The 55796-nt window shown below is 59.9% G+C and carries 59 protein-coding genes and 1 tRNA gene (2 of these 60 only partly in view); 28 read left to right on the plus strand and 32 right to left on the minus strand.

What is annotated here, in order from left to right:
• Positions 1–483, minus strand: partial view of a cysteine--tRNA ligase gene (gene cysS / locus ASD36_RS00800; protein WP_060503579.1) — the beginning only. 948 nt of this gene lie to the left of the window's left edge; 483 of the gene's 1431 nt are visible here — the first part of the coding sequence; it begins with the start codon at positions 481–483; the stop codon falls past the left edge of the window.
• 413 nt (positions 484–896) lie between these two features.
• Between cysS and ASD36_RS30950 the strand changes: the two genes are divergently transcribed.
• Positions 897–1034 carry a hypothetical protein gene (locus tag ASD36_RS30950; protein WP_164491950.1) on the plus strand — a complete coding sequence of 46 codons (138 nt, stop codon included), beginning with the start codon at positions 897–899 and terminating at the stop codon, positions 1032–1034.
• Positions 1035–1038: 4 nt separating this feature from the next.
• Here the strand turns inward: ASD36_RS30950 and ASD36_RS00805 are convergent, their stop codons facing one another.
• On the minus strand, positions 1039–1803 hold the full coding sequence (locus ASD36_RS00805) for an SOS response-associated peptidase (RefSeq protein WP_060503580.1): 765 nt from the start codon (positions 1801–1803) through the stop codon (positions 1039–1041).
• 65 nt (positions 1804–1868) lie between these two features.
• Between ASD36_RS00805 and ASD36_RS00810 the strand changes: the two genes are divergently transcribed.
• The 9 genes from ASD36_RS00810 to ASD36_RS00850 all read left to right on the plus strand — a co-directional run bounded on the left by ASD36_RS00810 (position 1869) and on the right by ASD36_RS00850 (position 7866).
• On the plus strand, positions 1869–2291 hold the full coding sequence (locus ASD36_RS00810; RefSeq protein ID WP_060503581.1) for an NUDIX domain-containing protein: 423 nt from the start codon (positions 1869–1871) through the stop codon (positions 2289–2291).
• 54 nt (positions 2292–2345) lie between these two features.
• Complete coding sequence (locus ASD36_RS00815) at positions 2346–2768, plus strand: TIGR02301 family protein (RefSeq protein ID WP_082512061.1); 423 nt, start codon at positions 2346–2348, stop codon at positions 2766–2768.
• Positions 2769–2893: 125 nt separating this feature from the next.
• Entirely contained in the window at positions 2894–3163 is a 270-nt protein-coding gene (locus ASD36_RS00820) for a hypothetical protein (RefSeq protein ID WP_112834535.1), read from the plus strand.
• A 13-nt stretch (positions 3164–3176) separates the two neighbouring features.
• Positions 3177–3926: a hypothetical protein gene (locus ASD36_RS00825; RefSeq protein WP_060503582.1), complete on the plus strand. Its 750-nt coding sequence runs from the start codon at positions 3177–3179 to the stop codon at positions 3924–3926.
• 72 nt (positions 3927–3998) lie between these two features.
• On the plus strand, positions 3999–4838 hold the full coding sequence (locus ASD36_RS00830) for a folate-binding protein YgfZ (protein ID WP_060503583.1): 840 nt from the start codon (positions 3999–4001) through the stop codon (positions 4836–4838).
• Positions 4835–5443 carry an HD family hydrolase gene (locus tag ASD36_RS00835; protein WP_112834536.1) on the plus strand — a complete coding sequence of 203 codons (609 nt, stop codon included), beginning with the start codon at positions 4835–4837 and terminating at the stop codon, positions 5441–5443. The genes ASD36_RS00830 and ASD36_RS00835 overlap by 4 nt, the downstream gene beginning before the upstream one ends.
• Before the next feature lies 1 nt (position 5444).
• Positions 5445–5984: a tyrosine phosphatase family protein gene (locus tag ASD36_RS00840; RefSeq protein ID WP_060503585.1), complete on the plus strand. Its 540-nt coding sequence runs from the start codon at positions 5445–5447 to the stop codon at positions 5982–5984.
• Complete coding sequence (locus ASD36_RS00845) at positions 5974–6948, plus strand: NAD regulator (RefSeq protein ID WP_112834537.1); 975 nt, start codon at positions 5974–5976, stop codon at positions 6946–6948. The genes ASD36_RS00840 and ASD36_RS00845 overlap by 11 nt, the downstream gene beginning before the upstream one ends.
• A 93-nt stretch (positions 6949–7041) precedes the next feature.
• Complete coding sequence (locus ASD36_RS00850; protein ID WP_060503586.1) at positions 7042–7866, plus strand: mechanosensitive ion channel domain-containing protein; 825 nt, start codon at positions 7042–7044, stop codon at positions 7864–7866.
• 11 nt (positions 7867–7877) lie between these two features.
• Here ASD36_RS00850 and ASD36_RS00855 read toward each other — a convergent pair whose 3' ends face one another.
• Positions 7878–8390 (minus strand): superoxide dismutase family protein, encoded by a 513-nt coding sequence (locus ASD36_RS00855; protein ID WP_060503587.1) that lies wholly within the window; start codon positions 8388–8390, stop codon positions 7878–7880.
• A gap of 103 nt (positions 8391–8493) precedes the next feature.
• The gene (locus tag ASD36_RS00860) at positions 8494–9225 is read right to left on the minus strand and encodes a sulfite exporter TauE/SafE family protein (RefSeq protein WP_060503814.1); all 732 of its coding nucleotides are present in this window, start codon (positions 9223–9225) and stop codon (positions 8494–8496) included.
• 133 nt (positions 9226–9358) lie between these two features.
• On the opposite strand from ASD36_RS00860, the gene ASD36_RS00865 reads away from it, so the two are divergent.
• The gene (locus ASD36_RS00865) at positions 9359–9589 is read left to right on the plus strand and encodes a hypothetical protein (RefSeq protein WP_060503588.1); all 231 of its coding nucleotides are present in this window, start codon (positions 9359–9361) and stop codon (positions 9587–9589) included.
• Between the two features lie 10 nt (positions 9590–9599).
• Complete coding sequence (locus ASD36_RS00870) at positions 9600–9821, plus strand: DUF6434 domain-containing protein (RefSeq protein WP_060503589.1); 222 nt, start codon at positions 9600–9602, stop codon at positions 9819–9821.
• Positions 9822–9832: 11 nt separating this feature from the next.
• Here ASD36_RS00870 and nadC read toward each other — a convergent pair whose 3' ends face one another.
• The 5 genes from nadC to ASD36_RS00895 form a co-directional block, all read right to left on the minus strand.
• A complete protein-coding gene (gene nadC, locus ASD36_RS00875) occupies positions 9833–10741 on the minus strand; it encodes a carboxylating nicotinate-nucleotide diphosphorylase (protein ID WP_060503590.1) in 909 nt (302 codons plus the stop codon).
• A gap of 168 nt (positions 10742–10909) precedes the next feature.
• Positions 10910–12508, minus strand: a complete 1599-nt coding sequence (locus tag ASD36_RS00880) for an L-aspartate oxidase (RefSeq protein WP_060503591.1) — start codon at positions 12506–12508, stop codon at positions 10910–10912.
• A 169-nt stretch (positions 12509–12677) separates the two neighbouring features.
• Positions 12678–13757: a quinolinate synthase NadA gene (gene nadA / locus ASD36_RS00885; protein ID WP_060508672.1), complete on the minus strand. Its 1080-nt coding sequence runs from the start codon at positions 13755–13757 to the stop codon at positions 12678–12680.
• A 171-nt stretch (positions 13758–13928) separates the two neighbouring features.
• The gene (locus ASD36_RS00890; protein ID WP_060503593.1) at positions 13929–15173 is read right to left on the minus strand and encodes an MFS transporter; all 1245 of its coding nucleotides are present in this window, start codon (positions 15171–15173) and stop codon (positions 13929–13931) included.
• Positions 15174–15281: 108 nt separating this feature from the next.
• A complete protein-coding gene (locus ASD36_RS00895; protein ID WP_060503594.1) occupies positions 15282–16148 on the minus strand; it encodes an AraC family transcriptional regulator in 867 nt (288 codons plus the stop codon).
• 124 nt (positions 16149–16272) lie between these two features.
• On the opposite strand from ASD36_RS00895, the gene ASD36_RS00900 reads away from it, so the two are divergent.
• Complete coding sequence (locus ASD36_RS00900; RefSeq protein WP_060503595.1) at positions 16273–17211, plus strand: phytanoyl-CoA dioxygenase family protein; 939 nt, start codon at positions 16273–16275, stop codon at positions 17209–17211.
• A gap of 110 nt (positions 17212–17321) precedes the next feature.
• Positions 17322–18320, plus strand: a complete 999-nt coding sequence (locus ASD36_RS00905) for an aldo/keto reductase (RefSeq protein WP_060503596.1) — start codon at positions 17322–17324, stop codon at positions 18318–18320.
• Here ASD36_RS00905 and ASD36_RS00910 read toward each other — a convergent pair.
• The 16 genes from ASD36_RS00910 to rpoZ all read right to left on the minus strand — a co-directional run bounded on the left by ASD36_RS00910 (position 18317) and on the right by rpoZ (position 36700).
• On the minus strand, positions 18317–19162 hold the full coding sequence (locus ASD36_RS00910; RefSeq protein WP_060503597.1) for an MOSC domain-containing protein: 846 nt from the start codon (positions 19160–19162) through the stop codon (positions 18317–18319). The two genes, ASD36_RS00905 and ASD36_RS00910, sit on opposite strands and share 4 nt — an antisense overlap.
• Positions 19163–19243: 81 nt before the next feature.
• Entirely contained in the window at positions 19244–19900 is a 657-nt protein-coding gene (locus ASD36_RS00915; RefSeq protein WP_060503598.1) for an HD domain-containing protein, read from the minus strand.
• 40 nt (positions 19901–19940) lie between these two features.
• Positions 19941–22799 (minus strand): DUF2339 domain-containing protein, encoded by a 2859-nt coding sequence (locus ASD36_RS00920; RefSeq protein ID WP_060508674.1) that lies wholly within the window; start codon positions 22797–22799, stop codon positions 19941–19943.
• 168 nt (positions 22800–22967) lie between these two features.
• Positions 22968–23477, minus strand: coding sequence for a PaaI family thioesterase (locus ASD36_RS00925; protein WP_060503600.1), 510 nt, complete (start codon positions 23475–23477; stop codon positions 22968–22970).
• A 14-nt stretch (positions 23478–23491) separates the two neighbouring features.
• Positions 23492–24238 (minus strand): DNA repair protein RecO, encoded by a 747-nt coding sequence (recO, locus tag ASD36_RS00930; protein ID WP_060503601.1) that lies wholly within the window; start codon positions 24236–24238, stop codon positions 23492–23494.
• A 93-nt stretch (positions 24239–24331) separates the two neighbouring features.
• On the minus strand, positions 24332–26656 hold the full coding sequence (locus ASD36_RS00935; RefSeq protein ID WP_060503602.1) for a Tex family protein: 2325 nt from the start codon (positions 26654–26656) through the stop codon (positions 24332–24334).
• Between the two features lie 122 nt (positions 26657–26778).
• Positions 26779–28035 carry a cyclopropane-fatty-acyl-phospholipid synthase family protein gene (locus ASD36_RS00940; protein ID WP_060503603.1) on the minus strand — a complete coding sequence of 419 codons (1257 nt, stop codon included), beginning with the start codon at positions 28033–28035 and terminating at the stop codon, positions 26779–26781.
• A gap of 301 nt (positions 28036–28336) precedes the next feature.
• On the minus strand, positions 28337–29335 hold the full coding sequence (locus ASD36_RS00945; RefSeq protein ID WP_060503604.1) for a glutathione S-transferase family protein: 999 nt from the start codon (positions 29333–29335) through the stop codon (positions 28337–28339).
• A 163-nt stretch (positions 29336–29498) separates the two neighbouring features.
• Positions 29499–30431 (minus strand): GTPase Era, encoded by a 933-nt coding sequence (gene era, locus ASD36_RS00950; RefSeq protein ID WP_060503605.1) that lies wholly within the window; start codon positions 30429–30431, stop codon positions 29499–29501.
• 111 nt (positions 30432–30542) lie between these two features.
• The gene (gene rnc / locus ASD36_RS00955) at positions 30543–31259 is read right to left on the minus strand and encodes a ribonuclease III (RefSeq protein WP_060503606.1); all 717 of its coding nucleotides are present in this window, start codon (positions 31257–31259) and stop codon (positions 30543–30545) included.
• The gene (lepB, locus tag ASD36_RS00960) at positions 31256–32002 is read right to left on the minus strand and encodes a signal peptidase I (protein ID WP_060503607.1); all 747 of its coding nucleotides are present in this window, start codon (positions 32000–32002) and stop codon (positions 31256–31258) included. Before lepB ends, rnc begins: the two co-directional genes overlap by 4 nt.
• A gap of 188 nt (positions 32003–32190) precedes the next feature.
• Entirely contained in the window at positions 32191–32598 is a 408-nt protein-coding gene (acpS, locus tag ASD36_RS00965; RefSeq protein WP_060503608.1) for a holo-ACP synthase, read from the minus strand.
• Positions 32599–32675: 77 nt separating this feature from the next.
• Positions 32676–33305, minus strand: coding sequence for a DUF2062 domain-containing protein (locus tag ASD36_RS00970; RefSeq protein WP_244482031.1), 630 nt, complete (start codon positions 33303–33305; stop codon positions 32676–32678).
• A 161-nt stretch (positions 33306–33466) separates the two neighbouring features.
• Entirely contained in the window at positions 33467–33619 is a 153-nt protein-coding gene (locus tag ASD36_RS29735) for a DUF3563 domain-containing protein (protein WP_081928008.1), read from the minus strand.
• Between the two features lie 292 nt (positions 33620–33911).
• Entirely contained in the window at positions 33912–36134 is a 2223-nt protein-coding gene (locus tag ASD36_RS00980; RefSeq protein WP_060508676.1) for a bifunctional (p)ppGpp synthetase/guanosine-3',5'-bis(diphosphate) 3'-pyrophosphohydrolase, read from the minus strand.
• 158 nt (positions 36135–36292) lie between these two features.
• Entirely contained in the window at positions 36293–36700 is a 408-nt protein-coding gene (rpoZ, locus tag ASD36_RS00985) for a DNA-directed RNA polymerase subunit omega (RefSeq protein WP_060503611.1), read from the minus strand.
• Between the two features lie 584 nt (positions 36701–37284).
• Here rpoZ and ASD36_RS00990 point away from each other — a divergent pair.
• Positions 37285–37866 (plus strand): NYN domain-containing protein, encoded by a 582-nt coding sequence (locus ASD36_RS00990; RefSeq protein WP_060503612.1) that lies wholly within the window; start codon positions 37285–37287, stop codon positions 37864–37866.
• Between the two features lie 57 nt (positions 37867–37923).
• Here the strand turns inward: ASD36_RS00990 and smpB are convergent, their stop codons facing one another.
• A complete protein-coding gene (smpB, locus tag ASD36_RS00995; protein ID WP_060503613.1) occupies positions 37924–38400 on the minus strand; it encodes an SsrA-binding protein SmpB in 477 nt (158 codons plus the stop codon).
• The gene (dapA, locus tag ASD36_RS01000) at positions 38400–39284 is read right to left on the minus strand and encodes a 4-hydroxy-tetrahydrodipicolinate synthase (RefSeq protein ID WP_060503614.1); all 885 of its coding nucleotides are present in this window, start codon (positions 39282–39284) and stop codon (positions 38400–38402) included. Before dapA ends, smpB begins: the two co-directional genes overlap by 1 nt.
• A gap of 299 nt (positions 39285–39583) precedes the next feature.
• Here dapA and ASD36_RS01005 point away from each other — a divergent pair, with 299 nt between their 5' ends.
• A complete protein-coding gene (locus tag ASD36_RS01005) occupies positions 39584–41656 on the plus strand; it encodes a lytic transglycosylase domain-containing protein (protein WP_060503615.1) in 2073 nt (690 codons plus the stop codon).
• A gap of 127 nt (positions 41657–41783) precedes the next feature.
• A complete protein-coding gene (locus ASD36_RS01010) occupies positions 41784–42680 on the plus strand; it encodes an alpha/beta hydrolase (RefSeq protein WP_060503616.1) in 897 nt (298 codons plus the stop codon).
• Between the two features lie 110 nt (positions 42681–42790).
• Here the strand turns inward: ASD36_RS01010 and ASD36_RS01015 are convergent, their stop codons facing one another.
• Together ASD36_RS01015 and ASD36_RS01020 are read right to left on the minus strand one after the other, a co-directional pair.
• On the minus strand, positions 42791–43834 hold the full coding sequence (locus ASD36_RS01015; protein ID WP_060641703.1) for a porin: 1044 nt from the start codon (positions 43832–43834) through the stop codon (positions 42791–42793).
• Between the two features lie 858 nt (positions 43835–44692).
• A tRNA-Ser gene (locus tag ASD36_RS01020) sits at positions 44693–44782 on the minus strand.
• 355 nt (positions 44783–45137) lie between these two features.
• On the opposite strand from ASD36_RS01020, the gene ASD36_RS01025 reads away from it, so the two are divergent.
• Positions 45138–45317, plus strand: coding sequence for a hypothetical protein (locus ASD36_RS01025; RefSeq protein ID WP_060503618.1), 180 nt, complete (start codon positions 45138–45140; stop codon positions 45315–45317).
• A gap of 88 nt (positions 45318–45405) precedes the next feature.
• Here ASD36_RS01025 and ASD36_RS01030 read toward each other — a convergent pair whose 3' ends face one another.
• Positions 45406–47628, minus strand: coding sequence for a caspase family protein (locus tag ASD36_RS01030; RefSeq protein WP_060503619.1), 2223 nt, complete (start codon positions 47626–47628; stop codon positions 45406–45408).
• A gap of 330 nt (positions 47629–47958) precedes the next feature.
• Between ASD36_RS01030 and ASD36_RS01035 the strand changes: the two genes are divergently transcribed.
• The 4 genes from ASD36_RS01035 (at position 47959) to ASD36_RS01050 (ending at position 50660) form a co-directional block, all read left to right on the plus strand.
• Positions 47959–48315: a PilZ domain-containing protein gene (locus tag ASD36_RS01035; protein ID WP_060503620.1), complete on the plus strand. Its 357-nt coding sequence runs from the start codon at positions 47959–47961 to the stop codon at positions 48313–48315.
• A 97-nt stretch (positions 48316–48412) separates the two neighbouring features.
• A complete protein-coding gene (locus tag ASD36_RS01040) occupies positions 48413–48826 on the plus strand; it encodes a DUF2177 family protein (RefSeq protein WP_060503621.1) in 414 nt (137 codons plus the stop codon).
• A 136-nt stretch (positions 48827–48962) separates the two neighbouring features.
• Positions 48963–49397, plus strand: a complete 435-nt coding sequence (locus ASD36_RS01045; RefSeq protein ID WP_244482033.1) for a PilZ domain-containing protein — start codon at positions 48963–48965, stop codon at positions 49395–49397.
• A 141-nt stretch (positions 49398–49538) separates the two neighbouring features.
• Entirely contained in the window at positions 49539–50660 is a 1122-nt protein-coding gene (locus ASD36_RS01050) for a pyridoxal phosphate-dependent aminotransferase (RefSeq protein WP_060503622.1), read from the plus strand.
• A gap of 61 nt (positions 50661–50721) precedes the next feature.
• Here the strand turns inward: ASD36_RS01050 and ASD36_RS01055 are convergent, their stop codons facing one another.
• Entirely contained in the window at positions 50722–50988 is a 267-nt protein-coding gene (locus ASD36_RS01055; RefSeq protein ID WP_060503623.1) for a sel1 repeat family protein, read from the minus strand.
• Positions 50989–51527: 539 nt separating this feature from the next.
• Here ASD36_RS01055 and ASD36_RS01060 point away from each other — a divergent pair.
• The 5 genes from ASD36_RS01060 to ASD36_RS01070 all read left to right on the plus strand — a co-directional run bounded on the left by ASD36_RS01060 (position 51528) and on the right by ASD36_RS01070 (position 54581).
• On the plus strand, positions 51528–51869 hold the full coding sequence (locus ASD36_RS01060; RefSeq protein WP_060503817.1) for a DUF2147 domain-containing protein: 342 nt from the start codon (positions 51528–51530) through the stop codon (positions 51867–51869).
• Between the two features lie 362 nt (positions 51870–52231).
• A complete protein-coding gene (locus ASD36_RS30955; RefSeq protein ID WP_037107006.1) occupies positions 52232–52405 on the plus strand; it encodes a hypothetical protein in 174 nt (57 codons plus the stop codon).
• A gap of 12 nt (positions 52406–52417) precedes the next feature.
• Complete coding sequence (locus ASD36_RS30960; RefSeq protein WP_164491951.1) at positions 52418–52591, plus strand: hypothetical protein; 174 nt, start codon at positions 52418–52420, stop codon at positions 52589–52591.
• Positions 52592–52681: 90 nt separating this feature from the next.
• The gene (locus ASD36_RS01065; RefSeq protein ID WP_060503818.1) at positions 52682–53002 is read left to right on the plus strand and encodes a YnfA family protein; all 321 of its coding nucleotides are present in this window, start codon (positions 52682–52684) and stop codon (positions 53000–53002) included.
• A 76-nt stretch (positions 53003–53078) separates the two neighbouring features.
• Entirely contained in the window at positions 53079–54581 is a 1503-nt protein-coding gene (locus ASD36_RS01070; RefSeq protein ID WP_060503624.1) for an AMP nucleosidase, read from the plus strand.
• 3 nt (positions 54582–54584) lie between these two features.
• Here ASD36_RS01070 and ASD36_RS01075 read toward each other — a convergent pair whose 3' ends face one another.
• On the minus strand, positions 54585–55541 hold the full coding sequence (locus ASD36_RS01075) for a lysylphosphatidylglycerol synthase domain-containing protein (protein ID WP_060503625.1): 957 nt from the start codon (positions 55539–55541) through the stop codon (positions 54585–54587).
• Between the two features lie 105 nt (positions 55542–55646).
• Between ASD36_RS01075 and ASD36_RS01080 the strand changes: the two genes are divergently transcribed.
• Positions 55647–55796, plus strand: partial view of a glycosyltransferase family 2 protein gene (locus tag ASD36_RS01080; RefSeq protein ID WP_200954861.1) — the beginning only. The gene runs 861 nt beyond the window's last position; 150 of the gene's 1011 nt are visible here — the first part of the coding sequence; the start codon lies at positions 55647–55649; its stop codon lies beyond the right edge, outside the window.

Below are 55796 nucleotides of genomic sequence, written 5' to 3' on the forward strand. Positions count from 1 at the left end.
ATAGGCATGACCGCGTTCGATCAGCCGCCCTATCAGCGTGATCATGTCCGACTTTCCGTCCTCACGCGGCTGCACGAATTCGGTGGCACGCGGCTCGTGTGTCGGTTCAAGGCAGCCAAGTATCGCCACGTCGGAATGGAACTGGTTCGCTGTCTTCTCCGTCACGCGGCGGATCGCTTCGTTCAGCGACAGCGTACCATTGCCGATCTCTGTGCCGAAATCCCGCAGCGCCCGCGCATTGATCTTGTCGTCGAGGTCGGTGATGTTGCGGGCGTAGGTCACGTGGCTTTCGCCATAGACATGGCGCAGCAGCCGGTAGAGCACGTCAAAGACGATAACCGGGCGGGCATTGCCGATATGGGCGAAGTCATAAACCGTCGGGCCGCAGACATACATGCGGACGTCATCGGGATCGATCGGCGCAAAGGCCGCCTTCTCCCGGGTCAGCGTATTGTAAAACTTCAAGTCTGGCAGTCCGCTCATTTCCATCTCCCATTCCGCACGATACCGGATACACGCAGCCGCCAGGCTGGACCTTCACGTTGTCATCTTGGATTTTGGGAGACGAAAACGGCCAGGCCAGCGTTGAGGCTAGCGAATAATAATCCGGCAGATGCAGCAGATAACCGTTTTCATGGGCTGCTTTATCGCGCTTCGATCCGTCCTGGTCAAGAGGTCAGCCGCGCTCCAGCATCTTATGTTGCAATACTGGATTATTCGTCATCGTTTTGTCATGATTGCGCTTATCTGGAGAGGCCAGATGTCTGGGGAATCAAGGCTTTGAGAACTTGCACATTAAAGCCTGTTTCCCGGGGCACAATAAGGAGCGCCGTTCTGGTGGAGAACACAACGGACGAAGCGATTCCGCTTAGGGAAGCATCTGAGGAGAATTTGAAATGCCTGGCACAAAAACCGACAAGAACAGTCCGCGAGCGGCGGCCAATCTCGTCGAGCAATATCGTCCGCTTGGCCTGAAGGCCGTGCTTGCCGCTGCCCTGCAGATCAAGCCAAAGCCGGTGAAAAAGCCGGCCTGATCGCTCAAAAGAGCGACAGCTGCGGATTTGCAGGTGTTTCTTTCGGCTTTGAGGAAGGCCGCGCCGATACATGCACCGGCGTCTGAAGATCGGCGCCGGTATTGGCCACCTTGTTCACCTTGTCCGACACGGCGATGACGTCGAAATAGTCATCATCGACCGGGGCCAGCAAATCGGCGACATCGCGCGGTTCCTGTGTCCTGCAATCAAGCCAGCGGGCAAAATCCTCCGGCTTGATCACCACCGGCATGCGGTCATGAACATCGCCGACGCGCGTGTTGGCACAGGTCGTCAGGATGGCGGCCGTATCGACCTCGGATCCGTCCGCCGAAGACCAAGTTTCCATCAGTCCCGCAAATGCAACAATGCCGCCGTCTCTCGGCTTGATCCAGTATGCCTGCGCCGCCTCGCCGCTTTCCTTTGACGGCCGGTGCCATTCGTAGAAACCGGAGGCCGGGATCAGAACGCGCCTATGGCGCATCGCTGCCTTGAACGAGGCTTTTTCCGCGGCAGTTTCAGCCCGCGCGTTGATCAGCAGCGGAAAATCGCGCGGGTCCTTGACCCAGGACGGCGTCAGCCCCCAGCGCACCAGCAGCGCCCGGCGATCCGGCAGGTTGCTGCCGGGGCGCTGCCTCTCACCGGACATGACGATGATAATCGGTTGCGTCGGGGCAATATTGAAGCGCGCCGGAAAATCCTCAGTCTCCATAAGACCGAAAATATCCGCCAGTTCCTTGGGTGTCGCTGTCAGCGAAAATCGTCCGCACATGGCTTTCAGATCGCACTTCGCCTAAGGTGGGTCAAGATTTACAGCACTTTTCCGGTTCCATCGATATGACAGTTCCCCCCCAACTTGCCTCTTCCGCCATTCTCGAACGCAACGGGCGCTATCTGCTCGTGCGCCGCGCCAATCCGCCATCCGCGGATATGTATGCGTTTCCGGGCGGCCGCGCCGAGGCAGGCGAAACGCCGGCGCAAACGGCGGTACGCGAGTTTCATGAGGAGACCGGTATTCTGCCACGCAATCCGCTGCTGTTCGAGACTTACGATCTACCACCGCGTGAATCAGACGGGCCGAGTGCCCGGCATTTCTTTCTTTCGGTGTTCACGGTGGACGCCGACCCCGATCTTGTTGCCATCGCGGCTGACGATGCAGCCGATATCGGCTGGTATACGGCCGATGAAATCTTCGGCCTTCCCATTCCAGAAAGCGTGTGGGAATGCGTGGAAAAACTCGAGGCGCTGCGGCAGCGATGAGCCTGCCGCCAAAATCCACTTGCCCGCAGGCATGATTCGGGGCTTGAAAGGGAAATGATCCGTTTTCTGGCCGCACGATCGTCTCTTCTCCTGGCTTTTGCCTGCCTGCCGCTTGCCGCGCTGGCGCAGGGCGTTCCACCGGCGGGCGCGCCTGTTGCTGTCGCCGAGAAGCCTGCACCTTACGATGCGCGCCTGCTGCGTTTATCGGAAATCCTTGGATCCGTTCACTATTTGCGCACCCTCTGCAAGGATTCCACTGCAGATACCTGGCGGCAATCGATGCAGGATCTGCTCAACAAGGAAGCAAAGGGCGAAGCCGACCGGCGTGCGCGGATGACCGCCGCCTTCAACCGCGGCTACCGGACATTTGCCTCGGTTTATACGGCCTGCACGGCTCCGGCCGTGGTCGCTGACGAGCGATACCGTGCCGAAGGAGCAACACTTGCTTCAGAAATAACCGCCCGCTTTGGAAATTAACGATAAATTAACCTCTTTCTTCAGGAGCCCGTGTCGTTTTGGGAAAAGGCTGCTAAGGTTGTTAAGAGAGTGGTAAGAAGTGGCATCGCCCTGAGTCAGGTGCCAAGTAAAGAGCGTGAAACGGCATGGAACGAATGATGGAACCAAGTCTGAATGACATCGACGACATGATTGTTCATGAGAAGATGCAGGCAGCCCTGGAACACCAGAATGAGGCCTGGGCGGATGGCATGGCCGATGGCATCGAGCCTGAAATCATTGCCGACGCTGCCATTGCGCTTGCCATGCGCGAAACGATCCGCCTTCATGGCGAAGAAGGTGCCGAGGCCATGCTGAATTCGCTTCGCGAGCGTATGCTGGCCGGTGAATTCTCACCGGAACGCACCCTGCAGTAGTTTCGAGGCTATCATGGAACGTCAGCTGTCAGCATGCCGGATGCGTGCGGTTCGCCTTTCTGCGTTGCTGCTTTCCAGCCTGCTCGCCGTATCCATCCTTCTGCCCCATCCAGCCTTCGCACTCAGCGAATTGAAGCGGATACCTGGCGAAACGAGCCAGGATAAGCCGGCCAAGGACATTCCCGAAGAAGACGAGCCACGCGATACCGACCCCATGCAGATTCCGATGCCGGATCCGCTGGTCAACAAGCCTGCCCGTGACGCCAAGGATGATTCGATAGAGGACAAGGCGCCAGCCGCTCCGGTCGAGGTCCTGTCGGACGTTTCCAAAATTCCCAAGCCGGTCGCCCGGATGCGCGAATTGATCGTCGAGGCTGCCGCCTCCGGCGACATCGAACGGCTGCGGCCCCTGCTCGGCAAAGGTCCGACCCAGACTCAAGTCGGCGAGGCCGATGCCGATCCGATCGAGACGCTGAAGGGCCTGTCGGGCGATCCGCAAGGGATCGAAATCCTGGCGATCCTGCTCGATGTGCTGTCGGCCGGTTTCGTTCTCGTCGACAAGGGTACGCCTGAAGAAGCCTATGTCTGGCCCTACTTCACCGAAAAGCCGCTGGCATCCCTGACCCCGCCGGAAAAGGTTGATCTGTTCCGTCTGGTGACCGCCGGCGATTTCGCCGAGATGGAAGAAGGCGGCAATTACAATTTCTACCGCGTGGGGATCACACCTGACGGCCAGTGGAAATTTTTCGTGGCTGGCGACTAACGGCGGCGCAAAGCGCTTGCCGCGGCGCGTGCGAAATCCTACCTGTTTCACCTGACAAACAGGATAAACGCCATGCAGCCCGCCACCCTTCCAGATCGTGCCATGATTACCGTGTCGGGACAGGACGCGCAGGAATTCCTGCAAGCGCTGATCACCACCGATCTCGACCTTCTCGAAGACGGCGAAGCAAAGCCCGGCGCGCTTTTGACACCACAGGGCAAGATTCTGTTTGACTTCATGGTCAGCCGCGACGGCGCGACGATCAATCTCGAAACCGGCGCGGATCAGGCCGAAGCGCTGTTGAAGCGATTGACCATGTACAAGCTACGCGCGCCGATTTCACTGTCGCTCGCCAATCCTGCCGCCGTTGCCATCCGTTTCGACGAGGCGCCCGGCGCCTATCGCGATGCGCGTTTTGCCAAGGCCGGACTGGCCGTTTTCCGCACCTATGGTGGAGAGGGCGAAACGGCTGGCACCGGCGACTATGATCGCCTTCGCATTCAGAGCGGTATTGCCGTTTCGGGCTCCGATTATGCTCTGCAGGACGCTTTTCCCCATGATGTGCTGATGGACAAGAACGGCGCACTGTCCTTCAAGAAGGGCTGCTATGTCGGCCAGGAAGTCGTGTCGCGCATGCAGCATCGCGGCACCGCGCGGCGGCGTGTGGTGATTGTCGCAGCAGAAACCGCACTGCCGGAAACCGGAACAGCGCTGACGGTCAAGGGACGCTCGATCGGCACGCTCGGCAGCGTCATTGGCGCATCAGGCTTGGCGATCGTGCGCATCGACAAGGCTGGCGAAGCCATCGCTTCGGGCGAGCCGATCCTTGCCGGAGACACCGCGGTAACGCTCACCCTGCCCACCTGGACAGGCCTGGATTTCCCGGCTGAAGCCGGTGAGGAAAGCGCCTGATGTCTGCCCGTGCCTGGCAGCGCATGCTTTCCGGACGGCGGCTCGATCTGCTCGACCCCTCACCGCTCGATGTCGAGCTGTCCGATATCGCCCACGGGCTTGCCCGTGTTGCCCGCTGGAACGGCCAGACGGACGGTGATCACGCCTTTTCCGTTGCCCAGCATAGCCTTGTCGTCGAGGAAATCTTTCGCCGCCAGTTCAGCTGCACAGCCGAGGAATGCCAGATGGCCCTGCTGCATGATGCCCCGGAATATGTGATCGGCGACATGATCTCGCCGTTCAAGGCCGTGGTCGGCGGCGGCTACAAGGTGGTCGAGAAGAGGTTGGAGAGCGCCATTCATCTGCGTTTCGGCCTTCCTGCCGCGGCATCGGCGGAGCTGAAGACCCGGATCAAGAAGGCCGATCAGATCGCTGCCTATTTCGAGGCGACCGTGCTTGCCGGATTTTCACTGACCGAAGCGCGCAAGTTCTTTGGCCAGCCGCGCGGCATCACCCGCGAGATGATCCTGATCGATCCGCTGCCGGCCATCGAGGCGCAAAGATTGTTTGCCGAACGGTTTGCCGCGATCGAGGCGGAACGTTCGGCTTTACGGGCGGTGTCCTGAGATGCCGGTGATTGTCGTCTCGCCCCTGTCGCGCATCGCCGAAATGGCTGTGCGCCATCGCGCCCGCGAAATGATCAGCCTGATGGCCAAGGAGCAGGCCTTTCATCGTCCGGCCGTGATTACGGCTGACCGGCATCTACTGCTGGGAATGAACGATATTACCTTTTCCGGAAATGCCGCTCTTGTCGCTCCGGGCGAAGAGCACGTGCAACAGATCATCGACTTTGCGCGGCAATGGGATCGTTCGGCTCCGTTGCTGATCCACTGCTGGATGGGCATATCGCGCTCGCCTGCCGCTGCCGTTCTCGCCTCCCTGGCGGTTGAGCCCGATCAGGACGAAACAGAGCTTGCATTGCGGCTGCGCGCCGCCTCCGCCTATGTCACGCCCAATTCCCGGCTGATCGAGATCGGCGATCGGATGTTGTCGCGCGACGGCCGGCTGGTGGCGGCAATCAAGGCCATCGGCCGCGGTGCCGATACCGATGGAAACGTGCCCTTCGTCTTTTCCCCGCTGCCGGAGCCTGCCGCCCATGCCGGCTGACAGGACCGTTGGCGTCGAAATCGGCCTCAACGCCGCGATCGTCGCGGTGACCAGCCGCTCGCCGCGTATCCTCGCTGTCAGCGACGAACAGAGTGACAGCCGGGACGGCCTGCCCTTCGGCCCCTTCGACCCTGCCCGCCACCGGACATTCGAAACCAGCCTTCGAGCCAGCGTCGAGCAGCAGACGGCGCTTGATCTCGGGTACATCGAGCAACTCTACACATTTGGCGACCAGGGCCGCCACCGCTCGGCGGGCGAAAGCAGTACGCATATGGTATCGGTCGGCTATCTGGCGCTGACCCGCACGGACGCGGAAAACAACGCCCGCCTCGCCGAGGCCGGCGCCCATTGGCGCGACTGGTACAGCTACCTGCCGTGGGAAGACTGGCGGCAGGGCCGGCCAGTGCTGATCGACCAGATCATTCTCCCCGCCTTGCGCCAGTGGGAAATGGGCGGGCATCAGGACGAACGGATGGGCCTGCCGCAACGGCGCACCCGCACACGCCTTGCCTTCGGGCTCGATGATTTCCCCTGGGACGAGGAGCGCGTGCTGGAGCGCTACGAACTTCTCTATGAGGCCGGCCTGGTCGGCGAAGCCGTGATCGACGGCCGCGCCAGCGCCACCGCCACTCCGCCGGTTGGCCTGACAATGCGTCACGATCATCGCCGCATCGTTGCCACGGCGGTTGCGCGGCTGCGCGGCAAGATCAAATACCGGCCGGTGATCTTCGAACTGATGCCGCCGGAATTCACGCTGACGGATCTGCAGGCGACGGTGGAAGCGATTTCAGGCCGCCACCTGCACAAACAGAATTTTCGCCGTCTGGTCGAAGGCGCGGAACTGGTCGAGCCGACCGGCATGCTGACGGCCGCGACCGGTGGACGGCCAGCCGCCCTCTTCCGTTTCCGCCGCCAAATTCTCGACGAACGTCCGGCCCCCGGCCTCAAAGTTGGTGGTCGATAAATGCTGCTGACAGCAACTGCCTTTTTTCAGGGTTGACGCACCGGCCCCGCGCTCCATCTCCCTCCCCTTCAAGCATGACAAGGGAAAGGCCCGATGGAACAACAGGCAACGGACGTCATCATCGCCACACGCACGGCGCTCAGTCAGGCAAGCGCGCTGGCGGTGCAATATTCCTTCTCGGTCCTCGGCGCCGTCATCCTTTTGTTTGTGGGATGGATCATTTCGCGGCTTCTGCACAACTGGGCTTATTCCGGCCTGTCACGGGTGCGCGGCATCGACGAGACGCTTGCCCGGTTTTTCTCCAATATCGTGCGCTACGCGGTCCTGTTGCTGGTCTTCATCACGGTTCTTGGCCAGTTCGGGGTGCAGACAGCCTCGATCATCGCGACCTTGGGCGCCGCCGGTCTGGCCATCGGGCTCGCGCTACAAGGAACACTGCAGAACATAGCGGCGGGAATCATGCTCCTGGTGCTGCGGCCGTTCCGGGTCGGAGAGTCGATCGAAACGCCTGCCGTCACCGGCACCGTCACGGAAATCGGTCTCTTCGCAACGGAGTTGAGGACAGCGGATGGGCTCTATCGCCTCGCACCAAACTCGACGCTCTGGAATGTACCGGTCACCAACTACAGCCGCGAGCGCCTGCGGCGCCATGACCTGACGGTAATCATCGGCAATCACGAGGATATCGATGCGGCTCAGGCCGCCTTGCTGGATCTTGCGAAAGGAAATCCGGCCATAGAACAAACCCCGGCCCCCTCGACTTTCATTGCCGATCTGAGCAAGGACGGGACATCGCTGACGCTTCGCTACTGGGTGGGCACCGCCAAATGGTGGGCGACGACACGCGATATGCTGCGTGCCGCCAAGCGTGTCTTTTATCTGCCTGAACAGCCAGCCGAGGATCCGGCTGCCTCGTAAGGCCGGAGCTGCTATTCGATAACCGCACAAGCGAGCCGGTCACCGGCATCACCCGAAGGCTGGCTGCGATTGTCATCGGATTTCGCATGCACCATCAGCGCCCGGCCGCGAATGCCGTTATCGGCATTGTCGAGCACCACCATGCTGTTGAAGACCTGCGCTCGCATGACGCCATCGGCGCCGACATACTGGTTGGGCATATCACCGGCATGCGGGCCGTTGGCGGCGAGAAAACCATGTTCGGCATTACCCGGGTTGAAATGCTTGCCGGCCGATTCATGATTGTGCGCGGCGTCGCATTTGCCGGTCTCGTGCACATGAAAGGCTACCCACTTTCCGGGCGGCAGGTTCGTCACCTCCACCTCGATCAGTACGCCATTCTTACCCTTCGTCAGGGTTGCCCGTCCCGTCTCCTTGCCATCCTTGCCGATGAAATTGGCGATGGCAGTCTGGGATGACGATTGCGCAAAAGCGCCTGTCGATGTGACGAGAACAAGGGCGAGCGTAGGGAGCAAGCATTTCATCAGACATTCCTCCAGTGGATGATTGGCTGAAGATGCAACGCCTGATGCGGCCAGCAGTTCCACAATCAACCGGTATGGCTGGAGAAACCCTGTGATGTGCGGATCAGAATATCCGGATCGCCGACGTGGTGATGATGACGAGGGAAACGGCGATCAGAAGCGGCCTGACCGGCAGGTGCTTGACGACGATCGCGCCGATGGGAGCAGCCAGCACTCCACCCAGCACGAGACCGATCGCCGAGCCGAGATCGGACCAGCCGAGCGTGAATACGAACGTCGCCGAGATCGTCAGGGTGACGAGAAACTCGGTCAGGCTGGTGGAACCGATGACCTTTTTCGGGTCATGGCCGCGGCCGATCAGTGATGTCGTCACGATCGGCCCCCAGCCGCCGCCGCCCGCAGCATCGAGAACGCCGCCACCCAAACCGATGAACGGCACGGCCCAATCCTTAACCTCGCGCACCCAGAGCGGCCGCACCGCCTTGAACAGGATATAGAGGCCGACCAGCACCAGATAGGCCGAAACGAACGGCTCGATCACCTTGCCATCAATGTTCGACACGCCGTAGGCGCCGAGCGCCCCGCCGATCATGCCAGCGGGAGCCAGCCGCGCGACAAGCCGCCAGTTGATGTTGCGCTGATAGGTATGCGATGCACCGGATGCAGCGGTCGTGAAGATTTCGGCGATATGAGTCATCGCGCTTGCCGTTGCCGGCGGGACACCGAAGGCCAGAAGGCTGGTGGTGGACAGCAGGCCGAAGGCCATTCCCAGAGCGCCATCGACCAATTGTGCGAAGAAACCGATGACAACGAAAATCCAGAAATCTGCCGACACGAACAATCCTTCTTCAAATCCAGCGATTGGAAACGCGGCCTATTTGCGCCAACCACGCCGTGTAGGTAAAGGTTCCCTGACGGCAATTCACAAGCCCTATGACCAACGGCCGTGATGAAAACAGGAGAAACCGATGAAGGTCATTGCTCTTCTCCTCGCCGGTGCTGTTCTGACGGCCCCGGAGGACAAGCCTGCCATTTCCGATTATTTCGGTAACAACGGTACCACCAGCCAACCGGCGATTACCCAATGCAACCTGACCAGCGACGACCTGAATGGACAGTTCAAAACCTGCCGCTACGACTGCGGCAAGACGCTGACGATCGGCGCGTGCCTGGTCTGTCCGTTCGTACTGCAACGATAGGAAGCAAGAGATGACGGGTTTCGACTGGCACGGCGATCCGATCAACCGCGACACAGTGGTCACCCGAACCTATCGCAACACCCAGAACGTCCGCCGTTTTCTCACCGCAGAATGCGGTGACGACTTTGCGTTCGATCGTGCTTTCATGGCCTGGATCAAGGACGGCGCGGAGAAGACGATGGGCGATGTTGCCGACGAATGGAAGCGGCGTCGGACAATTGCTGGTGCCTGACGCGCCCGCATTTAGCCGATGACGATATCAAGCCCGATATCCAGTGTCGGCGCGGCCATGGTGATTTTTGAGGTCGAGATATAGTCGACGCCGGTTTCGGAGATAGCGCGGATGGTCTGGAAATTAACGTTGCCGGAGGCCTCGAGCTTGGTCCGGTGCGGGTCGGCGGCATAGGCGTCCGTAGACAGCTGCCAGTGGGCGGCATTGACGGCCACGGCCTCCCTGAGCAGATCAGGTCCCATATTATCGAGCAGGATCACATCCGGGCTGGCGGTCAGCGCCTCGCGCATCTGGTCGAGACCATCGACCTCGACCTCGATCTTGACCAGATGACCGCAATAGGCGCGTGCCGCATGAACAGCAGAGGCAACGCCGCCGGAGACGGCGATATGGTTGTCCTTGATCAGGATCGCATCATCCAGGCCGTATCTGTGATTGGATCCGCCGCCGAGGCGCACCGCATATTTTTCCAGCGCCCGCAGGCCGGGAATGGTTTTTCGCGTGCAGCAGACTTTTGCCCGGGTATGGGCGATCTCGGCCGCGAACTTCGATGTGTAGGTGGCAACGCCGCAGAGATGCATGAGGAAATTCAGCGCGACGCGCTCGGCCGACAAAAGCCCGCGCGCCGGACCGGAGATGCGGGCCATCGCCGTGCCCGGCGCAATCCGGTCGCCGTCCTTCACCAGCGCCTCGAAGCGGATCGTCGGATCGATCAGGCGAAAGGCGGTGCGGGCAAGCTCCATGCCGGCAACGACACCGGTTTCACGGGCGTTCATTTCAGCTGTTGCCGTCCGGTCCGGGGCAATCGTCGCATAGGTGGTGATATCACCGGCGCGGCCGAGATCTTCCAGAAGGGCCATGCGAACCTGATCCTCGACCATCAGGGCGGGCAGTTCTGGGCGAAGGGCGGTTTGTGTCATGATTGAGCACTTTCGGTTTCGAACTGGTAGAATTCCTCTTCTCCCCTGCGGGGGAGAAGTGCCGAGCGAATGCGAGGCGATGAGGGGGGCGGCACGGCACAGTCCGGGTTTGCGGCCCCCTCATCCGCCCCTACGGGCCACCTTCTCCCCGGTGGGGAGAAGAACCACCTATACACTCTCCGTTTCCGCCACTTCGGCGACGACCCGGTCGGCTTCAGCGAGTGTGAGGAACGTGCGGTGCTTCCATTCCGGGCGCGGATCCGGGTAGTCGGAGCGGTAATGACCGCCGCGGCTTTCCGTTCGCAGATAGGCGCCGGTGGTGATCAGTTTGGCCGTGGTGACGATGTTGCTGAAGCGCAACCGGGTGTTCTGACGCTCGAGATTGGCAATTGCCCGGATGGCGCGCGTCAGCGTGTCCTGGCTGCGGATGACGCCGACATGATCGCTCATGATATGGCGCAGCGCCGTCAGCGGCGGGCTGTCTTCCAGCGTTACCGGATCGTCATTTTCTCCGGCATTGGCGCCCCAGTCGGTGATCTTCGGCTCCGGCAACATGCCCTTGATATTTTCGGCGATGCGGGCGGCAAAGACCACGGCCTCAAGCAGCGAATTGGAGGCGAGCCGGTTGGCGCCGTGGACGCCGGTGGAGGTCACCTCGCCCGCGGCCCAGAGTCCATCGATCGAGGTCCGGCCTTCCGCATCGGTCAGGACGCCACCCATGTGATAATGAACCGCCGGAACGACCGGGATGGGCTGTGTGACCGGATCGATGCCTGCCGACATGCAGGAGGCATAGACAGTCGGGAACGCTTCGGGGAAATGTGCGCCGACCGCCTTGGTGCAATCGAGAAACGCGCCGCGCCCGGCCTGCACTTCGGCAAACACACCCCGCGAAACGATGTCGCGCGGTGCGAGTTCGCCGTCCGGATGGATATCCAGCATGAAGCGTTTGCCGGCCGAATTGATCAGGTGGGCGCCGTCGCCGCGCAGGGCTTCGGTTGCCAAAGGGGCAGGATCGCGGCCGATATTGATCGCGGTCGGATGAAACTGGATGAATTCCGGATCGGCGATGATCGCACCGGCACGCGCTGCCATACCGACACCCTGGCCGCACGCTTCGGTCGGATTGGTGGTGACGGAAAAGAGATGGCCGACGCCGCCTGAGCACAGCACCACCGCGCGGGCCGGAAACGACACACGGTTCTTCGACTGTCCGGCATCCGGACGGGCGATGACGCCGGAGATGAACCGGCCCTGCCGCACCAGTTCCTCGACGACATACCCTTCCAGAACGCGGATCGACGGCGTGTTGCGCACGGCGGCAATCAGCGCTTCCATGATCGCCTTGCCGGCCATATCACCCTTGACGCGGACGATGCGGCGCTCGGAATGGGCGGCTTCGCGCGACAGAAGCAGCTTGCCTTCCAGATCGTGATCGAAGGGCACGCCATAGCCGAGCAGATCGTGGATGCGGGCCGGGCCTTCCGCCACCATCAACCGCGTCATCTTTTCATCGACGATACCGGCCCCGGCCACCAGCGTATCGGCAACGTGTTTGTCGATCGTATCGCCAAGTCCCATGGCAGCAGCAATGCCGCCCTGCGCCCAGGCGGACGAAGCGCCGTGACCGATGGGCGCTGCTGCGAGCACCGTTACAGGACGCGGGCTGAGCTTCAGCGCGCAGAAAAGCCCGGCGAGGCCACCGCCGACAATGACGATATCGTCGATGCCGTTGAAGGACTGTGGGCGGAAATGATCGGTCAGCATGCTCTTCCTCCTCCGGGAGTGTCTCCCTCTTCTCCCCTGCGGGAGAAGTGCCGAGCGCAGCGAGGGGATGTGGGGGCGGTAGGGCAAACTCCGGTTTGCTCGCCCCCGTCATCCGGCCTCCGGTCACCTTCTCCCCGCTGGGGGGAAGAGGCAGCGCCCGGCTTCCCCTTTATTGCTTCAAATTCACCATCCGCTCGACGGCAAGCCTGGCGCGATCGGCGATTGCCGGATCGACCAGAACTTCCTCCGTCATGAACAACAGGCTGTCGAGAATCTTCGGCAGCGTGATGCGCTTCATGTGCGGACAGAGATTGCACGGCTTGATGAAATCGACGCCGGTGATCTCGGCCTGGATGTTGGAGGCCATCGAGCATTCGGTGACCAGCAGCACGCGCGGCGGGCGCTTGTCCTTGACATAGTTGATCATGCCGGCGGTCGAACCAGCGAAATCGCAGACGGCGATGACATCCGGATGGCATTCCGGGTGACCGATGATCTCGATCGACGGATCGGCTTCCTTGTAGGCCAGCAGCTCGGCCGCCGTGAAGCGCTCGTGCACTTCGCAATGGCCCTTCCAGGTGAGGATCTTCTTGTTCGTCTGCTTGGCGACGTTCATGGCCAGGTATTCGTCGGGGATGCAGAGGACGGTGTCGCTCTCCAGGCTTTCAACGACGGCCAGCACGTTGGACGACGTGCAGCAAATGTCGGTCTCGGCCTTCACGTCAGCAGAGGTGTTGACGTATGTCACCACCGGCACGCCGGGATAGCGCTGTTTCAAAAGCCGGACATCGGCGCCGGTGATCGATTCCGACAGCGAGCAACCGGCCTTGCCGTCCGGGATCAGCACGGTCTTTTCCGGATTAAGCAGCTTGGAAGTCTCGGCCATGAAATGCACGCCGCACTGGATAATGATCTCGGCATCGACCTCGGTGGCATCACGCGCCAGCTGCAGACTGTCGCCGACGATATCGGCGACGCAGTGGAAGATGTCCGGGGTCTGGTAATTATGGGCGAGGATGACCGCGCCACGCTCTTTCTTCAGCCGGTTGATGGCATGCACATAGGGCGCATAAACCGGCCATTCGAAGGCGGGCACGAACTGCTTGACGCGCTCATACAGATGCTCGGTTTCGCGGGCGATCTCCGGCGTGAACGTCAGGTCCGGCCGCTCGATTATGCCGAAACGCTCGGCTGCGGTCTTTACCGCGCCGGAACCTTCAAGGGTTGCCTTGCTCTGTGCGATGGTCATCGACTGCTCCTCTTGCCGCCCCTCCGGCGGCTGACCTATTTTGCTCAAACTGAGCATAATAGGATCAAAACAAAACCGGCAGGGCCGGGAGATGAGATTTAGAAAGTTTTGTGACAGTTTTCAAGAATGCACTCCCGCTATTTTCTGCGGGAGTGCAAGAAATCGCGGGTGTCAGGCCACCGCTGGACGGGTCACAGCCTTTTCCTCGATCGGCCAATGGACGATGGCGGCAAAGACGCCAAGCGCCACGCCGAGCCACCAGACCGGATCGTAGGACCCGAAATGGTCATAGAGATAGCCGCCCATCCAGACGCCAAGGAAGGAGCCGATCTGGTGCGACAGGAAGACAATACCGCCAAGCAGGCCGAGATGGCGCGTGCCGAACATGATGGCGACAAGCCCGTTTGTCGGCGGCACCGTCGATAGCCAGAGCAGGCCCATGAGCGCGGCAAAGATGATCACCGACGTTGGCGACTGCGGCAGCAGCAGGAAGGCGGACACCACCACCGACCGGCCAATATAGATCCACGACAGAAAATACGGCTTCGAATAACGCTGGCCGATGAAACCGGCAGCGAGCGAACCGATGATGTTGAAGAAGCCGATCAGGGCGAGCGCAATCACCGCGTAACGCGCATCGATGCCGATATCGCCGATATAGGCCGGAAAATGCGCAGTGATGAAAGCCACCTGATAGCCACAGACGAAGAAGCCGGTGACAAGCAAAAGATAGCTCTTGTGGCCGAGTGCTTCCTTCAGCGCCTCGCCGATCGACTGCTTGTACTGCGCTTCCTTCTGGGTGCCGGACGAGGAGTTGCCACGCAACGGGATGGCAAATAGCGGCACCAGCAACATCAGCGCGCTCATGTAGATCAGGCTGTCCGACCAGCCGAAGGCGGAGATCAGGCCCTGGCTCAGCGGCGCAAACAGGAACATCCCGGCGGAACCGGCCGCCGTGCAGATGCCGAAGGCCATCGAGCGCTGCTCCGGCGTGACGTTGCGGGCGAAGGCCGACAGCAGGATACCGAACGAACCGGAACCGACCCCCAGCCCCACCATGACGCCGCCGCCGATATGCAGCCAGATCGGCGCGTTGGCAAATGCCATGATGATCAGGCCAGCGGCATAGACGAGACCGGAAAAAGCCAGCACTCGCCAAGAGCCGTATTTATCGGCGATTGCCCCGAAGAACGGCTGGCTGACGCCCCAGGCAAGGTTCTGGAAGGCCATGGCAAGGCCGAACGTGGTGCGGTCCCAGCCGGTATCGGCGAGCATCGGCAGCTGGAAGAAGCCCATGGCCGAGCGCGGTCCGAAGGTCAGAACGGCGATGAGGGACCCGGCAATGATGATTAGCCAGGGCAGACCGGGACTGGCTGCGGGCGCCCGCGTTGCGGATGGGGAGGAAACGGCGGACATGAGCGACTCCGTGTGATTGAGGCCGCAACTTACGCTGTAGCATCTTGCTAAAAAAGCGAAATAAAATGACGTTCGGATCAGCCACATTGATGGATAAGCCGCTATCGATCAGCGACGCGCGCGAAAACTATTACGATAATCCCGCGGCGTACGCATCTTCAACGCCTTGAACTGGCGATTGAAATTGGCAAGCGAGCCGTAACCGACCTCACCGGCGATATGGGCAACCGGCCGGTCCGTTCCCGATAGCAGCGCGCAGGCTTCGCCGATCCGCAGGCGCATGACATAGTCCGATATTGTCGTTTGCAGATGGCGCCCGAACAGACGGTGCAAGCCGGACGGACTGAGGGCGGCGATCCCCGCCAGTACATCGACCGGCAGGCTTTCGGCGTAGTGGAGGTGAATATGATCGAGAACACGATCGAGACGGGCGCGATCGCCCTGCCCTGCCGCCGGTACAGCCAGTGTGCTCGACAGGGGCTTTGCTTCCCTATCACGGGCAAGCAAGGTCAGAATTCGAATGGCGCTCAGCAACCGGTCTTCCGGCGGCTCGGTGAAAGCTGCCTCGATCAGCGGCCGGGCTTGCGCTGCAAACTGCGGCGAGAATTTCAGGCCGGCGCTTGCGCCTATCAGCATGACGCGCGCGGCGGCCAGTTCCGTGAAGGTCGCATCGAGGGCCTCCACCCATTCCGGGCGGAACCACAGGACCAGCGCCACATGCGGACGGTCCGTATCGATCTTTTCGGCCGAACACCAGGTATGCGGCAGGTTGGAGCCCACCAGCACGAGGTCACCGTCGTCATACGTCCCGATATGATCGCCGATGAACCGTTCGCCGCGCGAATTGAGCGTCAGCGTCAACTCCAGTTCGGGATGGTGGTGCCATTGAAACGGGATACCGTCGTCCAGCCGGCGGTTGAGCATCGACCAGGATGAATCGGCGGCAGGCCGCAAGCGCTCAAGATGTGGCTTCATTCCCGCATATTCCCAAACAACTACGCCAGAATAGTATCAGAACTTGCGTCGTGGCGACAACATCAACACTCCAAGGGGGCTATCCTCTCTTCATCGATACACGTCATGGAGAAGAGGAAGCGCCATGCAGACTGCCGCCAAGAAAGACAGCCATCCGACCAGCAGCGCGGTCGAGACGCAGCTGAAGGACATCAAGAAGACACTGCCGCTCAGGGTCTTGTCTGAAGCCGATTGGCAACACTGGATCACCCGCGGTTACGTGATCGTGCGCCAGGCCGTACCGATGGCGAATGTCGAGCGGCTGGTCAACCTGCTCTGGCAGTTCGACGAAAAGGACCCGGCCAATCCGGACACTTGGTATGCGCCGCAACGCCGCGAACACAAGATGAAGGAACTCAACAATACTGGCATGCTGGAGATCTACAATCACCAGCATCTCTGGGACAATCGCCAGGAGCCGCGTGTCTACGGCGCCTTTGTCGATATCTGGGACCGCGAAGACCTCTGGGTGACGATCGACCGGGCAAACCTCAATCCGCCGAAACGGGTGAAGGGCAATCCGGGCGGCTTCATCCACTGGGATGTGGATACCTCGATCACGCCTCTGCCTGTCGGCGTGCAGGGCGTTCTCAGCCTGAAGAAGCAGGACGGCGATGTCGGCGGATTCCAGTGCATTCCCTGGCTGTTCGAGCACCATGAAGAATGGGTGAAAACGCAGCCCACTGACCGCGACCCGATGCATCCGGACACAGCAGGCCTTGATGTCGTCAACATCGAGATGGAGCCCGGCGATCTGTTGATCTTCAACTCGTTGCTGGCGCATGGTGTGCGGCCAAACCATTCCGGCGACCGGGTGCGAATGGCGCAATATATCTCCATGCACCCGGCCGAGGAGAGCAACGAAACCGAACGGCAGGAACGCATCCGGCTCTGGCGCGAACGCGACCATCCCCGCCGCGATGCCTTTCCCGGCGACCCACGCGAATGGGAAAAGCAGAATGCCGCGACCGCTGAACTCAGCCCCCTCGGTGAAAAGCTGCTTGGCTTGAAGAGCTGGACATAACGTTTTTAAGCAGGGTGTTTTTCACCGGTGAAAAACACCCTGCAAGACTGTCCGTATGGGCAAGGGCCAGCGGCTGATAGCTTTCCCGCAAACATCACGCGGAGGTCATCATGCTCGACAGGACAAAACCAACCGGCATCACACTTTGGGACGGACGCAGCATTCCGCGTCTTGGCATGGGCTGCTGGGCCATCGGTGGTCCATTCTATGCCGGAGACGTGCCGCTCGGCTGGGGTGATGTCGATGATGCGGAATCGATCCGGGCGATCCATCGCGCCATCGATCTCGGTATCCGCTTCTTCGACACGGCGTCGAACTACGGCGCCGGTCATTCCGAGGATGTTCTGGGCCAAGCCCTCGCCTCTCATCCCGACATTGTCATCGCCACCAAATTCGGCTTCGCCACCGATCCGGCAACAAAACAGGCGACAGGCGCCTTTGCGTCGCCGGAATTCATCCGGGCCTCAGTGGAAACCTCGCTAAAGCGGTTGAAGCGCCAGCGGATCGACCTCCTGCAATTCCATCTCAATGAATTCGATCCGCATGAGGCCGATGCGGTCTTTACCACACTCGACGGCCTGCGAGCCGAGGGCAAGATCGCCGCCTATGGCTGGAGCACGGACTGGCCGGACCGGGCGGCGCGCTTTGCCGGGCGCGATGGCTTCGTTTCGGTGCAGCATACGATGAACGTTCTGGAGCCGGCAGACGAGATGATCAGGCTCGTCGAACAGACCGATCTCATTTCGATCAACCGCGGCCCTTTGGCAATGGGTCTGCTCTCCGGCAAGTTCAAGCCGGGCGACCGACTGGCCGCAAACGATGTGCGCAGCGCCGATCTCGACTGGCTGCAATATTTCCGCGACGGCGTGGTCTCTCCTGAGTTTTCACGGCGGCTCGATGTGATCCGCGACCTCCTGCAAACGGACGGCCGGACATTGACGCAAGGGGCTCTCGCCTGGCTTTGGGCACGCTCGCCCAACACACTACCGATCCCCGGCTTTCGCACGGTGAAGCAGGTCGAGGAAAATGCCGGGGCGCTGGAGAAGGGGCCACTACCAGCACTGGTCATGGAGGAGATTGACGGCGCGTTGCGGTGCGAACGGCGTTAAGCCCTGATCTTCATCGGCCAGCGGTCGGCTCGTTCGCTGACAACACGCATCTCGTCGCCGAGATTGATCGCGCCCTCGCTGCGCGGCACGGCATTCCAGCCGAACAGGACACCCGGAACGCGACGGTCGGCTGACATGCGCTTTTCGGCAAGCCCCTGGATCGGGTTGCCGCCGATGCGCTCGCCGGTGACCTGGTCCTGCGTTGTCATGATGCAGCGGGCGCAGGGTTTGACGAGATCGAAGATGATGCCCCCGATCTCGACGCTTTCCCAAAAATCCTCTTCCCAGGGATCGTCATTGTCGATCAGGATATTGGTGCGGAAACGGTCCATACCGACCGGCTCCTGTCCCTTTGCAATCAGCGTGACGTTGAGATCGGCAAGCGACGATGTGGTGGTGATCAGCACCGGAAAACCATCGGCAAAGCCGACGGGTGCCGCCTTGCCCGCCCATTCCTCGCCGACCGCGCGGGTGGCGCGCTCATCCATATGCACCAGCTTGACCGGGCGGCCGAACCAGCCGGACAGCGTGGTATTGGTATGGTCTTCGGACACGGCGGCGTTGACCTTGCTGTCCCAGACGCGAACATCCAGCCGCCGGGCGGGATCGAAGGAGACGGTGGTGGACCGGGTTCCCATTTTCAGGTGAACGCCGCCGGTCACATGGGTGGCTTCCACCTGCGCCAGAAGCTGCAATTCGCGCTGGGTGATGAACTTTCCGTCGGGATCGACGACCATGAAGCGGCGGTCTCCGGCCAAGCCGTCATGCTGGATCGAAACCGAAGTCTGCGGGATGGCGCGGCCGCTCTTCAGCGGGTGGATGTTGAGACCAGTCACCTTCATGTCGTCACTCCCGAGCGTTCAGATTGTGATTCAAGCGCATTGCAGATCGATTCCGCAGATCACGGCAAGGCTTTGGTTTTTCTAGATTTCCTCAAGCAGCATGCCGAGCACAGCACGCAGCCGCTCCTGCCCTTGGCGGGCAAGCGCCCGGCCCGCCGCCGTCTGGAAACCATCGGTCAGCTTGAACAGTTTTGTCTCGAAATGATCAATGGCAAAGGCCTTGTCGTCGAGCGGGCGATTTTCGGCGAGTGGATCCAGCGGATCATAAAGGCCGCTGCCCATGCGTCCGGCAATGTAGAAGCAGCGGGCAGCACCAATCATGCCGATCGCATCGAGCCGGTCCGCATCCTGCAGAATTTTCGCCTCGAGGCTTTCAGGGGCAATGTTGGCAGAAAAACTGTGCGTGACGATCGCGTGGGCGACCGCAGTGATGTCCATGGTCCGCCAGCCGAGCGCATCCAGTATTTCGAATGCCTTCTCGGCCGCAAGCCGCGAGGCATGGGCGCGATCGGGCGAATTCTTTTCGACCGAAACGCAATCGTGCAGCAAAACCGCGGCCGCGATGATGCGCAGGTCTCCGCCTTCCGAGCCGTGGATGCGCAGCGCATTCTTCCACACCCGGATCAGATGAGCGGCATCATGCGAGCCGTCATTGCCGGAGACGGCGTAAGGCAGCAATTGTTCCGCAAGAGCCTGGTGAGGCGCAAAAGCGGCGGCGAGCGAAACACTGTGGCTCATGCGGCGTCCATCCAAACGGTTGCTGGAGAATCGAAACAGCTCAGGCTGTTTGACCCGGTTCCGCCTCGATGTCCACCGGTGTTTCCTGCTGTGGCCCGGCACCCGCCCTGCCGGACAGGATCTTCTGGTAGAACAGCCCGATGCCGATCAGCACCGCGCCGAGGCCGATAAACGAGAGCGCGCGCAGAAAACCTTCGAGATTGGCCATGTCGATCAAGAACACTTTCAGCACCGAAACGAAGACCAGAACCGCCGAGGCGATGCGGATGCTCTTGGCATTGAAGCGGGAGCCGAGCACCAGCAACAACACGCCGAGCAGCAGCCAAACGACGGAATAGGTATAGGTCTCGCCCTGCACAAACCCTTTCCAATCAGCGATGTTCTGCCCCTGCCAGAACCGGCGCACCGACAGCGTTGCCCAGGCAAAGGCAAGTACCGCAGCGGCGACGGCAAGGATCGTCACGTAAGGCACCGGCCGCTTGCCTCGGGCATACCAGGCGAGGCCGGCATAACCGAGCCCCGGCAGCAGGTAGCCGATCAGCAAGAGATCGAAGAACGGGATCGAGCCGAGCAGTTCGCCGCTGAAATAAGGATTGAGCCCGATCAGATGGGCAAAAAGGATCGACAGGATCGACAGGACACCAATCACCATACTGCCATAGTGGAAAATCGGGCTCGGTGACTTGCGGTCGAGCGTCATCATGATGCCCGAGGCGCCGATGGCAAGCAGCGTGTAGATCGACTGTTCGCCGAGTGTCGGCACGGCGCTGTCGAGCACGCCGCCGTTCATGGCATGGCGCACGAGGATGGCGACCGTCAGAAGCACGAACAGGCTGGCAAGCGCCTGTAATAGATTGCGCACCCGCAGATCCGGCCAGCGGCGCAACTCGAATGCCGAGAAGACCAGCAGCAGCGCCGGAATGCCATAACCGGCCAGAAGCGCGTTGAAGACCGGTGTTTTGCCAAGATGGAGAGTGCCAACGATGGTCGGTTCCCAGGCGATACGGGCAAGCACGGCGATGGCGGCGCCGACCATCATCCAGGGCAGTGACGGCCAGGTCCGCAGACGCGTGGCCGCGACATAGGCTGCGCCGACAAGCGCAATCAGGATGGTGGTCGCGAGACCATCAGTCAGGGCATGCAGCGCAATGATGATCAAGCCAAGCGAACCGGCGACGAGGAAAGCCTGTGGCAGATCGAGGCCGTCATCGCCGCCCTTGCTGCGCGAGAACCACTCGGTGAGGCCGAGGAGGACGAGGCCCGCAGCCAGCGCAAACAATCCATGTGGCAGATCGAATGTCAGATTGCCAGTCATCAGCAGAGACATGCCGATCAGTGCGATCGGAACAACAGCCGTGATGGTGGCCCAGATGGTGGCGAGCGGCGGACGGTCCTTGCCATGCAGATGGATGGCAAGGGCTCCAAGCGCGATGAACACGCCGGACAAAATCATACTGGCCAGCATCGCGGTGTGACCGGAAACAGCAAACGTGACGATGTGGCCGGGGATGGTTGGATCGATGAATGTCAGAAGGCCGCTCAGCGCCGTCATGCTCCAGACGCCCAATATCGTGCCGACGGCGGAGAAGATGGCAGGATAGACGGCATAGCTGCGCGTCGCACCAAGCGCTGCCAAAGAAGCAACGACAAGGCTGAACTCGATGACCGGATAGCCGGAGGCGGTGGCGAGCGGGCTGATCATCGCCAGCGCAGTGAGAAGAGCGGAAATGCCCGCTGTTACCGTGATCGCCACGAAGGGCGGGGTCATGGTGCGCTCCCACGACGACGGCACGGCTGCAAGCGGCTGGTCCGGCTCTGCCGGCTGGTCATCGATGGTGTCCGCCAGTTTGCCCGGCCAAATTAAGCCGACACCGGCGATCATCACCAGCATGATCAGGGTGACGGGCCGTGTCTCAAATGGCGTTGCCGAGGCGATATAGGCCAGTGCCCAGAGGCAAAGGCCGATATTGGCCATCGATGGCACCACCGTCCAGCGGCGGATGCGGGCGGCAAGAAGGGTGGCGATCCAGGCGATGCTGAGAAAGCCGAACAGGCTCCAGGGACTGGGGCTTTCAGACGAAACCACTGCCGGCGTGACCAGCGAGGCCAGCAGCCCGAGACCGGCCAGAGCCTGCCCATGCAGCAGCGACAGGCCAACGGTGGCAAGCGATACCAAGGCCAACAGCGCAAAGGCGGTAACCGGCCCGATGAAACCATAGATGCCATGGGCGGCATAACACACCCCGAACAGGGTGACGGCGCCTGCCGCGGTCAGGATGCCGGGGATCATCGCATTCTGGAATGCGTCGGCCACCAGAGGCACGGCGCGGCGGCGGACAAACTCGCCGATGGCCATCAGGACGAGACCGAAGACGGCCGCCATCGACAACCGTACGACCGGGCTGAGCAGACCTGCATCGATCGAATATTTCACCATGAAGACGCCGCCAAGCGCCAGCGCGATACCGCCGACCCAGACCGCCCAGCGCGCGCCGAGACGGCTCTCGAGGCTTTCCTTCTGGCGCGGGGCGACGGCGTCGATCGTGGTGCTCGCCGCGTTCGAACGGGCGGCCACCGGTTCGCCACGCGACGCTTTTTCGACGGCATCCTGGCTGGGTGGCAGGCCGCCGAAGATCGCGTCACCCTTGCGGATTTCGGCAGCGCGCGGCGTTTCCGCCGGTATCACCTCCAGCGATTCCGGCGCGCTTTCCTGCATTTCGGGCTGATCGGCTGCTTCGACCACCGCATCAGCGGCCGGAATGACGGGTAGGCGCGCCTGAAGCTGCGCCAGCTGTTCCTTCAGCGCGGCAATCTCGGCATCCAGCCGTCCATCTGTCTTACGCCCGTTGAAAAACGCCGCAAGCGCTAGACCAAAAGCAATGAAAGCAATGACTTCCATTCTGATTTCTCCATGGCGCCAGTGACGGCGCGATCCTGCGAACCATACAGCTTTTCAGCCGGACGCCAATCATAGACGGTTCAGATCGACGATATGTTCACCGGATTGTTGTCCCCTCTGGTTGTGCCGCAGCACCCGTCTTTCGAGTGACAACCATTTGCAGCGCACTCAGCGCATCAGGTTCTCGATCGGAAAAATCGCGCAGGTTTCCGTGCCGTGAGCCAGAAGCTTGCCGTTCTTGCCTTTGAGCCACGCTTCCGAGGTTGCAATCGTGCGGCCGCGATGGACGATCTTGCCTTCGCAGAACACCTCGCCCATGCCGGGCAGCAGCGGGCGGACCAGATTGACCTTGAACTCGACGGTCGTATAGGCCTCGCCCGGTTTCAGCATCGTCATGACGGCGCAGCCAAGAGCCGAATCCATGATGGTCGCCGCCCAGCCGCCATGCACGGTACCCAGCGGATTGAGATGTTCGGCGGCTGGCAGCCCCTTGAAGACGACCCTGCCCTCTTCGACCTCACTCAATCCGAATTTCAGGGTTGCCGACATCGGCGGCGCGGGATGCACGCCGGCCAGAAGGTCGAGCATCGCCTTCAGCCCGCCATCGCGCGCGACAGCCTCAAGCGGCACCGTGCCGACGCCGGACACGGTCATTCCGGGATAAAGTTCGACAGTCATGCGTGAAGGATTCCTTATGGGAGGATTGTCGCGCTCTGCGGCTTCAGGGCCTTGAGTGCCGCCTGCACAAACCCTTCGCGGGCGGCCGAAAGGCCAATGCCGCGCGGCTCGTAGACATGGCGATGAAGAAAGAACGCCGTCATGCGGAACGCTTCGGACAGGCTATCAAAATCGGCGGCGCCGCCCTGCGCCAGGAAACCCGGCAGCGCCAGCATCTTGCCGGCATAGGGCGCGCCTGCGGCCCGGCTGACCGCCCGGCCGGATTTCGGCGAAACATAAATGAGATCGTCGCGCGTTCCGGTGGCTGCACATTCCGCAAGATCAAGTCCAAAGCCGAGATCATTCAATACAGCGATCTCGAAGCGCACGAACAGTTCACCGGCATCGCGGGGGTCGTGCAGATTTTCCAGGATGACATCGAGTGCTTCATAGAGATGCGGGTGCGGATCGCGCTCAGGTAAGAGCCGAAGCAGTGCACCCATGGCCTGAACGCCGTAAACGGAAGTTGCCGCCTCCATCAACCGTGCCGCACGCAGGCGCACAGGCTCCATCTTGAACTCACCCAGATGCTCGTCGAGCCGCGCCCGCCAGGTGACTTCGACCTCGTTGCCGGGCTGCAGCACCGGCTGCATCGTCCGCGACCTGCCGCCGCGCACAAGCCCGAGATGGCGGCCGCGCACCCGCGTCATCACCTCGGCGACCACGGAGGTTTCCCCGTGCCGCTTGACGCCGATGATGATGGCCTGATCGCTCCACTGCATGGCTTCAGTTTTACTCCCGGCGGCAGGCGAAAACAATCAGAACGCCACCCGATCGCCAGATCACCCGGCAACCGGACGTCCCCGAGCCAAGCTCTACTTCCGCTTCATCGCCTCGGCGAGCGCCGCGCCAAAGGCACCCTGCGACGGAGCCTGCGGCTTCTGCTGCTGGACGCGGGACAAGGTCTGGCGTGCCTGCTGGGCCGCCTTCGGATCGCTCTTCATGTCATTGCGTCCACCTGACTCTGCGGCACCATCCTTGCGCATGGTGAGCCCGATGCGCTTGCGGGGAACATCGACCTCGGTGACGCGCACCTGCACGACATCACCGGCCTTGACCACTTCATGCGGGTCCTTGACGAAACGATCGGCAAGCTGGGAGACGTGAACCAGGCCATCCTGATGCACGCCGATATCGACGAAGGCGCCGAAGGCCGCGACGTTGGTCACCGTGCCTTCCAGAAGCATTCCCGGCTTCAGGTCCTTGATGTCATCGACACCATCGGCGAAGGTCGCCGTCTTGAAGCTCGGGCGCGGGTCGCGGCCGGGCTTTTCCAGCTCAGAGAAGATATCCTTGACCGTCGGCAGGCCGAAGCGCTCATCGACGAAGGTCTTTGGATCGAGGCTCTTCAGCGCAGCACTATCGCCCATGATGGCGCGCAGGTCGCGGCCGCAGGCGGCGACGATCTTCTTCGCCACGCCATAAGCTTCCGGGTGCACGGACGAGGCATCCAGCGGCTCCTTGCCATCACGGATACGCAGGAAGCCTGCGCATTGTTCGAACGTGCGGGCCCCCAGACGCGGCACTTTCAGGAGTTCCTTGCGGCTGGTAAAGGCGCCGCTCGCATCGCGATGGGCGACGATGGCTTCGGCCGATGACTTTCCAAGTCCGGAAACGCGGGCAAGCAGCGGAGCGGATGCGGTGTTCAGATCGACGCCAACCGCGTTCACCGCGTCTTCGACGACAGCTTCAAGCGAGCGGTTGAGACGGCCCTGATCGACATCGTGCTGATATTGGCCAACGCCGATCGATTTCGGTTCGATTTTCACCAGTTCGGCCAGCGGATCCTGCAGGCGGCGCGCTATCGACACAGCGCCGCGCAGCGAAACGTCGAGGCCAGGGAATTCATCGGCTGCGGCCTGCGATGCGGAATAAACCGATGCTCCGGCCTCAGAAACGATGACCTTGGTCGGCTTCGGGCCTGCCGGCAGCTGCGTCAGCATGTCGGCGACCAGACGTTCGGTCTCGCGGCTGCCGGTGCCGTTGCCGATGGCGATCAGTTCGATCTTGTGCTTGCGGATCAGGCTGGCAAGTTCCGCCTGCGTGCCGCGAATGTCGTTCTTCGGCGGGAACGGGTAGACCGTCGTCGTGTCGAGCAGTTTGCCGGTGCCATCGACGATGGCCACCTTGACGCCGGTACGGATGCCCGGATCGAGGCCCATCGTGGCACGCGATCCGGCGGGAGCAGCAAGCAGCAGGTCCTTGAGATTGCGGGCGAACACGTGGATCGCTTCCTCCTCGGCCCGCTCGCGCAGTTCGCGCATCAGGTCAAGCGACAACGACATGGAAAGCTTGACCCGCCAGGTCCAGCCGATCATCTCCAGCAGCCACTTGTCGCCCGGCAGCGTGCCGCCGACCGCGTAGGCGGCGGCGATGGTGCGCTCGACTGGCTTGACCGGCGATGTATCGTCGAGATCGACGACGATATCGACGGACAGAAACTCTTCGTTCCAGCCGCGCAGCATGGCCAGAGCCCGGTGACCCGCAGTCGTTGCCCAACGTTCGGAATGGTCGAAATAATCCGAAAACTTGGCGCCGGCCTCCTGCTTGCCATCAACGACCTTGGAGCGCAGCATCGCATACTGGCGCATATGGGCGCGCAGGCGGCCGAGCAGATCGGCATTTTCGGTAATGCCTTCGGCGATAATATCGCGGGCACCATCGAGCGCCGTCTTCACATCCGGCACTTCAGCGGTGATATAGGCGCTGGCGCGGTCGGCCGGGGCAATCTTACGATCGGCAAGGATCGCGTCGGCTAGCGGCCCAAGGCCGCGCTCCCGGGCGATCTCGGCCTTGGTGCGGCGCTTCGGCTTGTAGGGCAGATAGATGTCTTCCAGTTCCGCCTTGGTGGTGACCCCGGCGATCTTGGCTTCCAGTTCCGCCGTCAGCTTGTCCTGGCTGCGGATCGAATCGAGAATGGATGTCCTGCGCGCCTCTAGCTCGCGCAGATAGACCAGCCGTTCGGCGAGGTTTCGCAGCTGCGTATCATCCAGCCCGCCGGTCACTTCCTTGCGGTAGCGAGCGATGAAGGGAACGGTCGCGCCTTCGTCCAAAAGCTCGATGGCTGCGATCGCCTGGGCGGGCGTGGCCTTGATTTCCTGGGCGATGAGGACGGCGATGGACTTTGATGGCAGGGACATGGCATTCCGGATTCAGTTGAGATGGCGGGACAATAGATGCACATGCCATCAAGGCCAAGTGAAGGCGCGCCCTCGCCCCGGCGCGTCCACAGATGGATACCTGCAAAGCACTGACTGCTGGCTTAAAACTCCACAGGCTCCAAGGGCGGCCGGGTCTTTTCGAATTGACGCAACGCCTCTTCCCGTTCGCCAATATAATTGCGCGTATAGGGTACGGATTCCAGTTCGTGCGACAACTGGATCTGGAAGATCGCCATTTTGTCATAGAGGAAGGCCGTTTCCGACGAGGCCAGATAGAATTCCCACATGCGGAAGAAACGCTCGTCGTAGAGCCGGACAGCCTCTTCCTTGCGGGCGGTAAACCGTTCGCGCCAGGCCCTGAGCGTGTGGGCATAGTGCATCGGCAATATCTCGATGTCGCGGATCATCAAGCCCGCCTTTTCAATGGACGGAACCACCTCGGACAGGGCCGGCATGTAACCGCCGGGAAAGATGTACTTTTCGATCCAGGGATTGGTGGCCCATGGTTTTTCCGCTTGGCCGATCGCGTGCAGCACCATTACGCCCTTCGGCGCCAACAATCCGGCCATCTTGATGAAAAAATTGGGATAATTGGGCATGCCTACATGCTCGAACATACCGACCGAAACGATGCGGTCAAATTGGCGCTCGGCCATCGTGCGGTAGTCCTGTAGCTCGAACCGGACGCGATCCTCAAGCCCGCGCTTCTGCGCCCGGCCGCGCGACACTTTCAGCTGTTCTTCACTGAGTGTGATGCCCGTGACATCGACGCCGGAGGATTCGGCCAGATACATGCCCATGCCGCCCCAGCCGGAGCCCACTTCCAGCACCGACTGCCCGGGCTCCAGCAAAAGCTTGGCAGCGATATGGCGCTTCTTCGCCGTCTGCGCCTCATCAAGGTGGATACCCGGAGGATCGAAATAGCCGCAGGAATATTGCCAGTCCTGATCGAGAAACAGGTCAAACAGCTTGCCGTCGAGATCGTAGTGATGGGCGACATTGTGCTTGTTGCGATTGACCGGCAGGCGGCTTTTGATCTGCTGTTCGGCCACGTGCATCAGTGCCGTCGCCGTGTTGCTGATCGTTGCGGCCTTTTCCAGGCCATTGGCCTTCACCATCGATAACAGGTCGAAAATATTGCCCTCATCGATGACGATGCGGCCTTCGACATACATTTCACCGAAACGGAGGCCCGGATCGTGCAGGATCGCTTTTTCGGCTTCCTCATCCAATGTGCGCACGGTCACGGCAACGCCGGACCCATCGCCAAGAATGGCGCGCTCTCCAGAAGACAGAATGAGTGTCAGATTGCCTTTTTGAACCAGCCGGCGGAAAATCTTCAGAAATGTCGTATTCATTCCGGACCTCGACCACAGATGCAGAACATTCTGGTGAAGGGTCACGTGCCGCCGGTCTTGGTTTTGCCGGACATTCGCAAACGAGAAGAACCACAGCTAGCGCGCCGTCGGCGTCGTCCGGGGGCAAACAGGAACGGTAACATCACGGGGTCGCCGCCGTCTGGCTGCCGGACAGATCGTCTGGGCACCCCGGCCAGGGAGCTCAATCCATCAGAACACCCGTTTAAATAGTGCTGTTTTACAGCCGTGCAATGCCGGCGCTGGTCCCTCAAGAATTTATTTGCTTAGCAAATCCCGTGGATCATATGGACATCACGCCCTGCCCCGGCAACCGTGCCCGATCATGCGGCCGGTCAAGATCAAGCAGCGGACCGAGCGGCACGATCTTCGTTGGGTTGATATGCACAATGGAGTAATAGCCCCGCTTGATATGATCGATCCGTGCCGTCTCGCGGATGCCCGGCCATTGATAGATCTCGCGCAGGTAGTTCGACAGGTTCGGATAGTCTTCCAGGCGGCGCAGATTGCACTTGAAGGCACCGAAATAGGCGGCATCGAAGCGGATCAACGTGACGAACAGCCGGATGTCGACTTCGGTGAAAAAGGCACCGGCGACGTAGCGATTGGCAGAAAGATGCGCTTCCAGCGTATCCAGCATATCGAACAGGCTGGTCACGGCCTCTTCATAAGCACCCTGCATCTTGGCAAAGCCTGCCCGGTAGACGCCATTGTTGACCCGTTCATAGATTGGCGCATTCCAGCGGTCGATCGAGGGGCGCAAGCTCTCCGGATAGAAATCCCGAGTGTTGCCTGTCAGGTGATTGAAGGCGGTGTTGAGAATGCGGATAATATCGGCGGACTCGTTGTTGACGATGCGGCCTTCCTTGCGATCCCAGAGCACCGGCACGGAGACCTTGCCGGTATAGTGTGGATCTGACGCAGTATAGAGTTCGTGCTGGTAGCGGATCTTTGCAGTGCGCGGGCCGGCGTCCTGCGGTGCGGCATAGGTCCAGCCGTTTTCACCCAGCTCCGGTTCCGAGATCGACACGGAAATGATGTTCTGCAAGCCTTTGAGACTGCGCATCATCAGCGTGCGCGAGGCCCAGGGGCAGATGAAGGCGACGAAAAGCTGATAACGGCCTGCCTCTGCGGGCAATGCCGGCTGGCCGTCAGGCCCCGGCGCGCCATCCGGCGTGATCCAGTTGCGGAAACTGGTCGGCTCACGATGAAAGGCGCCGTTCTTCATCTCGCTGGCGGCGACATCGCCGGTTTCCCACTTTCCATCGACCAGCTGCGGCATCGTCCAAATCCTCACGCGCCCGGAAACGCCGGGACATCAAACTCACCTTCAGATCTCATGCGCCCGCGCGACGGGCAAGACTGTGGTTGTGCGACAGACTGTTCGATGATCCGGTCCGGATACGAAAAGGCGCCGTTTCCAGCGCCCTCGTCCTACCTTGATCTTACTTCGGGAATTCCAGCCCCATCTCGCGGAAGCGCTCGGGATCGTCGCCCCAGTTTTCGCGGACCTTGACGAACAGGAACAGGTGCACTGGCTGTTCGAGGATTTCCGACAGCTCCTTGCGGGACGCCATCGAGATGGCCTTGATCGCATCGCCGTTCTTGCCGAGCGCAATCTTCTTCTGGCTGTCGCGCTCGACATAGATGACCTGCTCGATGCGCACCGAGCCGTCCTTGCGCTCTTCCCACTTTTCCGTCTCGACATGCGACGAATAGGGCAGTTCCTGGTGCAGCCGCAGGAACAGCTTTTCGCGGGTGATTTCGGCGGCGAGCTGGCGCATCGGCAGATCGGAAATCTGGTCTTCCGGATAATACCAGGGACCTTCCGGAAGCTTCATGGCGAGATAGTCGAGCACGTCGTCACAGCCCGAGCCGTTCAGTGCCGAGATCATGAAGGTGCGCTCGAAATCGACATATTCGTTGGCGGCGGTCGCCAGCTTCAACAGATCTTCGCGCGATACCTGGTCGATCTTGTTGAGGACCAGCATCTTCGGCTGCTCGACTTCCTTCAGACCGTTCAGGATGGTTTCGGCATCGCCCTTCAGCCCGCGTTCGCTGTCGATCAGCATCATGATCGCATCGGCATCCTTGGCACCGCCCCAGGCGGTCGTGACCATGGCGCGGTCGAGGCGGCGGCGCGGCTTGAAGATGCCGGGCGTGTCCATGAAGACGATCTGGGCGTTCTTGTGGATGGCGATGCCGCGCACGATGGCGCGCGTCGTCTGTACCTTGTGGCTGACGATCGACACCTTGGCGCCGACCAGCTTGTTGACCAGCGTCGACTTGCCGGCATTGGTGGCACCGATCAGGGCGACGAAACCTGAGCGGGTCGGGCCTTTTTCGGTTTCTACTGCGGTTGGTTCTGTTTCGCTCATGATGTCCGTAATTTCCGATTGAGCGACCGGGCGCCGCTGAGGCGCGCAGGATCGCAAGTGTCTGTCAAAAGATTGCCTGATCTTTCGGGAGGAACCGTACCTCCGGACAGATCAGGCCGTCGTCGCTTTCTTCCAGACGCCTTCGCGCTCCAGAATTTTCGTGGCAGCCACCTGTTCGGCGGCGCGCTTGGACCGGTCGATGCCCGTTTCAGGACCGATACCGGGTATTTCGACCGTCACCGTGAAGCGCGGGTCGTGATCCGGGCCGGAGCGATCGTCGATACGGTAGTTTGGCGTCACGCCGAATTTGGCGTGTGCCCATTCCTGCAATTCGGTCTTGGCATCGCGCCGCGCGCCATCGACACGGCTTGCCCGTGACGACCAGTGGCGCTGAATGAAACCACGCGCAGCCTCCAGCCCGCCGTCGAGATAGATCGCCGCGATCAGCGACTCTACCACATCGGCGCGCACATTGAGCATCGATTTTCCGGTGAGCTTCTTCACGTCGGCACCGGTGCGGATGAACAGGTGCAGCGACAGCGTATCGGCGACAAGCGCACAGCTGTCTGCGCTTACGAGCTGGTTCAAGCGAACCGAAAGTTCGCCCTCATCGGCATCCTTGAAAGTATCGAACAGCAGTTCGGCGACGCAGAGCCCAAGCACGCGGTCGCCGAGAAACTCCAACCGTTCATAGTTGGAGCCCTTGGCATTGCGGGCGCTGGCATGAGTCAGCGCCCGGTCGAGCCGTTCCTTCTGGACAAAGCTGTAGCCGATCGCAGTCTCAAGCCGCTGCCGGTCTTCGGTGTTCAGAGAACGGCCCTTGCTCATTCTACGCCCTTGAAAAGACGGTCGTAGCGCAGGTTGGTCGGCCACTTCCAGATTTCGCGGAACGAAGTGTCGTTGCCCAGCGAGAAGAAGATCATCGAGGCGCGGCCGATCAGGTTCTGCGCCGGGACGAAGCCGACGTCGAAACGGCTGTCTGCCGAGTTGTCGCGGTTGTCGCCCATCATGAAGTAATGACCTTCGGGAACGATGAATTCGCGGGTGTTGTCGCCGCGCGAATCCGGAAACTGGTCGAGCGTGTCGAAGCTGACGCCGTTGTCGAGCGTTTCGCGGTAGACCGGAACGTCGGCACCGGTGTCGTACTGGTCGTCGGCCCGGAACATGCCGTCCGGAACGCGCTGAACGGCCTTGTCATTGACGTAGAGAATGCTGTCGCGAACCTGGACCTTGTCGCCCGGCAGACCGATCAGGCGCTTGATGTAGTCGATGTCCGGATTTGGCGGGAAGCGGAACACCACGACATCGCCGCGCGCCGGCTCACTGGCGAAGATGCGGCCTTCAAACAGGTCGGGCGAAAATGGCAGGGAGTATTTCGAATAGCCATAGGCGAACTTGTTGACGAAGATATAGTCCCCGACCAGGAGCGTCGGCATCATCGAGCCGGACGGGATGGTAAACGGCTGGAAAAAGACGGTGCGGATCACCACGGCCAAGAGAAGCGCCTGGATGATGACCTTGACGTTCTCCCAAAGGCCGCCGCCCTGCTTCTTGTCGATATTTTCTGCCACGCCACTTGTTCCTTGATCTGATTCCGCGCGCGCTGCAAAGCGGGCGGGTATATTGTATGGGGTCCGTATGCTGCCGGGTCATTCGATTGGAGGCTGCCTGACGCAAATGGTCCGCGGCGCCGTCCTTTCAAATGAACTTGAGGCAGATCATACGGTCCACGTCATCCGGACATGCTCTAAACGCTTCCTCAATCTTGAGCAACGGGCAGAGCCTCAATTATGACGAAGGCCTGCGCCAGCGGGAAATCGTCCGTGATGGTCAGATGAATGACGCCGCGATGGGCGGCCGGCAGCATTGCGGCAAGCCGCTCGGCAGCACCACCGGTGAGTTGCATCGTTGGCTTGCCACCCGGCAAGTTGACAACGCCCATGTCCTTCCAGAAAACCCCCTGCGCCAAACCGGTACCGAGCGCCTTGGAACAGGCTTCCTTGGCGGCAAACCGCTTGGCATAGGATTCGGCGCGGTTCTTGCGGCCTTCCGATTTGCGGATCTCGACATCGGTGAAACAGCGATGAGTGAACCGCTCGCCAAAACGCTCCAGCGAACTGGCGATACGCCGGATGTCGATCAGGTCACTGCCGATGCCGATAATCATCGAAATGAAAATACCTTAGTGAGAGTGTGACAAGAGCAAACGATAAGCCCTCTGCCAAGTTAAAAATTTGTCAGAAATCAAACATCGTCGGCCCAGGCGACGGCCCGTGCGCGCATTTTGCTGAGACGGCGGACCTGCCGGCGCGACTGGAACAGTCTGGCGGCATAAAAAGCAGCAACGTAAAAGACGGCAGCGCTTGCGGCAGCAAGCGGCAACGAGCCGACCAGCATCGGCTTGAGCACCGGCCCCCACAAATGGGAAAGTTCGAGATGCCGCAGCATGTGGAGGATATCCTGGCCGGCCATCGCACCGTTGCCCTCCGTCCCGAGCATGATCAGGCCAAGTTCGTAGGTCGCCGCCAGGATGAACGGAATGGTCAGGGGATTGGCCAGCGCAGTCGAAATGCCGGCCGCAATCATGTTGCCGGACAGGAGATAGGCGAACGCCAGGGCGATGAGAATGTGAAAACCGACAAACGGGGTTGCCGAAGAGGCCGCACCGGCAGCGACGCCGAGCGCGATCGAATGGGGCGACGACGAGAGCCTGAGCACACGCATCGACAGATAACGCAGCCCACGCGAAAAACCTTTTCGCGGCCACAGAAACTCACGGAGCTTTCCCGACCAGGTCGCCGGCTTCTTGCGTCTGAACAACATAATGCTCTGATAGACGATGCGGATATGGCTGTTCAATGGCAGCGGCAGCAAAATCAGCTTTTCCGGCGCCGCAAATGCTAACAGCCTGAGACTGGCTGGCGCCGGTGATGGCCGATGGGCCGTGTATCGTGCACAGTGAGCAAATCCGCTATACGCTACATGCATAGGTCCCGGCAGCCTGACGATGCAGGCAGCCGGACAAGGGCATCTTTTTAGAACGAGTTGCGGAACAGGCCACGGTCAATCTGACGCTGACGGTATTCCAGGTCGATCCGGTCGAGCGAACCATTGAGATAGCTCAGTTCACGGTCTTCGACGGACGGGACGCGCAGGGCGTTGGTGATCTTCTTCAGTTGCTTAAACATGGTAAACCTTCTTTCGTTTACCTCCCGACGCTGAAGATAGTGGAACCACCCCTTTTTCACCAGAGCCACAAAAAGACGGCAGCCATGCACAGAACGCATGACCTGCACCTTTTCGCCCCAGAGAATGCACAATCAAACGGCAATTGCCACCAAGCCGTGCGTAACTACTGGCGATCATGGCGAAATATCGGCATGACCTTGCGCCCGCCCTCGAACCATGCGGACGCGGCTGTGAGCCGAGCATCATTTCAGCCCTGTGCACGGATGACAAAGCAATGCCGCCAGGGCGGCATTACTCGAAGACGCGCTTGACCGTCGAAACGCTTGGCAGATCGCGAATCTGGGTGATCAGGTGGTTGAGCTGGCGAAGATCCCAAACCTCGATATCCAGCTGAAACTCGCTGAAATCGGTCGCCACCTGCCCCATCGACAGGGTGCGAATGTTGATATCGCTGGTGGCAACCGCCTGGGCGATCTCGGCCAGTGTGCCCGGTTCGTTGAGCGCATTGATCTGAATGCGCGCCATGAAGCGGGTGTTGTTGGCCTCGTCGAGATCCCAGCGCACATCGATCCAGCGCTCCGATTCCTCGTCGAACTTCTGCAGGCTCGGCGACTGGATCGGATAGATGGTGATACCCTTATCCTTCTCCATGATACCGACGATCCGATCGCCAGGGACAGCCCCGGACGCGCTGAAATGCACCTCGGCATTGCCCGAAAGACCACGGATCGGCAGAGCCTCCGGCCCCTCGCCGTCGAGGACGTCGAACATGTCCTTCGGGCGCCCCGGCAATTTGAAGACCATGCCGGCGGCGCTGCGCATATTAAACCAGCCCTCATCATTCGGCTTGAGCGTGACGCGCTCATCCTGATGGTCGGGATAGACGGCCCTCAGCACATCGAGCGACGACAGTTCGCCACGGCCGACGGCGGCAATGGCGTCCTCGATCTCCTTGTGGCCGAGCCGGTGCAGGACCGGCTTCATACCCTCGCGGGTAAACTGTTTGCCGGCCCGCTCGAACGTGCGCTCGAGGATGCGGTAGCCGAGACCGGAATATTGCTTTCTGACGGCCGCACGGGTGGCGCGCCGGATGGCGGCACGCGCCTTGCCGGTCACGACGATCTCTTCCCAGGCCGGCGGCGGCACCTGGATGCCGGAGCGGACGATCTCCACCTCGTCACCATTGTTCAGCCGCGTGACCAGAGGCATGATCCGGCCGTTGATCTTGGCGCCGACGCAGGTATCGCCGATATTGGTGTGAACCGCATAGGCAAAGTCGATCGGTGTTGCGCCGCGCGGCAGAGCGATGAGCTGGCCCTTCGGCGTGAAGCAGAAGACCTGATCCTGGAATAGTTCGAGCTTGGTGTGTTCGAGAAACTCTTCCGGATTATCGCCTTCGGCCAACGACTCGATCGTCCGGCGCAGCCAGGAATAGGCGTTCGATTTCGGCGAAAGCTTCACCTCGCCCACCGGCTCGATGCTATCCTTGTAGAGCGTATGGGCAGCGATACCGTATTCGGCGATCTCGTGCATCAGCCGTGTGCGGATTTGCAGCTCGATACGCTGACGGGACGGGCCGACAATGGTCGTGTGGATCGACTGGTAATCGTTCTGCTTCGGCGTCGAGATATAGTCCTTGAACCGGCCCGGAACAACGCGCCAGCGCGTGTGGACGATCCCGAGCGCCCGGTAGCAGTCCGGTATATCGGCAACGATGATCCGAAAACCCCAGACGTCCGAAAGCTGTTCGAAGGACAATGACTTCGACTGCATCTTTTTGAAGACGGAATAGGGTTTCTTCTGCCGTCCCTTGACCATCGTGCCGGTCAGGCCCCTCGCCTGAAGCAGTTCGTCCAGCTCGGCCTCGATCTTCTTGATCAGACCCTCATTGCGGGTCGACAGTTCCTCAAGGCGGCGGGTTACCGTTTCGAAGGCTTCCGGATTGATATGGCGGAAGGAGAGGTTTTCCAGTTCCTCGCGCATGTCCTGCATGCCCATGCGGCCGGCAAGCGGCGCATAGATATCCATCGTCTCCTCGGAAATCCGGGCACGCTTTTCCGCCGACATATGATCGAGGGTGCGCATGTTATGCAGCCGGTCGGCGAGCTTGACGAGAAGGACGCGCACGTCGTCGGAAATCGCGAGAAGCAGCTTGCGCAGGTTCTCGGCCTGCTTGGCCTTCTTGGTGACAAGATCGAGCTTCTTGATCTTGGTCAGACCTTCAACCAGCGCGCCGATGTCTTCGCCGAAGAGATCATCGATCTCGGCCCGCGTCGCGGTCGTATCCTCGATCGTGTCATGCAGAAGCGCGACCGCGATGGTCGATTCATCGAGATGCATCTCGGTGAGGATCGCGGCAACTTCGAGAGGATGGGAAATATAGGGGTCGCCGCTTGCCCGCTTCTGCTGGCCATGTTTCTGCATGGCGTAAACATAGGCCTTATTGAGGAGTGCCTCGTTTACATCGGGCTTGTATTTTTGAACGCGCTCAACGAGCTCGTATTGGCGCATCATCCGCTAGGGACTCCAGGAGGGATCCGGAAAACAAAAAGTGCGCCAATCATAGGAGTGGCGCACTGCTTTGCAAATACCGGTGTCACGCGAATTCCGAATGAAAACGCGGCATTGCGTCAGAGCGTCGCGCCCAACCCAAGGCCGGGCACGCCATTGGCTCAATAATCGTCACTTTTTTCCGGCGGAACGAGGCCTTCGATACCAGCCAGAAGCTCCTCTTCCGACATGCGGTCGAAGGTGACGGCCTCAGGCTGATCGTCTTCGGCCGACTGGTCGGCAAACACGGAAGCAGCATCGCCGCTGATCATCGAAGCCGGATCGGGCTCAGGCTCATCGACTTCGACATGCTTCTGCAGCGAATGGATCAGGTCTTCCTTGAGGTCGCCGGGCGACAGCGTTTCGTCAGCGATTTCGCGCAGGGCCACGACCGGGTTTTTGTCGTTATCGCGATCGATGGTGATCGCTGCACCCTGCGAGATCAGGCGGGCGCGGTGGCTTGCCAGAAGCACGAGCTCAAAACGGTTATCGACTTTGTCGATGCAATCTTCAACGGTGACGCGGGCCATGCCTGTCCTTTGGATCTCAGGAGCGCAGCTAAAAACATGGATGCCGTGAGAGGCCCCGTTGCTGCGCCGATTAACAACACCGGAACCCGTCCAGCCGTCGGCTTGACGGTATGCGCGGCTCCGATTTCAGGAATTACCCTGCCCGATACAATCAAAACCGCATAAATTCAAGTTTTTCCTGCAATGCGAAAAAAGATATCCAAAAATCCGCCCAGCCACAGCTGCCGGAACAAAAATGCTATCTGGTAACCACTCCCAATCGATTGGCTTTGACATCTGCTTAAATGATGATTGAATATCGCTAAACCCTGATGTGCCATGGAGAAATTGACATTTGCGCCGATGACGCCCGGCCCCGCCCATCAGAAAAAAAATCTAAACATTTCTGGATATCTCATATTTTTAGCAAAAAACTGCGAGATATAGCTATTCCAAGCGGAATTTTCTTAGACTAAAGCGAATGCTGGCTTAGAAAGCTAGAATATGATGAAATCTTAATGTATTCGAGTTGTTCTGCGGCCGGGAACATTATCGCTCGCTCAGGTTGAAATCAAAAACATTGAGACAACAAAAAAGGAATTACGATGTTCGACCCACGCGAAAAAATCGCGCTCTTCATCGATGGGGCCAATCTTTACGCCGCGTCGAAAAGCCTTGGTTTCGACATTGATTATCGCAAGCTTCTCAAAGCCTTCCAGAAGCGCGGCTATCTGCTTCGGGCGTATTATTACACGGCGCTGATCGAGGATCAGGAATACTCATCGATCCGGCCACTGATCGATTGGCTAGACTATAACGGTTACAAGGTTGTGACAAAGCCGGCCAAGGAGTTTACCGATTCTCTCGGCCGCCGGAAGATCAAGGGCAACATGGACATCGAACTGGCCATCGATGCGATGGAACAGTCCGAAACAGTTGATCATCTGGTGATCTTTTCCGGCGATGGCGATTTCACCACGCTGGTGGAAGCACTGCAGCGCAAGGGGCGCAAGGTCTCCGTCGTCTCTACCATGTCGACCCAGCCACCAATGATCGCCGACGACCTACGCCGCCAGGCAGATCACTTCATCGAACTTGTCAGCCTGAAAGCCGAAGTCGGGCGCGACCCCTCGGAACGCCCCGTCCGGGTGGCGGCCGAACCGGTCCATGACGAAATCCACGACTAAAAAAGAACCGGCTGATCGCAGCCGGTCCTTTTTTCAATCCCAACGCCGCTTTGTGATCTAATGGTCCTTCAGCAACCGGCTCTTCTGCCGGTTCCAGTCGCGTTCCTTTTCGCTTTCGCGCTTGTCGTGCAGCTTCTTGCCCTTGCCCAGCGCCAGTTCCAGCTTAGCCCTGCCCTGATCATTGAAATAGATCTTGAGCGGGATGAGCGTCATGCCGTCGCGGTTGATCGCGCTTTGCAGCCGGTGCGCCTCACGCTTCGACAGCAGGAGCTTGCGCCGGCGGCGCGGCTCGTGGTTGAAGCGGTTGGCCTGCAGATATTCCGGCAAGTACGAATTGATCAACCACATCTCGCCGCCCTCGTCCGTGGCGTAGGACTCGGCGATGTTGGCCTTGCCTTCGCGCAGCGACTTCACCTCGGTGCCGGTCAGAACCAGACCGGCCTCGTAGGTATCGATGATCTCGTAGTTGAAGCGGGCCTTCCGGTTTTCCGCGACAACTTTCTTGACCACACGCTGGCTGCCCTTCGGTGCCATCAGTTCATCAGCCCCGCATGGCGCAGCGCTGCGTCGATGGCAGCCTCGGTTGCCGGCTCCAGCGTCGACAGAAGCGGCGAACGCACGGTGCGGCTCATCTGGCGCAGGCAGTTGAGCGCATATTTGGCACCGCACAGGCCCGGCTCCATGAAGATCGCCTTATGCAGCGGCATCAGCTTATCCTGATAATCGAGCGCCTTGGCGTAATCACCGGCTAGAGTGGCCTCCTGGAATTCGGCACAGAGGCGCGGCGCCACATTGGCCGTGACCGAGATGCAGCCGACGCCGCCATGCGCGTTGAAACCAAGGGCCGTTGCGTCCTCGCCGGAAAGCTGGACGAAGCCTGCGCCGCAGGACAGGCGCTGCTCGGAGACGCGCTCGATCTTGCCGGTCGCATCCTTGACGCCGATGATCGACGGATAGGCCTTGTGCAAGGCAGCCATCGTTTCGACGCTCATATCCACGACGGAGCGGCCGGGAATGTTGTAAATGACAACCGGCAGTTTCACGCTTTCGGCAACAGCTGCAAAATGGGCGAAAAGCCCCTTCTGGGTCGGCTTGTTGTAATAAGGCGTCACGACCAGAACGGCATCTGCCCCCGCCTTTTCGGCGTGCTGAGCCAACTCGATAGCCTCTGTCGTGTTGTTGGAGCCGGCACCTGCGATCACCGGGACGCGCTTGGCCGCGGTTTCGATGCACAATTCCACCACGCGTTTATGCTCGGCATGCGACAGGGTGGGCGATTCACCGGTGGTGCCGACCGGCACCAGACCGTGACTGCCTTCGCTGATCTGCCATTCGACATGCGCGGCAAAGCTATCCGTGTCCACAGCGCCGGAGGCGGTGAACGGGGTGACGAGTGCGGGAATGGATCCCTTGAACATGCACGACTCCTGACGGCCGGGGAGCTTGAAACCAACCCACGCTTTAGCCGCATTTCATGGTTAGAAAACTGGCGCACCTTAATCATGTGCAGTGCCTGCGGCAAGCACTCTATCGCGCCATTCGTTGCCGGCTCCCGTCAATTACGCTGGCATCAACGGCGGTTTTACGCATTTCGGGGCTCGCCCAACCGCGAGAACAGGCCGACCGATATTTATGGGATTGAATGGAAGCGGGTAACCTTTCGTTAACAATTGCGTCGCCAAATGAGAGAATGTCAGGGGCAAGCGTGGGGTTCTGGATGCGTGGGCAGATTTTACGCCGCATGATTGCGATGCTCGGCGCGTCGGCAGTGCTTTTTTCAGCGGTGACCGTTTCGGCGCAAGGCCTTCCGGTCCCACTGCCCCGGTCAAAGCCGGAGACGCTGGTAAAGGCCGGACGGGTGCCCTCCTCTGAAGTCACAGGCTCCATCATTTCCGCCACCGCCTCGATACCGGTCAACTCGAACCTGAAAGCCGGGCTGGACGCACTCTCCAACAGAGATGCGGCGAAGGCTATCGTGGCGCGAAACGCCATGACCCAAGGCACGCTCGACCGCCACATTCTCACCTGGGCGATCGCCACCTCGGGTCAGAAAGGCGTGCCTTCCTATGAAATCGCCGCTGCGCAGCAGGAATTGAAGGGCTGGCCGGGGCTTGGCGCACTGCGTGCCAATTCCGAGCGTGCGCTCTATCGGGAAAACCCGGCAGCCGCTGATGTGCTCTCCGCCTTTGGCACGACACGGCCGGAGACGGCGGATGGGACCATCATTCTTGCCCGGGCCCTGCAACAGACCGGCAACATGAATGCGGCAGCGAAGTTGCTACGAGGCCTATGGCTGAAAGATGCCCTCGACAAGGACAACGAGACCCGGATTCTCGCAGAATTTCCGGGCCTCCTGACAACCGCTGACCACAAACAGCGCATGGAAATGTTGCTCTATCGCGGCCGCCTCGACCAGGCATCCCGCTTCAGCGACCTCGGCAAGGCGCAATCGCTGTATCGCGCCTGGGTCGCGACGGCCAAGAAGGCCGATAACGCGGCGGCACTGATTGCAGCCGTCGACCGGTCCTGGGCCAACGAACCGGCCTACCTGTTTATCCGGGTCGAATACCTGCGCAAGCAGGAGAAATATGAAGAGGCAGCCAAGCTTCTAGCCGGCCTGCCGAAAGACAAGGACGCGCTGGTCAATCCGGGCGAATGGTGGGTTGAACAACGGATCATCAGCCGGGGCCTGCTCGACCAGGGTAAGTTCAAGGCTGCCTATGCAATCGCCGCAAACAATTCCGCCGCCAACCCGGCCGATATCGTCGATGCGGAATTCCATGCCGGCTGGTATGCGCTGCGCGGACTGAAGGACGCAACAACCGCAACGCAGCACTTTCAACGCATCCTGAAAGCATCTAATAGACCTATTTCGGTTTCGCGGGCCTGGTACTGGATGGGCCGCGCAGCTGAAGCAGGCGGCCCCGGCGATGCAAAAGAGTATTTTGCCAAGGCCGCAACGCTTTCTGGGACATTTTACGGGCAGCTTGCCGCAGCCCGGCTTGGCCGCACGGGGCTGAATGTTACCTACCCATCACCGACGGCCGAGGATCGCGGGCGGTTCGAGGGGCGCGAGGCAGTTCAGGCTATCGCGCGGCTGGAACAGGCAGGGCATGCGTGGCGGGCCGACAATCTCTACCGCGCGCTGGCCGAGGAGCTGACCAGCCCGGGAGAACTTGCCATCCTTTCAGCCCGCGCGGAAAAAGCCGGAGGGCACCAGTTGTCGCTGCAGATCGGCAAACTCGCCTTCGGCCGGGGCATCGACGTCGCAGCCCTCGCCTTCCCGATCGGCGTCATTCCGGCAAATGCCAATATCAGTGGCGCGGGCAAGGCTTTGGCCTATGCGATTGCCCGCCAGGAAAGCGCCTTCAACCCGGCAGCCATCTCGCCGGCCAATGCACGCGGATTGCTTCAGATCCTGCCCGGCACCGCCAAGGGCGTCGCCGGGCGGCACGGCCTTGCCTATTCCCAGGAGCGGCTGACGACGGATACCGCCTATAATGCCACGCTCGGCGCGCATTATCTTGGCGAACAGATCGATGATTTCGGTGGCTCCTATATCCTCACCTTCATCGCCTATAATGCCGGCCCCCGGCGCGTACCGGACTGGATAAACCGGTACGGCGACCCGCGCGGCAAATCGATCGACGACGTCGTCGACTGGATCGAGCGAATTCCATTTGCCGAAACCCGAAATTATGTGCAACGGGTGATGGAAAACTATCAGGTCTACAAGTCCCGGCTCGGGCAGACAGCAGATATAGTACAGGATCTGCGCGTGGGCCGCTGACAACAGTCCTTTTGTTCACCTGCCAGAAACAGCACCCGGATTGCCGGCGGATATAAACCCGCCGCCCCTCTTCCGGGACTGCCCTGATGAGCTATGCTTCTCCCGACAATCAGCAACGGGAGAGATCGTGACAAGCGCCACCAAGACGAGTTTTCAAGAACTCCGGTTTTCAACCAGCGACGGATTACAGCTCTATGCCCGCGACTATGGCAATGGCGATCCACGAACGGCAGGAACGCTTCCGATCGTCTGCCTGCCTGGGCTCAGCCGCAACAGCCGCGATTTTCATCTTCTGGCAATGCGGCTCTCAACTCACCCCGAAAACCCGCACCGCGTCATTGCGCTCGACTATCGAGGCCGCGGATTTTCAGATTGGGACACAGATAAAAGCCGCTATCAGCTGCCGGTGGAGGCCGAAGACGTTCTGTGTGCGTGCGCCGCTTTCGATGTAACGCGCGCCATTTTCATTGGCACGTCCCGCGGCGGTCTGATCCTTCATCTTCTTGCTGCGATGCGCCCGGCCCTGCTGGCAGCCATCGTCCTCAACGACATCGGGCCAGTCATCGAAATTGCCGGTCTGCTACAGATTCGACGGTATCTGGAGGCGCAACCGACGTTGCACTCCTGGGACGAGGCAGTCGAAAGCTTGAAAAGAGTGCATGGCCCGGCCTTCCCGTCCCTGGAAGAGCCAGACTGGAGGGATATGGCGGATGCCATCTTCCGTGACAAGGACGGTATGATCGTCGCCGATTTCGACCCGGCCCTGATCGAGCCACTGAAAAACTTGGATGCAGATATGCCGGTTCCTGATCTCTGGGCGCTTTATCAAGGTTTTCAGACAATGCCCCTGATGGCCATCCGGGGTGAGAATTCCAGCATTCTGTCACGCGCAACCTTCGCGGAGATGGCAAAACGGCATCCACATATGACGCTGGTCAATGCCGTGGGACAAGGACACGCGCCGCTTCTGCATCGCCCAGATTTGCTTGACGAAATCACGGCGTTCATCGGCAGGATTTTGTAAAGGCGCCGATTACGCGAATGGCGGTTAAAAGGCCAAGGCCAGGTAAACCGTAAAACGGAAAAAGCCCGGTCTTTCGACCGGGCTTTCCATCACTGATATGAAATCAGAGATTAGAAGTCGCGCTGCAGACGGAGGAAGCCGGAGACTTCGTCGCCGCCAATGCCGTAACGACGGGAGTCGTCTACGTCCTGGTACTGAACCGTTGCGAGGGTCTTCAGACCGTCGGTGATCTGGTAGCCAGCCGTCAGGCCTACACGCCAAGCGTCAACACCGTTGATGAAAGCGTAGTCGCCGAAGTACTGAGCAGCCGGAGTGATGGTCAGCTTGTCAGTTGCCTTGAATTCATACGAGGCAGCAACGGTCCATTCGGATTCGTTGTAGTATACGTTCGGGTCAGAAGCCCAGACGCCTGCCAGGTTGAATGTGCCAGCACCGAGTTCAGCGGAGATGATAGCGCGGATAGCGCCTTCTTCGCGTTCAGTGTCGTAAGCGCCGAGCAGGGTAGCTGTTACGCCACCAACCGAGCCGGACAGCATGGCAGCAACGCCGAGGCCGTTGTCTTCACGACCGAAGTCGTTCGGCAGACCCATCGGCAGGCCCTTTACGCGGCCAATGCCTTCGATTTCGTCAACCGAGAGACCGGCCTTGAATGCGCCGCCATCGTAGGTGTACGAGATCGAGTTGAACAGGGTGTTGGTTGCAAGAGCGTCGGTTTCGCCGGCGATGCCGTCGCCCCACCAGCTGTAGTAGTAGCCGAACTTGAAGCCAGCGATCGCGATCGAAGCTGTGTCAAGGAAGGTCGAGCCGCCGTTTACAGAGCTGTCAGCATTGGTCTGCAGAACGATGGTGCTTTCGAGCGTGCCAAGTTCAGTGTCGTTCTTGGCGTCGAACTGCAGCTGGCCACGTGTGAACGTATCCCAGTCAGACGTGCCCGAACGGTCACGACCGAAGTTGGTCTGGAAACGGACGTAACCGCCGATCTTCAGGCAGGTTTCCGTGCCCGGGATGTAGAAGTAGCCAGTGCCGAAAGCGTCGCAAACGCGAACGTATTCCATTGGTTCCGGCTCAGCAGCAACGATTGCGTCAGCTGCCTGGGCGCCGGATACTGCTGCGAGAGCTGCAGCGGAGCCGAGAAGAAGGCTCTTGATGTTCATTTCTGACCTCCAGTCAAAAGTTTCAAACAGGTCTGGGTATTATACTGAAGGACAGTATTCCCTGCCCCATCCCCAACATTTAAGAAGTCGGACGATCAACCGCCCTTGCTTCCGGAGTTGAAAATACAAGACGGGACCGCTGGCGCAATCACCAACTTGCGAGTTCGTCATGTTTGGCCCGCCCTTCCCCCTGCGCTGTTGCTGAAACGACACAAAAACGCCCCAAGCGGCCGGAAGTTATTAACAAGACGTTAAGAAAACCCTTTATTCATCGGGACTTAGCTGCACCCTTCGCGGTGCGATCCGTATCATAACGGGGCGAAAATGGGGCGAAACGGCTGTGCGCAGCCGGATTCGCGGCACGGTCCACGAGGCGCTTCGACGGCCGCTACACCAATCGCGGACAGTCGAGAACCGGAATCATGGTGTCATTCGATGAGATCAGCGGCACGATTCGGAGAATCATTAATGCGGGGAGCCCGCCGGCACGATTCGTATGTTCCTGACGAACAATCAAACTGCGCATGCCAATTTATTGCGTAGGCCGTCCTGACCACCGATCGGATATCGACCTCGCCGTGGAGCAGACAAGAGACATCAAAGAGCTGCGTAACCAGAATCGATTGCCGCTGACCAAAAGGGAGAGTTGAGCACCTGTCGTACTCGCCCCGTCAGCGAAGACTGGAGGGAGCCATTCCGGCGTCGCGATCAGCAAGCCGCACCTAAACCCGCGAGAGGATGAAATGGAGCCAGGCTCTTTGGAACCGGAAAAACGGCAAGGTGCGATTTGGAACTGATTTCCGGCGCAGCAATTGATGCGGGCCGATGTGCGTGCCAAAAATCGAGCTTAAGATCTGATGGCGGAGAAGATGGGATTCGAACCCACGATACCCTTCCGGGTATACTCCCTTAGCAGGGGAGCGCCTTCGACCACTCGGCCACCTCTCCGTTAGCGCCTGACTAGAGTCAGGAGCCTTTCATTGCAAGGAGTTTTTGCGGTTTCCCGCGACAAAGTTGTTTTTCCATGCCCGTTTCAGGACATGATGGACCGCAAACTCGCTTGATGAGCAACGCACCGGCCATATGAAATGTCCAGCACTTCCGTTCCCGCAAGCTACAGCAACAGCTACGGTGGGGACAGTGGCGTCCGCCGGGATGATGCGACTGCCGAGGGAGAAGGCTTACATCATTGCCGATTGCCCGATGCGGGACTGTTGCGCTAATTCATGTCTCTATAAAGATCATTAAAGCCATTCCGCCGTCATCATGCGGGCGGCATGCAACAACAGGTTCGGAATCCATCATGAGCAATGACAGCAAACCGGAAACCAAGGTGACGATCGAAAAGCTGCGCAACGGGCGGTGGGCTTTCGTGCTCAAGCGCGGCACGGTCGTCTATCCAGCCCACGGCCAGTTCTCCAACCAGATCGAGGCCATCGCCGCCGGACAGGCCGCACTCAGGGCGCTGGAAAGCAACCGCTAAGCCGATCTGCTTACTCCTTACATAAAGGGCCGGACCTGTCTCACAGGTCCGGCCCTTTATGTTTCCTGTCATTTCCGCTGCCGGCACCTCAGCTCTTTTTCGCCAGCCGGTCGATCGCGTTCTGTGTGGCGGCACCGAAATCACCATCCAGTGGGCCGCTGTAATAGCCGCGATCCTTGAGCAACGCCTGGATTTCCTTGCGGAAGGCGGGCGTGAAATTATCCGGGGATGTCTTCAGTTCTTCAAGTTTGGCCGGATCGCCGCCCTCGACGCTGGCCGCAGCCCAGCGCACTGCCTCTTTTGGATCCGCCTTCGTACCCAACCCCCAGTCATAGAGGCGGCTCAGATTGCCCATGGCATAAGCGCTTCCGGCGTTGGACGCCATTTCATACCAGTTGCGAGCCTGCGCATAGTCCTGCGGCACGGCCTTGCCGTCATCATAGAACCAGCCGAGCAGTGCCATCGAATAGGCGTCGCCGACATTGGCTGCCTTTTCGTACCAGACCTTTGCCTGGGTATAATCCTGTGGCGTGCCGAGACCATTCTGATAGGCCCAACCGAGCGACGACATCGCATTGGCATCGCCGCCTTCGGCCGCCTTCTGGTACCAGGAGAGCGACTGGTCGAGATCTTTTTCAACCCCGTTGCCCTCGCGATAGAACCAGCCAAGGGTCGCCATGGCATTGGCGTAGCCCTGATTGGCCGAGAGTTGGTACCATTTCAGCGATTCCGCGTAATCCTGCGGAACGCTGCCATAGCCATCGCGATAGAGCCAGCCGAGCGATGCCTGGGCGTAGGAATTGCCGTTATTGGCGGCGTGCTCGAACATTTCCTTGCCCTTGTCGACATCGACGGGACCATCGGTGCCGTAGATCGAGAACCAGGCGAGGTTCGTCAGTCCATACATATTGCCGCCGTCGGCTGCCTTTTGATAGTTGCTGCGGGCATCGACGTAATTGCGCCCGGCGTCCTGGGCACGGCCGAGCATGTTGACGAGCATCATATCGTCGGGGTTTTCGTTGACCGCCTGGGCGCAGGCGGTGAGCGCGCGCGCCGAATCGATCTTGAGGAAATTGACGCCGAGGAAGCCAGGCATCGATTGCGGTTCGCCGGCGAGCAGATAGCAATCACGCGAAGCCTGCGTATCCTTGCCTGTCCGGGAAATATTCAAGCCCTTCTTCGGCTCGAGCGCCGCGATTTGGGTCTCCGCTTCCACTCTGTGCTTGCTGTCCGGATACCGTTCAACGAAACGGGTGAGCGCTGCTCCATCGGTCGACTGCTTGAGCGCCTCCCAGGCGATTTCATCCGGCGTCACCGCGGTCTGCGCTGCCTCATCCAGCAGCTTCAGCTTCTTTTCCGCCAGCATCTTGTAGACCGGATCAGTGCCATGCTTGGCCAAAAACACCTCGATCAGGTCTTTATCGGCAAGATCGCGGATATTCTGCCAGTCCGCCGCCGCAGCAGACTGGCCGTTCGGCGAGACTTCCTGCGTGTTGCCGTTATTGGTGATGTTGATGTTCACTTCCTTGATATTGAGGAAGATCTGCGCGCCGCCGAGCGATCCATAGACGAACGGCTCCTGTTCGCGGTTGGTCGCCGTCACCACGTCATCACGAACCTTGCCGAGCGCGATGCGCACATCAACGCCGGGTTCGGTCAGATATTTCGCCAACGCTGTCGCAAACGGGCTGTTCTTTCCCTCTCCGTCCATCGCCACCGTACCGGCCTTCGAGGCGAAGGCCACCAGGAGGTCGGCCGATTCAGGCTCAACACGTGCCAGACCACGGCTGACGGCGCGGGTGGAGATCGAGCGGCTCATCGATTGTTCGAAGGGATTGTTGCGGCAGGCGTCGAGAATAACCAGTTTCAGACGTGTCGCGCCTTCCAGCGAGCGCTGCACGCGGTCGAGCGGGATTGCCTCGTCTTCGACATCCTTGTCGGTCTTCAGGCTGACATCGACCGGAAGCAGAAAGTTCTCGCCGTTCATCTCCATGCCGTGGCCGGAATAATAGATGATGGCGACATCAGCGCCGGCGGCAGTGTCCTCGAAGTCGCGCAGTGCACGGACCATCGAGGCGCGGTCGAGATCGTGCACCGCCGTCACCATATCGAAACCCGCCTCTTCGAACGAAGCCTTCATCAACTCGACATCGTTGGCCGGGTTGTTCAGCTGCGATGTCGCCTCGTATTTCTCGTTTCCGATCAGAAGCGCGACGCGTTTTGCCGCTTCGGCAGAACCGGCCTGAAACACGACAACCGACAGCGCCAGAACGAAGATGGGCAGCCAGCCGTGGAAATAACGCTTGAACATGATTTTCCCCTCCGCGCTCGTGCAGTCTGCCGGGGTGTAATGCACCCTTTGAAACTGCGCAAACATGATCCCTGCTTCACCGGGTATTTTCGTTGCCGGCGCGCCTTGCATGAAAGTATTACGTATGGGCTGGTGGGTTTCAATGTCCGGTTTCAGGCTTTTTTTAAGCACGCACGAAGACGGAGTTGCGTGACCGCAAGCTCAGAGCAAGGATGGCGACGGAAACTGCGGCCATAGCAGCATGCGGCGTGGCGAAACGCAGCGCGAACCTGACCCAAAGTTCCAGCATCCAGCAAAACGGCGCGTAGCCGCAGATTTCCGGAGTTTCCCATGTCGATGGTGATGCATCTCGCCGAGGCAAAACCGGGTCAACTGACCACCAGCTACAAGCACTATTATATAGAGCGTCCGTGCCGCATCCTTGTGGTCGGGCAGCACCTGAAGACGAAGACGAAATATCAATGCCTGCTGCGCCATATCTCGATCGGCGGCGCCATGGTGGATTTCAACGCCAATATACTTTTGCCAAAACATTTCTTCCTGCAGATCGACGGCTTCCAGGAGGAGATCGGTTGCTCGCAGGTTCATCGGCACCGGAGCGAACTCGGCGTGCGCTTCAACATGCAGCTGGCGCCGGAATTCCTGAGCCGCCTGATTCGGCTGAACTTTACCAGTGGCCTGATCTGAAAGCGGGCCGCTGACCGCAAGGCTTCTCCTATTATCGCTCACCGGCAATCCAGACAGGGCTACCAGCCGTAGTAAGGGCGAAAGAGGATCGAGCGTCATGAAAACTGTTTTGATCGCCTACGCGGGAACGCTGGTGTCCCTGATGATTGCCGACGCCATCTGGCTGGGGCTGGTCGCAAGGGCATTCTATCGAGATCAGCTCGGCGAACTCATGCTGCCATCGCCAAATTTCGCCATCGCCTCGATTTTCTATGTGTTTTTCGCGATGGCCATCGTTCTCCTGGCCGTCCTGCCAGGAGTGCGGGCCAGCTCTCTCCTCACCGCGCTCGGATATGGTGCTGTTCTCGGCCTTGCTGCTTACGGCACCTACGACATTACCAATCTGGCGACATTGAAGGGCTGGCCGCCGATTGTCAGTCTGGTCGATATGGCCTGGGGAACCTTTGTCACCGCGTTTTCGGCAAGCTGTGGCCTGCTAACCTGCAGCTATCTTGCCGATCCGATGTCCTGATTCGTGACGCAGTGACCGGCAGAATGCATCAATTTCTACCCTCATTAAAACTTTAGGGAATGTTTTCAAAGGATTGCAATATCCCTGACCGATCCTGCATTCATCGCACACTGCCCTCATGAGGAGGATAAGAGCGGTGAACGCAAACGATGCGGCAGATGTGGATCAATCATCCAGGCCGATCGCTATCGAGGGAGTGACGATGCAGAACTCGACGATGTATTCGGTGGTCAGTTCCAAGCTGTACGAACAGCGTTTCGAACGTTTTGTGATCGGACAGGCCGGTACGTTGATGGCAGTCAAGCCTGGGCTCGGCGGCGTCTCGACCCGAACCTGCAAGATGACAGAGATTTCTCGCGGGGGCGCCAGCTTCGTCGTCAATACGACGATCGGCCTTCCCCAGCACTATTATCTGACCATCGTCGGAACCAAGAAGCGAATCGGCTGTGCTGAGGTCTACCGGCGCGACAACCGGATTCAGGTGCATTTCATCAAACCGATCGATGAGGAATTCCTGCATCAGATCGTCCGTTACGAATTCTTCACCGGCGGCGAAGTGAAGAAGCACTAGCACTAGCACTAGCGCCAGCGCCAATTCGAGCATGCCTTGCCAGGAATGTGGTCTCTCGCGCGATGGATTTGGTTTCCATGACTGCGAATCCTCGCTAATCTCCGCCACGATTTCATTCGTCGTCAGGCTCGATATTCAGCAATGTCCGCATTCTCCAGATTTACCCCGCTCGTCACCTCGCTTCCCTCCACCATTCCCTTTGTCGGGCCTGAAGCGATCGAGCGTCAGCGTGACCGCCCGATCGCAGCGCGAATCGGCGCCAATGAGAGCGGCTTTGGCCCGGCTCCATCGGTGCTGTCGGCGATGGCGGCGGCCGCCGCAGGGGTCTGGCAATATAATGACCCGGAAAATTTCGAGCTGAAGAAATCGCTTGCCGCCCATCTGGGTACCGGGGCGGAAAACATCGCCATCGGTGAAGGCATCGACGGCCTGCTCGGGCAGATCGTTCGCATGGTGATCGAGCCCGGAATGCCGGTTGTCACCTCGCTTGGCGGCTATCCTACATTCAATTTCCATGTCGCGGGGCATGGCGGCCGGCTGGTGACGGTTCCCTATGTCAACGACCGCGAAGATCTCGACGGGCTGCTGGCCGCCGTCAAACGCGAAAATGCGCCGTTGGTCTATTTCGCCAATCCCGACAACCCGATGGGCAGCTGGTGGGACGCAGACAGCGTTATTGCCTTCGCAAGAGCCTTGCCCGAGACCTGCCTTCTCATCCTCGACGAGGCCTATGGCGAAACCGCCCCGGCGGGCACCATTCCCCCGATCGCCTCATTGATCGACATGCCGAACATCGTCCGTACCCGGACCTTCTCCAAGGCTTATGGCTTGGCGGGAGCCCGTGTCGGGTATGTCATCGGTACGCCGGGAACCGCACAGGCCTTCGACAAGATCCGCAACCATTTCGGCATGAACAGGATCGGGACCGCTGCGGCTATCGCAGCGCTGGCGGACAAGGACTATCTGGCCGAGGTTCTGGAAAAAATTGCCGCCTCACGCGGCAGGATCGCCGAAATCGCTGATAGCAACGGACTGAAGCCCCTGCCTTCGGCAACGAATTTCGTGACGATTGATTGCGGCAAGGATGCCGTCTTTGCCCGCGCCATCGTTGACGGGCTTATGGCCGACCACGGCGTTTTCATCCGCATGCCGGGTGTTGCGCCCCTGAACCGTTGTATCCGCATCAGCACCGGGCCGGAGGCGGACATGGCGCTTCTGGAGGAAGCTTTGCCGAAAGTTCTGGAATCGCTCGGCAGGCAGTAGAAACCGCGCCCCATCTTCGGAGGTCTCGGTCCCTACCGCCTGTCGTCGATGCAATCCTGTTTCAATGCACTGTCATCCATTCGCGGGCGGCGCGCAGGGCCGTGGCGAGGTCGGTCTTGTTCATGGTCATCGCCAGATCGGCACGCAGCGCTGCTGCCCGGTCCGATCCCTTGATGGCCGCGATGTTCAGCCATTTGTGCGCGGCGACGAGATCGACATCGCAACCACGTCCGGTTGCATACATCAAGCCCATTTCACAAAAGACGTCCGCGCGGTTTTCGCCACCCATTGTGGCATCCGAAGCATTCTGAATGTCAAAGCGTGCCATTGTCTCTGTCCCTGTTTACCTGGTTTGTTACGTCGGTAGTCCCTGTTTTATCTGCCTTTTTGAGGCTCCTTTAAGGGGCCGCCGTCTTGTGCGGCTTTGGCCCCCTGAAGGATGTCGGCGGGGTGTTTTTCCCTGCTCGTCTTATGGGTCTGAATATGCAGCAGCGGTTTCAATACACGCTTAAAATGCATGATTAATGTGAGGCAAACAAAGTTCAAACGATTGGTAAACTTGGGTTTTTGTTAAACATCGGACTGACCGGAAACGCTGGCTTTTGCCTCAATCTTTACGGAAAATTCAGACGCCGATTTCAACCAATCGCTAACCACGCAAAACGGTCGCATGTTGGGCCTTGCGGAAAGAGACGGCGCAACAAGCCGCATTTTGCTCGATCCCTTCATCGCAAAACCAGTGACTTCCGTATTTACGTTTACGTCCGCGTAAGTTATTTTCCGGAAATTGAGCGGTGAGGAGACCGACTCTGACAACCTTTCGCCCGGAACCATCGGGTGTCCGGCGAATTTTACGGGAGGGACATGATGATTCGTACATTGATACTTGCGGTAGCCATGACAATGGCCACGGCAGCGTCCGGCTTCGCCGCCGAACCGATTGTCGGCAATTGGAAGACGGCCAGCGGCGAGACCGCCGTCATCACGTCCTGCGGCGGCAGCTATTGCATCACGTTGAAGACGGGCAAACATGCCGGCAAGCGCATCGGCAGCATGAGTGGCAGCGGCGACAGCTATTCCGGCGAGATCACTGATCCCGCCAACGACAAGACCTACAGTGGCAATGCATCGATCAGCGGCGCCTCGCTGAAAATGCAGGGCTGCGTTCTCAAGGTTCTCTGCAAGTCGCAGACCTGGACACGGATGTAATCAAGCTGGACATCCGGTGGCCACGCTGGATTCTGCTCTTGATCTTCGGCGCGCCGCCGCGTCCGGCGCGCCGCCTAGCTGAACAGAATTGTTTCGGCTGGCCGCCTGCAGGCACTTGTTCTTCCTTCTCCCAAATCAGCAGACCTTTTCTGAACAGCGATGTTCATAATCAGCGCCCGATTCTGCTCCTTTGACGCCAGTATGGCTGCCAAACGGCTTTAAGCACCCCTTGAGCGGTTCAGAACGCCGCGAAGATGAACGGGAGATGAACCGAGGTCTCAGGAAGAGTTCAGTTTGCTTGTGCGAAAACGTCATCATCGAGTTGAACCCCGATCGACACACCAGATCAAACGGACATAGCCATGGACATTCTCGCCCGCCGCCTCACCATCATCAGCATGCTTATGGTCGTTTTCGCATTGACGCTCGCAGCCGCTGTCAGCGCCGATAGCCAGCGCCGCCGTCACAACTATGCCGGCTCGATTGCCGACTGCACCGTGCACACCACGAAGTTCTGCGAACAAGCCAAGCTCTAAGGATCAAAGACGATGTTCTCCCTCACCCATTCCGCAACCATCGCACTGCGCATGCTGACGCTCGCAGCCCTTTTGATGGCTCCGATGGGTGCAGTTGCCTACAGCAAGGCCTCCGGCCTTGGTATCGGCAAGCAAGGAGCCGGCCTTGTCCTTTTCGTCACGCTGCAGCGCCAGTCGATGAGCTGAAGCTGCAAGCCTGATTTAAGCTCCGGGTGCGCTTGCACATTTGAACCGACTGCCTTCCTATAATCAGCTACAGGAAGGAACCCGATGCCCATTTCCGCATTCGCCGTCTATGCCCTTGCCGCTCTTGCGGAGATCGCCGGCTGCTTTGCCTTCTGGGCCTGGTTGAAGCTCGACAAACCGATCTGGTGGCTCATTCCCGGCGTGGCAAGCCTTGCACTGTTCGCCTGGCTTCTCACTCTTATCGAAACAGCAGCGGCCGGACGTGCCTATGCGGCCTATGGCGGCATCTACATCGCCGCTTCGCTGGCTTGGTTGTGGATTGTCGAGGGTGTCCGGCCGGATCGATGGGATGCGACCGGCGTCATTCTCGCCCTTGCCGGCACCGCTATCATCCTTGGCGGACCGCGCTGAACGGCTTTTCCTGAACGTGACCTGTGCAATCCAATCTTGTCGTTTGCTTGTAAAAAACAGCATCCTATAATGCCGTATGAACAATCGAATCTCTTCCCTCTCCGCCCTTTCCATCGCAACGCCCGACGTTTTCGAACCACAGACGTTTGACGATCCGGTTGCCGCCGTCGATGCGCTTCTGGCGCTTTACGAGCGCAATACGAAATTCCTGGTCGATGCCTTCACCGAACTTGGCCGGACCGGAACGCCGGTCTCGCGTTACCGTGCCTGCTATCCGCAGGTCAGCATCGAGACCAGCAGCTTCAGCCATATCGATTCGCGCCTCTCTTACGGCTATGTCAGCGCGCCCGGGGTCTACACGACCACGGTCACCCGGCCGAAACTGTTCCGGCATTACCTGAAGGAACAACTTGGGCTGTTGATCCGCAGTCATGGCGTCGGTGTTACCGTATCGGAATCGACGACGCCGATCCCGCTGCATTTCGCCTTCGGCGAAGGCGCCTATGTCGAAGCGGCAATGGCTGAGAATATCGACATTCCGCTGCGCGACCTGTTTGACACGCCGGATCTGACCACCACAGACGATGAAATCGCCAACGGCGCCTATGAGCCCGGCCCCGGCGAGCCCTCGCCGCTTGCCCCGTTCACCGCCCAGCGCATCGACTATTCGCTGGCTCGTCTCAGCCACTATACGGCGACCAGCGCGACGCATTTCCAGAATTTCGTGCTGTTCACCAACTATCAGTTCTATATCGACGAATTCTGCGCCTGGGCACGTCAGCAGATGATCGATGGCGGCAATGGCTACACCGCCTTCGTCGAGCCCGGCAACATCACCACCCAGCCCGGATCGGACAAGCCCGATTCGGACCTGACGCTTGCCCGGCTGCCACAGATGCCGGCCTATCATCTCAAGAAGAAGGGCCATGGCGGCATTACCGTCGTCAATATCGGCGTCGGGCCTTCGAACGCCAAGACGATCACCGACCATATCGCCGTGCTGCGGCCGCATGCCTGGCTGATGCTTGGTCATTGCGCCGGCTTGCGCAACAGTCAGACGCTTGGCGATTATGTGCTTGCCCACGCCTATGTCCGCGAGGACCATGTGCTGGACGACGACCTGCCGGTCTGGATCCCGATCCCGGCGCTCGCCGAAGTTCAGGTGGCGATGCAGGATGCCGTGGCGGAAGTGACCGGTTACGAGGGCTATGATCTCAAGCGGATCATGCGCACCGGCACCGTTGCCACCATCGACAACCGCAACTGGGAACTGCGTGACCAGCGCGGTCCGGTCAAGCGACTGTCGCAATCACGCGCCATCGCACTCGATATGGAATCGGCGACCATTGCCGCCAACGGTTTCCGCTTCCGCGTTCCCTACGGCACCCTGCTCTGCGTCTCCGACAAGCCGTTGCATGGAGAACTGAAACTGCCGGGCATGGCGACGGCCTTTTACAAGACACAGGTCAGCCAGCATTTGCAGATCGGTATTCTTGCATTGCAAAAACTGGCAGCCATGCCGCCGGAAAAACTGCATTCCCGCAAGCTGCGCAGCTTCTTCGAAACTGCGTTCCAGTAAGTTTCAACGGCGCGGCGATAGAACCATCGACAAAAGCGTGCCGGCAACCGCCGACACGACGATCAGCAGATGCGCATTGACGCTGGCGCTGGCAAGCAGGTCAAAGGCGGCGCCTTTCGCTGGCGCACCGAAGGATATAGCGCCGGCGGTAATGCCGGCCGGATAGGTGCCGACACCGGCGGGGGCATGCACCGGCAGAACCGACGACAGTTCACCGCCAAGCGCGCCGCCGAAACAGGCGGCAAGCGGCAGAACGCCCATGGTCGCCAGAACCCAGGCGAGCACGGCGACCTTCGTTGACCAGTTGAGAACGGTCATCAACCATGCCCTGACGAAGACCAGCGCATTGGCGGGTAGCCCGGCTTCGACCTCGACTAGAAACTGGCCGAACTTTTCCGGCAGCCGACGCTGCAGAACGGCAAGGGCATGACCCTTCAATAGAAACAGCGCCAGCGGTGACACAAGAAAAAGCCCCCACAGCAACCAGCCAAGCGCCTGGTTATCACGGCCAATGACGAGGCCGACGCCCGCGGCGGCGAACAGGGCGTGCAGATCGAGAAGGCGCATGAGCAGCAGCGCCGAGGTGCTGCGCGTCAAAGGGACGGCAAATTCCGACCGCATCAGGATCGGAAAACTGGTCTCGCCTGCCCGGAATGGCAACATGATGTTGAGAAGGTTATGGACTTGCGTCACACGCAGAAGCGTGAGGAAACGGCCGCGTGTTTCGTTCGGAAAATAGTCGTAAATCCGATAGCAGCGGATGAAATAGGTTCCGACCAGAAGCAGCAGCGCCGACAGGACAGGAAAGAGACCAATCCCGGCCCATTGCCGCAAAAGAACCGGCCAACCCCAGATCCATTGGATGAACGCGGCGTAGGCGACGACAGCCACAAGGGAGATGGCGCTCATCCGGTTGCGGACAAGCCATGAGCCCCGGCTGGCATCCTCTCCTGCATTCATATATTTGGTACTTTCCTGTCCGGTGCTATGGCACGGCTGGTTATCACGATAACCCAGGCGAGAGAACCTGCACGTTTTTAAAAGGCTTTGATTTTGGATCCCATCTTGGAAGCAAACAGGGTAGATAGCGAAACGGCCCCGCCGGTCGAGTTGTCCGTTGTCGTGCCGATCTATAACGAAGAAGAAAGCGTCGGTCCGCTGGTCGCCCGCATCCGGGAAGCCATGCTCAATTTCGACAAGCCGTGGGAACTCATT

Origin of the sequence: Rhizobium sp. Root1334 (assembly GCF_001426665.1) — a bacterium.
GTDB lineage: Bacteria > Pseudomonadota > Alphaproteobacteria > Rhizobiales > Rhizobiaceae > Pararhizobium.

What these genes read in the sequence shown, in the direction of transcription:
- ASD36_RS00980 (WP_060508676.1), bottom strand. Translation starts at nt 36,134, where the DNA reads ATGATGCGCCAATACGAGCTCGTTGAGCGCGTTCAAAAATACAAGCCC.
- ASD36_RS01050 (WP_060503622.1), top strand. Translation starts at nt 49,539, where the DNA reads ATGTCCGCATTCTCCAGATTTACCCCGCTCGTCACCTCGCTTCCCTCC.
- ASD36_RS00845 (WP_112834537.1), top strand. Translation starts at nt 5,974, where the DNA reads ATGCCGGCTGACAGGACCGTTGGCGTCGAAATCGGCCTCAACGCCGCG.
- ASD36_RS00945 (WP_060503604.1), bottom strand. Translation starts at nt 29,335, where the DNA reads ATGCCGCAGCTGGTCGATGGAAAGTGGGAAACCGGCGATGTCGCCGCC.
- ASD36_RS00920 (WP_060508674.1), bottom strand. Translation starts at nt 22,799, where the DNA reads ATGGAAGTCATTGCTTTCATTGCTTTTGGTCTAGCGCTTGCGGCGTTT.
- ASD36_RS00935 (WP_060503602.1), bottom strand. Translation starts at nt 26,656, where the DNA reads ATGTCCCTGCCATCAAAGTCCATCGCCGTCCTCATCGCCCAGGAAATC.
- ASD36_RS00990 (WP_060503612.1), top strand. Translation starts at nt 37,285, where the DNA reads ATGTTCGACCCACGCGAAAAAATCGCGCTCTTCATCGATGGGGCCAAT.
- ASD36_RS01040 (WP_060503621.1), top strand. Translation starts at nt 48,413, where the DNA reads ATGAAAACTGTTTTGATCGCCTACGCGGGAACGCTGGTGTCCCTGATG.
- ASD36_RS01070 (WP_060503624.1), top strand. Translation starts at nt 53,079, where the DNA reads ATGAACAATCGAATCTCTTCCCTCTCCGCCCTTTCCATCGCAACGCCC.
- ASD36_RS00890 (WP_060503593.1), bottom strand. Translation starts at nt 15,173, where the DNA reads ATGTCCGCCGTTTCCTCCCCATCCGCAACGCGGGCGCCCGCAGCCAGT.
- ASD36_RS30955 (WP_037107006.1), top strand. Translation starts at nt 52,232, where the DNA reads ATGGACATTCTCGCCCGCCGCCTCACCATCATCAGCATGCTTATGGTC.
- nadA (WP_060508672.1), bottom strand. Translation starts at nt 13,757, where the DNA reads ATGACCATCGCACAGAGCAAGGCAACCCTTGAAGGTTCCGGCGCGGTA.
- ASD36_RS00830 (WP_060503583.1), top strand. Translation starts at nt 3,999, where the DNA reads ATGCAGCCCGCCACCCTTCCAGATCGTGCCATGATTACCGTGTCGGGA.
- ASD36_RS01030 (WP_060503619.1), bottom strand. Translation starts at nt 47,628, where the DNA reads ATGTTCAAGCGTTATTTCCACGGCTGGCTGCCCATCTTCGTTCTGGCG.
- ASD36_RS00915 (WP_060503598.1), bottom strand. Translation starts at nt 19,900, where the DNA reads ATGAGCCACAGTGTTTCGCTCGCCGCCGCTTTTGCGCCTCACCAGGCT.
- ASD36_RS01055 (WP_060503623.1), bottom strand. Translation starts at nt 50,988, where the DNA reads ATGGCACGCTTTGACATTCAGAATGCTTCGGATGCCACAATGGGTGGC.
- ASD36_RS01025 (WP_060503618.1), top strand. Translation starts at nt 45,138, where the DNA reads ATGAGCAATGACAGCAAACCGGAAACCAAGGTGACGATCGAAAAGCTG.
- ASD36_RS00870 (WP_060503589.1), top strand. Translation starts at nt 9,600, where the DNA reads ATGACGGGTTTCGACTGGCACGGCGATCCGATCAACCGCGACACAGTG.
- ASD36_RS00820 (WP_112834535.1), top strand. Translation starts at nt 2,894, where the DNA reads ATGGAACGAATGATGGAACCAAGTCTGAATGACATCGACGACATGATT.
- ASD36_RS00815 (WP_082512061.1), top strand. Translation starts at nt 2,346, where the DNA reads ATGATCCGTTTTCTGGCCGCACGATCGTCTCTTCTCCTGGCTTTTGCC.
- ASD36_RS00880 (WP_060503591.1), bottom strand. Translation starts at nt 12,508, where the DNA reads ATGCTGACCGATCATTTCCGCCCACAGTCCTTCAACGGCATCGACGAT.
- rnc (WP_060503606.1), bottom strand. Translation starts at nt 31,259, where the DNA reads ATGAGCAAGGGCCGTTCTCTGAACACCGAAGACCGGCAGCGGCTTGAG.
- ASD36_RS00855 (WP_060503587.1), bottom strand. Translation starts at nt 8,390, where the DNA reads ATGAAATGCTTGCTCCCTACGCTCGCCCTTGTTCTCGTCACATCGACA.
- ASD36_RS30950 (WP_164491950.1), top strand. Translation starts at nt 897, where the DNA reads ATGCCTGGCACAAAAACCGACAAGAACAGTCCGCGAGCGGCGGCCAAT.
- ASD36_RS00850 (WP_060503586.1), top strand. Translation starts at nt 7,042, where the DNA reads ATGGAACAACAGGCAACGGACGTCATCATCGCCACACGCACGGCGCTC.
- smpB (WP_060503613.1), bottom strand. Translation starts at nt 38,400, where the DNA reads ATGGCACCGAAGGGCAGCCAGCGTGTGGTCAAGAAAGTTGTCGCGGAA.
- ASD36_RS00940 (WP_060503603.1), bottom strand. Translation starts at nt 28,035, where the DNA reads ATGAATACGACATTTCTGAAGATTTTCCGCCGGCTGGTTCAAAAAGGC.
- ASD36_RS00895 (WP_060503594.1), bottom strand. Translation starts at nt 16,148, where the DNA reads ATGAAGCCACATCTTGAGCGCTTGCGGCCTGCCGCCGATTCATCCTGG.
- ASD36_RS29735 (WP_081928008.1), bottom strand. Translation starts at nt 33,619, where the DNA reads ATGTTTAAGCAACTGAAGAAGATCACCAACGCCCTGCGCGTCCCGTCC.
- ASD36_RS00825 (WP_060503582.1), top strand. Translation starts at nt 3,177, where the DNA reads ATGGAACGTCAGCTGTCAGCATGCCGGATGCGTGCGGTTCGCCTTTCT.
- ASD36_RS00900 (WP_060503595.1), top strand. Translation starts at nt 16,273, where the DNA reads ATGCAGACTGCCGCCAAGAAAGACAGCCATCCGACCAGCAGCGCGGTC.
- ASD36_RS00810 (WP_060503581.1), top strand. Translation starts at nt 1,869, where the DNA reads ATGACAGTTCCCCCCCAACTTGCCTCTTCCGCCATTCTCGAACGCAAC.
- ASD36_RS01015 (WP_060641703.1), bottom strand. Translation starts at nt 43,834, where the DNA reads ATGAACATCAAGAGCCTTCTTCTCGGCTCCGCTGCAGCTCTCGCAGCA.
- ASD36_RS00805 (WP_060503580.1), bottom strand. Translation starts at nt 1,803, where the DNA reads ATGTGCGGACGATTTTCGCTGACAGCGACACCCAAGGAACTGGCGGAT.
- ASD36_RS01035 (WP_060503620.1), top strand. Translation starts at nt 47,959, where the DNA reads ATGTCGATGGTGATGCATCTCGCCGAGGCAAAACCGGGTCAACTGACC.
- ASD36_RS01005 (WP_060503615.1), top strand. Translation starts at nt 39,584, where the DNA reads ATGCGTGGGCAGATTTTACGCCGCATGATTGCGATGCTCGGCGCGTCG.
- ASD36_RS01075 (WP_060503625.1), bottom strand. Translation starts at nt 55,541, where the DNA reads ATGAATGCAGGAGAGGATGCCAGCCGGGGCTCATGGCTTGTCCGCAAC.
- ASD36_RS00925 (WP_060503600.1), bottom strand. Translation starts at nt 23,477, where the DNA reads ATGACTGTCGAACTTTATCCCGGAATGACCGTGTCCGGCGTCGGCACG.
- acpS (WP_060503608.1), bottom strand. Translation starts at nt 32,598, where the DNA reads ATGATTATCGGCATCGGCAGTGACCTGATCGACATCCGGCGTATCGCC.
- dapA (WP_060503614.1), bottom strand. Translation starts at nt 39,284, where the DNA reads ATGTTCAAGGGATCCATTCCCGCACTCGTCACCCCGTTCACCGCCTCC.
- recO (WP_060503601.1), bottom strand. Translation starts at nt 24,238, where the DNA reads ATGCAGTGGAGCGATCAGGCCATCATCATCGGCGTCAAGCGGCACGGG.
- nadC (WP_060503590.1), bottom strand. Translation starts at nt 10,741, where the DNA reads ATGACACAAACCGCCCTTCGCCCAGAACTGCCCGCCCTGATGGTCGAG.
- ASD36_RS30960 (WP_164491951.1), top strand. Translation starts at nt 52,418, where the DNA reads ATGTTCTCCCTCACCCATTCCGCAACCATCGCACTGCGCATGCTGACG.
- ASD36_RS00905 (WP_060503596.1), top strand. Translation starts at nt 17,322, where the DNA reads ATGCTCGACAGGACAAAACCAACCGGCATCACACTTTGGGACGGACGC.
- ASD36_RS01060 (WP_060503817.1), top strand. Translation starts at nt 51,528, where the DNA reads ATGATTCGTACATTGATACTTGCGGTAGCCATGACAATGGCCACGGCA.
- era (WP_060503605.1), bottom strand. Translation starts at nt 30,431, where the DNA reads ATGAGCGAAACAGAACCAACCGCAGTAGAAACCGAAAAAGGCCCGACC.
- rpoZ (WP_060503611.1), bottom strand. Translation starts at nt 36,700, where the DNA reads ATGGCCCGCGTCACCGTTGAAGATTGCATCGACAAAGTCGATAACCGT.
- ASD36_RS00840 (WP_060503585.1), top strand. Translation starts at nt 5,445, where the DNA reads ATGCCGGTGATTGTCGTCTCGCCCCTGTCGCGCATCGCCGAAATGGCT.
- ASD36_RS00910 (WP_060503597.1), bottom strand. Translation starts at nt 19,162, where the DNA reads ATGAAGGTGACTGGTCTCAACATCCACCCGCTGAAGAGCGGCCGCGCC.
- ASD36_RS00865 (WP_060503588.1), top strand. Translation starts at nt 9,359, where the DNA reads ATGAAGGTCATTGCTCTTCTCCTCGCCGGTGCTGTTCTGACGGCCCCG.